The sequence below is a fragment of the Streptomyces sp. NPDC055966 genome (assembly GCF_042269865.1).
Lineage (GTDB): Bacteria > Actinomycetota > Actinomycetes > Streptomycetales > Streptomycetaceae > Streptomyces.
The window spans coordinates 508,977-553,494 of record NZ_JBHJYK010000003.1 but is presented as its reverse complement, the minus strand read 5'-3'; the positions used below and the strand labels follow the sequence as shown (position 1 = coordinate 553,494).

Genomic DNA, 44,518 nt, shown 5'->3' with positions numbered 1-44,518 from the left:
TCCACGTCAAGCGTCTGCGCGCCAAGATCGAGCCGGACCCGGGCGCCCCGCGCTACCTGGTGACGGTCCGCGGCCTGGGCTACAAGTTCGAGCCGTGATCGGTGCCGTGCGCTCTCGGCCGGACGGAGTCCGGCGCAGCACCCCGAAGCCCGCGCAGCGGTGCGAGGGGTGCGTGGGGGATGGGCCGCTCGACGTCCACGTCAAGCGTCTGCGCGCCAAGATCGAGCCGGACCCGGGCGCCCCGCGCTACCTGGTGACGGTCCGCGGCCTGGGCTACAAGTTCGAGCCGTAAACCGCCGGCTCGGCCCCATCGGTCGTACGGTCCTCCCCGTGTACGGCCTTCCCCGTGCACGACGAAGGGCGGCACCCCCGGCAGGGGTGCCGCCCTTCGTGCGTGGCGCGGTGCTCAGTGGCCGGCGACCGACTGGGACGCCGAGTCGCTCGGGGTGGCGTGGGTGCTCGCGGAGGACGACGGGGTCGCCTTGCCGCCCTTGCCCTTGCCCTTCTCCGGCTTGCCGCTGGTGGAGGCCGAGGCGCCCGGGGCGCCCGGGGCACCCGTGGGGGTCGCCGGGGCGGACGGGATCGTGCTCGGGCCCCACTTGTCGAAGTAGCTGGTGGCCGGGACCACGAAGGCGCTGAGGCTCACGGCACCGGTCGTGCTGAAGGTGAAGGTGACCTTCTGGACGTTGCCGTCCTGGACCGCCGTACGGCCGCCCGGCACCTCCGCGGAGGCGTTGCCCTGACCACCGATGATCAGGGAGCCGTGCGCCGGGACGGTGAGGCTCTGGCCCTTGGCGGCGGTCAGCTTGACCGTGCCGCTGGTGCCCGGGATGGCGACCGACTGGAGGGTCTCGTCCGAGACGCCCTGGTTGAAGAGGGTCGCGGAGATGACGGCCGGCCCGGTCGACTGAAGATCGGGCTGAGTGATGATCAGCGCGTTCTGGACCTTGATGTTGCCGACCTTGGTGGCAGCGTTGTCCGGCTTGATCTCCAGGGTCTGCGAGCCGTTGCCGGCGCCGCATGCGGCGAGCGAGGCGATCGAGAAGACGATGGCGGAGGCGGCGAGGGCGCCGCGTCGAAGGCTGCTGCTCACGGCGGCGGCAACTCCTTGAACGCGCGGGCGGCTCCCCTTATAAAGCCACCCTAAGTGTCTGTCAGCGGCCTTAGGTTACCGAGCCGTTCCGGCGCCGCCGCACCCGACCCTCCCCTAGCGTCCCGCTTGCCTCCGGCTGGGGGTACCGCCCGCGGCCTCGTCGCTGCGGGCACAGGCGCCTCTTCCGCGACTTTGCCGAGTGCTCGTCCGCCATTCACATAACCGCGCGCAAAATTTCCGTGAAGGAATGCGGGCCCTCTCGGCGGCGGTCTCGAAGCTCTCTCGATGACCGCTCGGCGACCGTCCCGGAATTGATCACCGAGCACCCCTCGGGCGGTCGTTGATCAATTCCGGATTCTCGTCGCGGCCGCCTCCGGATCGCCCTCCGGATCCGCCTGTACGCACCGAACGGAGTAGCGGAAGTCGTACGCTTGGAACAGGACAAATCGGGATGTTAAGCCACCCGGAGAGGGTGCTCGGAGTGTGTGACGCACGTGTTTCACCCCGCCCGAAGAGCCCCTCCGACCTGCGAATACCCGCTTGCGCAGGCCTCTCGAAGCACGTTCCTGTTGCTGTTGTCAAGCCCCGAGATATGCCCTGACCTGCGAAAACGCCATTCAGAAGACGCCGTATCCGTGTTACCCTGGATAGCCACGGAAGGGGTACCTGTCACATGACGTTCAAGGTTGGCGACACCGTGGTCTATCCCCATCACGGGGCCGCGCTGATCGAGGCCATCGAAACTCGCCAGATCAAAGGCGTGGACAAGACCTACTTGGTGCTGAAGGTCGCCCAGGGTGACCTGACGGTACGTGTGCCAGCGGACAATGCTGAGTTCGTGGGCGTGCGTGATGTGGTCGGTCAGGACGGGCTGGACCGGGTCTTCGAGGTGCTGCGCGCGCCGTACGCCGAGGAGCCCACGAACTGGTCCCGTCGCTACAAGGCAAACCTGGAGAAGCTCGCCTCCGGCGATGTCATCAAGGTCGCGGAAGTCGTGCGTGACCTGTGGCGTCGTGAGCGCGAGCGCGGACTGTCCGCCGGTGAGAAGCGCATGCTCGCCAAGGCCCGCCAGATCCTGGTGAGTGAGCTGGCCCTCGCGGAGAACACGAACGAGGACAAGGCCGAGGCTCTGCTCGACGAGGTGCTCGCCTCCTGATGCGCCACGGCGGCGATCTCTCGCTGCCGGTTCGCGCAGCACACTCTGCACAATGAAATGCGCACAGTGAAATGCCGCGGTGCCCGATGACACGGATTCGACACTGACCCTGTCGGATCCCGTCGCCGGGCGCTGCGGCATGTTCGTATCCGCTTCGTATCCGCGCGTCGGTCGGGCGACTTTCTGACCGGAAAGACCCCCGATATTTTGATGTGCCGGGCCCGGGCAGTCGGCCTCGACCAGGGTCACGGAAGGGTCCGGTCAAGGCAGCGCGCCCGGCACTCCTCCAGGCCATACCCACCTAGGTCGAGCACACAAACCTGACAGGAACCGATGTCTGACGAATCGCGCCCCTCACCTGCGCAGACCCCCGTCGCAGCCGTGATTCCCGCCGCCGGCCGGGGCGTACGCCTCGGTCCGGGCGCCCCCAAGGCGCTGCGCGCGCTGAACGGCACGCCCATGCTCATCCACGCGGTCCGCGCGCTCGCCGCGTCCCGCCGTGTCTCCCTCGTGATCGTCGTCGCCCCGTCCGACGGCACCGAAGAGGTCAAGTCCCTGCTCGACGCGCACGCGCTGCCCGAGAGGACCGACTTCCTGGTGGTCCCCGGCGGCGACACCCGCCAGGAATCGGTCAAGCGGGGCCTGGACGCCCTGCCCCCCGAGTACGGCGTCGTCCTCGTGCACGACGCGGCCCGCCCGCTCGTGCCGGTCGACACCGTCGACGCGGTCATCGAGGCCGTCGGCGCGGGCGCACCCGCCGTCGTCCCCGCGCTGCCGCTGGCCGACACCGTCAAGGAGGTCGAGCCCGCCGCCGAGGCCGGCGCCCCCGAGCCGGTCGTCGCCACCCCGGAGCGCGCCCGCCTGCGCGCCGTCCAGACGCCGCAGGGCTTCGACCGTACGACCCTGGTCCGGGCGCACGAGACCGTCACCGACGACGTGACGGACGACGCGAGCATGGTCGAGCAGCTCGGGCTGCGGGTCGTGACGGTCCCCGGTCACGAGGAGGCCTTCAAGGTCACCCGCCCCCTCGACCTGGTCCTCGCCGAGGCGGTCCTGGCCCGCAGGAGGCTGAACGATGGCTTCTGAGGCCGGCTTCGTGCTGCCCCTGCCCCAGGTCGGCATCGGCACCGACATCCACGCCTTCGAGGAGGGCCGCGAGCTGTGGTGCGCGGGCCTGAAGTGGGAGGGCGAGGGGCCGGGCCTGGCCGGGCACTCGGACGCGGACGTCGTCGCCCACGCCGCCTGCAACGCCCTCTTCTCCGCCGCCGGGCTCGGTGACCTGGGACAGCACTTCGGCACCGGGCGCCCCGAGTGGTCCGGTGCCCCCGGGGTGACCCTCCTCGCCGAGGCGGCCCGGATCGTCCGCGCGGGGGGCTTCACCATCGGCAACATCGCCGTCCAGGTGATCGGCCCCCGTCCGAAGATCGGAAAGCGGCGCACCGAGGCCCAGAAGGTCCTCTCCGAGGCGGCCGGCGCCCCCGTCTCCGTCTCCGGCGCGACGACGGACGGCCTCGGCTTCCCCGGCCGCGACGAGGGGCTGATGGCGATCGCGACGGCACTGGTGGTCCGTACGGGCTGAGGCCGGCGGCGGCCGCCGGTCGTGGTGCGGGTGGACGGAGAGCGTGCGAGGGTATCCGGAGAGTCACCGCCGACCCTAGGAGGCACCCATGCCCGCCACCCTGCCCGACCGGCTCAAGTCCGTGCTCGACGGTCCCGTCTTCATCGTGGTCGGCACGATCCAGCCCGACGGCCGGCCCCAGCTGTCCCCGGTGTGGGTGAAGCGGGACGGCGACCAGGTCCTGTTCTCCACGACCGTCGACCGCCGCAAGAAGAAGAACCTCGACCGCGACCCCCGGGTGAGCGTCGTCGTCCAGGATCCCGAGATGCCGTACGTCTACGCCGAGATCCGCGGCACCGCGGAGTTCGCCGTGCAGGGCGCCAGGGAGCTGATCGACGAACTGTCACTGAAGTACACCGGCAAGAAATACGCGGAGTTCAACCCCGACTCCGTCAACGACGCCGACCGCGTGATCGTCAGGATCACCCCGGAGAAGGTCGTGGGGATGTTCTGAGCCGTGCGGCACCGGGCACCACGCCGCGCCCACTACCCTGGAGTGGTGACCATTCGCCTGTACGACACCAGCGCCCGGCAGATCCGTGACTTCACCCCGCTCGAGCCGGGTTGTGTCTCGATCTACCTGTGTGGCGCCACCGTGCAGGCGGCCCCCCACATCGGGCACATCCGGTCGGGGCTCAACTTCGACATCATGCGCCGCTGGTTCACCTACCGCGGCTATGACGTGACGTTCGTCCGCAACGTCACGGACATCGACGACAAGATCATCGCGAAGTCCCGTGAGCAGGGCCGCCCGTGGTGGTCGATCGGCTACGAGAACGAGCGCGCCTTCGACGAGGGCTACACCGCCCTCGGCTGCCTCCCGCCGACCTACGAGCCGCGCGCCACCGGCCACATCACCGAGATGGTCGAGATGATGCAGCGCCTCATCGAGCGCGGGCACGCCTACGCGGCGGACGGCAACGTCTACTTCGACGTGCGCTCCTTCCCGCAGTACCTGGCCCTGTCGCGCCAGGAGCTCGACAACCTGCTCCAGCCGTCCGGCGAGGGCGAGACCGGCAAGCGCGACCCGCGCGACTTCGCCATGTGGAAGGCGGCCAAGCCGGGCGAGCCGACCTGGCCGACGCCGTGGGGCGCGGGCCGTCCGGGCTGGCACCTGGAGTGCTCGGCGATGGCCCACAAGTACCTGGGCTCCGCCTTCGACATCCACGGCGGCGGCCTGGACCTGATCTTCCCGCACCACGAGAACGAGATCGCCCAGGCCAAGGCGTACGGCGACGAGTTCGCCCGGTACTGGGTGCACAACGCCTGGGTCACCCTGGCCGGCGACAAGATGTCCAAGTCGCTGGGCAACAGCGTGCTGGTGTCCGAGATGGTCAGGCAGTGGCGGCCCGTCGTGCTGCGCTACTACCTGGGCACCCCGCACTACCGCTCGATGATCGAGTACAGCGAGGAGTCGCTGCGCGAGGCCGAGTCGGCGTTCGCGCGGATCGAGGGCTTCGTGCAGCGGGTCACCGAGCTGGCCGGCAAGACCGTCGAGCCGGCCGCCGAGGTCCCGCCGGCCTTCGCCGAGGCGATGGACGACGACCTGGGCGTCCCGCAGGCCCTGGCGATCGTGCACACCACGGTCCGGCAGGGCAACAGCGCGCTGGCCGCCGACGACAAGGAAGCGGCCGTGGCCCGGCTCGCCGAGGTGCGGGCCATGCTCGGCGTCCTCGGCCTCGACCCGCTCGACGAGCACTGGGCGGGCGAGTCCGACCGGAGCGAGGACCTGCACGGCGTGGTCGACAGCCTCGTCCGCCTGGTCCTGGACCAGCGCGAGGCCGCCCGCGCCCGCAAGGACTGGGCGACCGCCGACGCCATCCGCGACCAGCTCACCCAGTCCGGCCTCGCCGTCGAGGACAGCCCCCAGGGCCCCCGCTGGACCCTCAAGGCCTAGCCGAACCCGAAGATCGACTGTGCCGCCCGGCCTTCCGGGCGGCACACTGCACAGGACGCGGACGCACAGGACGCGGACGACGCAGACACAGAAGACGTACGTACGAAGCTCACGGAGACGAGTGACTCATGGCCGCGAACAACCGCCGCATGTCCGGCAAGAAGGGCGCGCAGGTCGGCAGTGGCGGCCAGCGGCGCCGGGGCCTGGAGGGCAAGGGCCCGACCCCGCCCGCCGAGATGCGCAAGGGGCACAAGAAGAACCGCATCGCCACCGCCAGGGCGAAGCAGGCCGCGCGCCGTCCCGTGGCCCGGGGCCGCGGCGGCAAGTCGGCGTCCGAGATGGTCGTCGGCCGTAACCCGGTCGTCGAGGCGCTGCGCGAGGGCGTGCCCGCCACCACCCTCTACGTCCAGCAGTTCATCGACAACGACGAGCGTGTCCGCGAGGCCCTCCAGCTCGCCGCCGAGCGCGGTGGCATCAACCTGATGGAGGCCCCGCGCCCCGAGCTGGACCGCATGACGAACGGCCTCAACCACCAGGGCCTCGTCCTCCAGGTCCCGCCGTACGAGTACGCGCACCCCGAGGACCTGCTCGACGCGGCGGCCGACGGGGGCGAGGACCCGCTGGTCGTCGCGCTCGACGGGGTCACCGACCCGCGCAACCTGGGCGCGGTCGTCCGCTCCGTCTCCGCCTTCGGCGGCCACGGCGTCGTCGTGCCCGAGCGCCGCTCGGCCGGCATGACCGCCGGCGCCTGGAAGACCTCCGCCGGTACGGCGGCCCGTACCCCGGTCGCCCGCGCCACCAACCTGACCCGCACCCTGGAGCAGTACAAGAAGGCCGGCGTCGCGGTCGTGGGCCTGGCGGCGGACGGCGAGGTCGAGCTCGGCGAGCTGGCGGCCCTGGACGGCCCGGTCGTCATCGTGGTCGGCAGCGAGGGCAGGGGCCTGTCCCGCCTGGTCGGCGAGACCTGCGACTTCCGCGTCCGCATCCCGATGCCGGGCGGCGCCGAGTCGCTGAACGCCGGTGTGGCGGCGGGAATCGTGCTGTACGAGGCGGCGCGCAGGCGGGCCTGAACGGCCGTCCGAATTCTCACCTGTTCGGGTTGATTCCGGTGTTCCTGCAGTGCTCCGGGCCCCTTTGACGGGGTCCGGACACATCCGACCGGTCAAAGACGTGTCCTAACTCCACGTCACTCGGTTAGATGAGTGTGGACACCAGAACACCCCGCACACCCACGGGGGACCGCTCGTCGGGATTCAAGTCCGGATTCTCGTCCGGTCCCGAAGACGCTCCCGCGCTGAGCATGGTGAAGGTGCCGAGCGATCCGGCGCAGGTCATCGTCAATCACGCCAGCTTCCGCGTGCAGCTGAGCGCGTCGGCGAAGCGGACCCAATCCCCGCGGATCGCCCGGCATCTGAGTGCCGCCCATCACACCGCCGGGATGCCCGCCATGAGCCCCGAGGGCCGGGCGGGCGCCGTCGGCCGCCGCCGCCCCGTCGTGTGGAGCGGCAAGTCCGCCCCCGACGACACCGGCGCCCACCGGCTCCTCCAGGCCGTGCGGGGCAGCGTCCGCCAGACCGAGGAGCCGGAGGGCGGCGCCACCCAGGTCATCCCGCGCGTCGGCACCGGCTACGGCGACGGCTACGACGCGCTGGACCAGACGGTCGAGACCCCGGTCGTGGGCCACCAGCGCACCGCCCCGGACGCCGACGGCACCCGCCTGCTGCCCCACATGGGCACGGCCGGCGGCGCCTACGACGAACCCCCGTACCAGGAAGCCGACTTCGGACGCCCCCACGGCTACGGCGGCTACGACGACCACGACGGTTACGACGAGTACGCGGATCACCCGGGCCGCCGGGACCGCGCCCTCGACGACCTCGCGCGCCCCGTGCGGCGCCAGGGCGAAGACCTCGCCCGGCACGCCTACTACCCGGGCCGCCGGATGAACCTCGGCGTCGTCCTGCTCCCGCTGCGCATCTTCCTCGGCTTCATCTCCATCTACGCCGGCATGGGCAAGCTGTGCGACCCCGTCTACTTCGACGGCGGCAAGCGCGGCTCCATGGTCAAGTGGCTCAACACCCTGCACCCGTGGGACGTGGCCGAGCCGCTGCGCCAGTTCGCCCTGCACCACCCGGTCGGCTCCGGCCTGGTCATCGCCTTCCTCCAGGTGGTCGTGGGCGTCCTGACGATCCTCGGCTGCTGGCAGCGCGTGGCCGCGGTCGTCGGTGCCCTGCTCTCCGCCGCCCTGATCGTCACGGTCAGCTGGAAGACGGTCCCCGCCTACGACGCGCCCGACATCATCTACCTCGCCGCCTGGTCGCCGCTGATCATCGCCGGTGCGCCCGTCTACTCCGTGGACGGCCGGCTCGCGGCCGGTGCCTGGCGGCGCCTCGGCCCCCGCTCCGACATCTGGGAGCTGCGCCGCTACGTCCTGCGCCGCGGCGCCCTGATCACGGCCGTCACGGCCGGTCTCACCCTGCTCGTCGGCTCCCTGCTGGGCGGCGCCGTACGCGACTCCAGCCGCGTGGTCGTCCCCGGCCCCGGCGAGGCCCCCCGCAACAACCTCCCGGGCTCCCCGCTCCCGCAGGAGCCGGGCCGGCGGCACAGCACCTCCCCGTCGGCCTCCACGCCCCCCAGGGGCGGTGCGAGCCCCTCCGGCGCGGCGACGACCCCGGGCGCCACGCGCAGCGCGGCCGGTACGACGGTGCCCAGCGAGACCCAGGGCACCTCGGGCCAGCTCCCGCGTCACCACTCCTCCCCGACGGGCGGCACCCCGAGCACCACCGCGGGCCCGACCAGCACGGGCGGTACGGCGACCGGCGGCCCGACGTCCTCGGGCGGCTCGGGCAGCTCCGGCGGCACGTCGTCCTCCGGCCAACCAGGCCTGGTGGGCGGCCTGTTGGGCTAACCGGCAGCCGGTAGCCGGTCGTCGGCGCAGCGAAAGGCGCGCGAAAGGCAAGGGCCCCGCATCACGACGATGCGGGGCCCTTTGCCGTCAACGGCCCAGAGCCGCCAGCTCCTTGGCGGCCTCCGTCAGGTCCTTGGCGGTGTCGATGGCCCGCCAGTAGGCCCCCTGCGGGATGGGGAATCCGAAGAGCCGCTCTTCCCGGGCCAGCCGGGGGAACGTGGTCCGCTCATGGTCGCCCCGCTCCGGGAGCATCCCGGCGAACTCGGGCGAGAAGACGTACACGCCGGCGTTGATCTCGAACGTCGACGGCGGCGCCTCGATGAAGTCGGTGATGTGCCCGAACCCGTCGGTCCGCACCGCGCCCCACGGGATACGGGGACGGGCCAGGGCCAGGGTGGCCGTGGCGTCCCGCTCGGTGTGGAAGTCGGCCATGTCCCGCAGGGAGAAGCGGGTCCAGATGTCGCCGTTGGTGGCGTACCACGGCCGGTCGGGGCGGGGGAGGTGCGCGGCGGCGTACTTGAGGCCGCCGCCGCGGCCGAGGGGCTCGGTCTCCACGACGGTGGTGACGGAGACCGGCAGGTCGGCGGAGTCCAGCCACTTCTGCAGGACTTCGGCGAGGTGGCCGCAGGAGACCACCACGTCCGTGACGCCTTCCTCGGCGAGCCAGGACAGCTGATGGCCGATGATCGGAGTGCCCGTGCCGGGGATCTCGACCATCGGCTTGGGCCGGTCGTCGGTGTACGGACGCAGCCGGGAGCCCTGGCCACCGGCCAGGACCACGGCTTGGGTGGGGCGCGACGCGGCGTTGGGATGGGTCATGCCCGCACTGTACGTGGCGCTCCGCCCGGGCCGGCCGACAACGACGCGGGCCCGGGCTCCGGCTCAGCTGTGCGCGGCGAGCACGCCCGAGGCGAACGACGTGTCGCACACCGGGCGGGCGTAGGACTGGGCGTGCGAGGCGCCGTAGATGCGCGCGGCGGCCTGGCCGAGGGCGCGGGCGATGGACGAGCAGTGCTTGGCCAGCGACGGGTGGTCGTTGACGGCCTGCTGGAGGTGGGTGAGGACCACCCCCGGGTTCTTGTCCTGGAGCTCGCTGATCAGCCGGTCACGGAGCGCGTCCTGCGGGGTCTCGGGAGCCTTCTCGGCGGACGCGGGGGAAACCTCCGCCGGGGAGACGTCCGAGGCGGCCAGCACCGAGCTGCGGGGGCTCCCGGTCCAGTTGACCCGCGTGACCGCGAGGGTCCCGGAGAGCACCAGGACGACGGGCAGGACGAGGGCGAGAGTGCGGCCGATGTGGCGGGCAGGGCCGCCCCGGTGGCCGCGTCGCGTCTGAGGGTTGGTGGAGTGCTTCACGCGTGTGAGGGTAGCGCCCGGTAATGATTTGGCGACATTGAGTCACTCTTACGGGGGATGAGGCTGTGCCTTTTTCTGGGTAAGGGGTTGACGCCGCTCACCCGAAATGATCGCTGTGCCGGGGTATTTCCGGCGGTGCATACGACGCGAATGGGGCCCCGCGGCACTCCGCGGGGCCCCATTCGTCAACTCCGGCGCAAACGCCCAGCTCAGTCGGAGAGGCGCTCGCCCGTCGACGTGGAGAACACGTGGATCTCGCCCGGCCGCGGCACGACGTGCAGCGTGGAGCCCTTCTCCGGCACCTGGCGGCCGTTGACCCGGACCACCAGGTCCTTGACCTCGTCGCCGACCTCGGCGGTGCCGTAGACGTAGCCGTCGGCGCCCAGCTCCTCGACCACGTTCACCGAGACGGCGAGACCGGCCGGGGCGTCCGCGCTGTCCTTGGAGAGGGACGCGGCCGCGCCCCCGCCCAGTTCGACCACGTCGAAGTGCTCGGGCCGGACGCCGACGGTCACCGTGCGGTCGCCCTTGTCGGTGGCGGCCGTCAGGGCCTCGCGGTTGACGGGGACGACGCTGTTGCCGAACTTCACGCCGCCGTCGGTGACCGGGACCTCGATCAGGTTCATGGCGGGGGAGCCGATGAAGCCGGCGACGAAGAGGTTCGCGGGCTTGTCGTACATGTTGCGCGGCGAGTCGACCTGCTGGAGCAGGCCGTCCTTGAGGACCGCCACGCGGTCGCCCATCGTCATGGCCTCGACCTGGTCGTGGGTGACGTAGACGGTGGTGATGCCGAGACGGCGCTGCAGGGACGCGATCTGCGTACGGGTCGAGACGCGGAGCTTGGCGTCGAGGTTGGACAGCGGCTCGTCCATGAGGAAGACCTGCGGCTCACGGACGATCGCGCGGCCCATCGCGACACGCTGGCGCTGACCGCCGGAGAGGGCCTTCGGCTTGCGGTCGAGGTACTCGGTGAGGTCGAGGATCTTGGCGGCCTCCTCGACCTTCTGCCGGATCTCCGCCTTGTTGACGCCGGCGATCTTGAGCGCGAAGCCCATGTTGTCGGCGACGGTCATGTGCGGGTACAGGGCGTAGTTCTGGAACACCATGGCGATGTCCCGGTCCTTGGGCGGCAGGTGGGTGACGTCGCGGTCACCGATGCGGATGGCGCCGCCGTTGACGTCCTCCAGGCCCGCGAGCATCCGCAGGGAGGTGGACTTTCCGCAACCGGACGGGCCGACCAGGACGAGGAACTCGCCGTCCTCGATCGCGATGTCGAGACCGTCGACGGCGGGCTTGGTGGAACCCGGGTAGATCCGGGTCGCCTTGTCGAACGTGACTGTGGCCATGGTGAGGGGCCCCCTTCTACCGGCAGGAACGTGCCGGACGATCCGTTGTAGGAAGGTGGTGGGTGCAGTCCACGCGGTGTGGTCCACGCGGGTGAACTGGATCAGGACGGTACCTGGCGTTCACTCGGTCTGTCAGTACCCGGGCGACGGTGAACTTCGCGGAAATTTTCGACAGGACCCGGCGCGGAGATGGGTACACTGCACGGGCGCCCATGCGCACGCCTCCTTAGCTCAGCTGGTCAGAGCGCCGCTCTTGTAAAGCGAAGGTCGTCGGTTCGAATCCGACAGGGGGCTCTGGCTCTACCGGCTCCACCTGGGGCGATGCCCTCACGATCCATGATCGTGAGGGCATCGGCGGTAGTTCTCGACAGTTCTCGACGGCGATCCGCCTCCGGTGGAGCCGGCCTCACTCCACGCGGGCGGCGCCCGGCGCCGTGGAGGTCGTGGAAGCCGCCGGTGCCGTGGCGCCGCCGCGGGCCGCGCCGGCTCCCGGCACCACCTGACGCACGCTCACCAGTGCCGCCAGTGCGATCGCTCCCGCCACCGCCGGAACGCCCGCCGCCCCGATCGTGGACAGGGTCACGCCGCCGAGCGCGCCGGCGACGGCGACGCCCAGGAACTGCGCGGAGAAGTGCAGGCCGAGAGCCTGGGAGCGCTGCTCGGGGGCGAGGCCGGCCAGGCGGGTCTGCTGGCTGATGCCGCCCGACCACCAGGCCATGCCGAAGGCGAACAGGAGCGGGAAGGCGATGATCCGCGCCGCCGTGTGCAGGTGCGCGACGGTCAGCAGGGTCAGTACCGCGAGGAACGCGGTGATCAGCAGCAGCGCCGTGCGCAGGACGTTCGCCAGCGCGTGCTTGGCCAGGACGGAGCCGATGATGCGGCCGCCGGTGAACCCGCCCGCGCCGAAGACGACCATCAGGGCGGCCACGCCGGTGCTGCCCAGGCCGGTGGAGCGCTGCGCGATGGGGGCGAGGTACGTGTACATCGTGTAGGCGGCCAGGAACAGGCCGAACGTGGTGACCAGGCCCCAGCGGACGGCGCCGCGGCGCAGCAGGTTGAGCCGGCCGGCGGTCGCGCCCGCGGTGCCCGGGACGTCCGGGAGCCAGGCGGCGATGGCGACGGCGGTGACGAGGGCCAGGGCCGTGACGAAGCCGAAGGAGGCCCGCCAGCCGAGGGCCGCGCCGACGACCGTGCCGATGGGGGCGCCGAGGGTGAGGGCGATCGCGTTGCCGCCGGCCGTGACGGCGATCGCGCGCGGCAGCTCCTCGGGTTTGCTCAGCGCGGCGGCGGCGGCCGCGGCGGGCGCGGCGAAGAGGGCGGCGCCCAGCGCGGCGAGGACCCGGGCCACGGCCAGGGTGACGAGGTTGGGGGAGACGGCGGCGAGCACGTTGGCGGCGGCGAAGCCGACGGCCGCCCAGATGAGCAGCTTCTTGAGCGGAACGTGCTGGAACTGGCCGATCAGGGGCGGACCCGCTAAGGCGTAGACGACGGCGAAGACCGTGACCATCTGCCCGCACATCGACACCGTGGAGTGCAGGTCGTGGGCCACGTCAGGGAGGACGCCGGCGATCACGTAACCCTCGGTTCCGACCGTGAAGGTGCCAAGGGCCAGGAGGTAGATCCTTGGATTCATGGTCCAACGGTACAAGAGTTGTTGAACCATTGGAAGGGGCGGCGCGGCGCAGTAGGGTCGTAGGCATGCGCGACAGGTTTCATGCCGAACTGGACAACGTCAGCCTCGCCCAGGCGATGCACGGGCTGAGCGACCCGCTGCGCCTGCGGATCGTCGCCCTGCTGGCCGAACGCGGCGAGACCGAGTGCTCGGTGATCTACAACGACCTCGGCATCAGCAAGTCGAACGCCTCGCACCACTTCCGTGTCCTGCGCGAGTGCGGGCTGATCTGGCGCAGCCACCAGGGGCAGCAGCAGAGCGCCCGGCTGCGTGTCGACGAGTTCGAGGGGCGGTTCCCGGGGCTGCTGGCCGCCGTGATCCACAACATGGAGGCCGGTGAGCCGGGGCCCGAACGGCGACGCGAGGCCGGCGAGCCCGAGGGCGCGCCGGCCTCGCGTTGACCGGGGCCGGTGCCGGCGGGGAGCCGGGACCGGCCGGTTCAGCAGGCGAAGGGGGTGGTCAGGCTCAGGCCCGAGTACGTGTCCCGCATCGCGATGACGTCACCGTCGCGCAGCTCGGCCCCGTCCTTGTGCGAGCTGATGCAGGAGCCCAGCAGGAGATACACGACCGTGCCGGCCTCGAACAGGCCGCGCCGGTGCAGCAGCAGCCGTTCCAGGACGCGCGGGGAGTAGAGCATCTCCCGCCTGCCGAGGGCCCCGTCGCGCTGCCACACGACCCGGCCGTCCCGGCTGATCGACGCGCTGACGGCGCTGGTCGGCGGCAGTTCCTCCAGTACGGCCTCGGCGGCGACGACCGTCGGCTGGAGCTTCGACAGGTTGGCCAGGTTCCGGCGGGCGTGCCTGAGGCCCGCGTCCGAGAAGTCGTTGGCCAGCGTGAAGCCGAGGTAGACCGGCTCGCCCTGCTTGTTCACGCAGTAGGCGGCGCAGTACTCGACCTCGATGCCGCCGGACGTCAGCGGCACCGGGCTGGTGAGCCGGTCGCCGTCGGTGCGCAGGAGGTCCCCGGTGCCCTTGTAGTAGAAGTCCAGCCGTCCCTTCTCCACCTTCGCCCCGTTCACGACGGAGTGGGTGTAGCCGAAGCTGTAGACGGCGGCCCGTGACCGGTCGGCGGGCAGGAAGGGCACCTGCCCGGCGGGGAGGGGCTGTTCGGGCCGGCCGTCCAGGAACTCCGGCCAGGACAGCCCGCTGTCGGCGTACTCGACGGCGAGTTCGTACGATCCGGCGGTCTTCCGCGTCATGGTGATCACTTCTTCCTGAACACCTTGTACTGGTTTCCGGCGAGGGTCAGGTCGGCGGTCTCGACGAGGTTGTCGGGGAGCGGGCCGCCGCCCGGCAGGTCGCGGACGTCGCTGACCAGGAGGCCGCCCTGGAGCAGGGTGCGCTCCAGCTCGGCGAACGGGACGACCGTGGTGCCGGGGGCGTGCTCGCTGATCGTGAGGTCGTAACCGGTCCGCTTGTTGTAGTGGAAGTGACCGGCGGTCTCGAAGGGCAGCGTGGCGCCGGTGAGGTCCGAACGCACCCGGACGCGCAGGGCCTTGTGGTCGCCGGCCCACTGGAGCACGTGGGGCGTGAGGGCCGGGGAGTGCGTGGCGATGTCGAGACGGGCCTCGGCGAGCAGGGGCACGAGGCGCAGGGAGTCCGGCTTCAGCAGCAGGGTGCGCATCCGCGGGTGCCTCAACTCAGTTGTGAGCTCGACGAGTTCGGACAGGTCGTCGCCGGAGCCGAGCAGCGGGCCGCTCTCGGCGGCGTAGGTCCGCAGCCAGTCCGCGTCGACCTTCCCCCAGTCGGAGATCCGCAGCACCTCCTCCACGCTCAGCTGGAACCGGCCGAACAGGAAGGCCTTGAACGGCTGGTACTGGAGGATGCGGCCGTGGTCGCCGACGATGGAGTAGTCGCCCACCCAGCTGTTGATGAAGGACCGGGTGCCCACGACGCTCGCCAGGCCCAGATAGTCGCTGTTCCAGCCGACCATGGCGTCGCGTCCCACCCATGCGTAGTCCCGCAGGACGACGCCCGGCTGGTCCGTCATGGAGACGGTGCGCGCCCCGATCGAGGGTCGTCCGTACGCGCTGTGGTCCTGGCGCAGCAGCAGGCTGCCGGGGGACAGCCAGGCGCCGTCGCCGATGGTGATGTCGCCGCCCGCGTTGATCCCGCTGCCCTTGCCGAACCGGACGTACCGGCCGATGTCGATGCGGGGTATCTGGTGCGCGGCCAGGGCGTACTGGTGGTCGGCGTGCGGGGCGCTGAAGTAGGCGCCGCCCTCGAAGTGGGTGGGGAGGATCCAGTGCTGCCCGGCACCCTCCTTGACGAGCAGCGGATCGCCCGAGGTGTCCACGGAGAAGTGCTCTTCCGGAAGCCCGAGTTCCGCTCCGAGTTCCCGGAGTGATTTCTCGACGAGCCGACCGAATTCCACCTGCTGCCGCTCGTTTCCGATGCCGGCCGACTGCTTCCGGAGTTCCTTCAGGACCTGGGTGTACCGAACAATCGGGTACGGCTCGGGGCCGGTCCCCACGTCCAGCTTTTCCAGCAGGTTTCCCAGGCTTACTCGCTCTACGGTGGTGCGCGCGTCGAAGTATTCGGACTTGTTCACTGAGTCCCCCTGAAAGGCCCGGGAATGGGTGTCCGGGCACATCGATGGCTGCCACGCTGGCTGTTCAAAACCCTAGGTGACGCCTCAACGGGTCGGCCAACAAGAATTGGTTATTGGTTCAATAATTCCCGCTTATCGGTGGGTCGGTGTAACTAGAAAAGGGCTTGCCAAGATCCCGTCAAGATAGGGTGATGCGCGGACTTCCTGGGCAGGCGGCCTTGTTGGTGAAAATGCAAGCCCCCCACACACCGAGGTAGTTATGTCTCGCAATCTGGATGTCGGTCAGCTGCGTACCCTCGTTACCATTCTGGAAACGGGAGGTTTCCATCGTGCTGCCGAGCGACTTTCGCTCACACAGCCCGCGGTGAGCCAGCACATACGCAAACTCGAATCCCTGCTGAACGGTCCGGTGTTCACCAGTACCGGGCGCCGGCTCCGGCTCAGTCCGCGGGCCGAGGAACTCGCCGGATACGCCCGGCGGATCGTCGCCCTCAACGACGAGGCGGTCGGCCGCGTCAGCGCCGTACCGCGCACCGAGTTACACCTCTCGGTGGGCGTCTCGCAGCAGTTCGAACCCGCCATGCCGGAACTGCTGGCCACGCTCACCCGGCTGCTGCCGGACGCCCGGATCGCCCTGCGCACGGGGCTGAGCGCACCGCTCACCGCCCGTGTCGGCGACGGCGAACTGGACCTCGCGGTGGTCTCCGCGCCGCCGCGCGGCAGCCGGGACCTGTTCCTGGGGCGCGTCCAACTCGCCTGGTTCGGCCGTCACCTGATCGAGGCGGGCGCTCCGCTCCCGCTGGTGCTGTGCGTCGAGCCGTGCAACCTGCGGGTCCATGTGCTGAACTCCGTCGCCCTGGGCGGGGTGCCCTGGAGAAGCGTGTACGAGGGCCCCGATCTGCCCGGCGTCCGGGCGGCGATCCGCGCCGGACTCGGCAACACCTGCCTGCCGGCCAACGCGGACGAACTGTGGGGGCTGCGCAAGGCTCCCGAGGAGTGCTTCCCGCCGGTCGAGCCGGTCGAGGCGTCGCTCGTGCTCGCCCCCAGCGTCGGGCCGCACGTCATCGAGGCGGCCCACCGTGCGGCCCGGGACGCCCTGCGCTGCTTCCCCTTCTCGTACGAGGGCTCGTACAGAATGGCGTCCTGACGCGAGGGAGGTCCTCGTGCGGACTCCAGTCGGGCTGGATGGGGTATACGCGGTGACTCACGGCCGTGTACCCCATCCAGCCCCACACAGGGCGGGTGCGGCTCAGGGCACGTACGACCGTGTGTTGCTCGCCCACAGGGCGCCGCCCTTGCCCGTGCCGCCGGTGGCGGTGTAGACGACGACGTTGCCGTCGTTCTGCATCACCGCGTACGCGCCGGAGTGGCCGTAGGTATGGGTGGACCACAGGGCGGTGCCGGTGCTGGAGTAGACGACCAGGTTGCCGTCGGCCTGCATGTACGCGTAGGCGCCGGAGTGGCCGGAGGTGCCGGTGGACCAGATCGCCTTGCCGTCGCGCTTGCGGTACAGCACGAGGTTGCCGTCCGGCTGCATCGCCAGGCGGGTGTACCGGGCCTGGGCCCACCAGCCGGCCGTGAGCTTCTGGCCGGAGCCGATCGTCGCCGAGTGCACGTTCGTGCCGTCGGCCCACAGCGAGCCGCCCGTGCTCGGGCCGCCGCCGGAGCCGTAGACCACCAGGTTGCCGTCGTCCTGGACCAGGAAGTAGGCGCCGGAGTGGCCGGAGGTGTGGGTCGACCACAGGGCGGTGCCGGTGCTGGAGTAGACGACCAGGTTGCCGTCGGCCTGCATGTACGCGTAGGCGCCGGAGTGGCCGCTGGTGTGGGTCGACCAGATCGCCGGGCCGCTGCCGCTGGTGCCGTTCGTCTTGAGGTACGCGACCAGGTTGCCGTCGCTGCCCATGGTCAGCGTGATGTTCGCGCTGCTCAGCCGGTGGCCGGAGGTGAGCTTCTGGCCGGGCTGGAGGGAGTTGACGCCGGTCGCGCCGAAGGCGAAGGCGGCGGTGCCGTTCGGGGTGCCGAGACCGGTCGGGCCGTCGTAGCCGGTGGCGGCGGTGCACAGGTAGCTCGTGGAGCAGGTGCCGTCGCTGCCCGTGGTGACGTCGTTCAGGGCCGACGTGTGCCCGTAGGCGTACGTCGACGGGTAGCTGTTCGCGGCCGGGGTGCCGGCGAGGGCGTAGGTGGCCGCGACGATGGGCGAGGAGGCGCTGGTGCCGCCGTATACGTTCCAGCCGGCCGAGCCGCCGTAGGTGTCGTAGACGGCGACGCCGGTGGCCGGGTCGGCGACCGCGGAGACGTCCGCGACGGTGCGGTGCGAGCAGCCGGTGTCGGTCTGCCAGGTGGGCTTGGCCTCGTCCGCGGAGCAGCCGGACCCGGTGCCCTCGGTGCTGCTGGTGGACCACACCGACTCGGTCCAGCCGCGGGTGTTGCCCGAGCGGCTGAGCGAGGTGCCGCCGACCGCGGTGACGTAGGGCGAGGAGGCTGGGTACTGGACGCCGTAGCCGCTGTCGCCCGAGCTGACCGTGATGGCGACGCCGGGGTGGTTGAAGTACTGGACGTCGGCGGTGGTCTCGCTCGGGTCCTCGGTGCCGCCGAAGGAGTTGGAGACGTACTTGGCGCCGAGGGCGACGGCCTCGTTCTCGGCGGTGCCGATGTCGCTCGTGCTCGTGGAGGAGGCCTCGACGAGCGTGATGTGGCACTGCGGGCAGACGGCGCTGACCATGTCGAGGTCGAGGGAGATCTCGCCGGCCCAGCCCGCGTCCGCGGTGGGGTACGTGGTGCCGCCGGTCTGGTTCACCTTGTGGAAGCAGCCGTTGGCGGTGGTGCAGGCGGGCAGGCCGTACTGGGCGCGGTAGGCGGCGAGGTCGGACTCCGCGTTCGGGTCGTCCAGGGCGTCGACGATCGCGACGGTCCGGCCCGAACCGGCGCTCGCCGACGGCAGGTTGTAGGCGCTCTGGAGGTCCGCGGGGCCGTAGCCGGACGGCGGGGTGTGCGGGCTCACCGTCAGACGCTGGAGGACATCGGTGCGGGCCTCGGCGAGGCACGCCACGTGGCCCGGCGCGGTGGGGTGGGCGCACAGGTGCTTGGCGTGGGCCGCGCCGCTCGCCGACGGAGCGGCGGAGGCGGCGGCCGTGAGCCAGCCGGTGGACAGCGCGGTGGATATGAGCGCGCTGGTGGACAGGACGGCGGCGGCGGATGCCGCCCGACGTCTCCGTGAGTGCAAGGAAGTGCCCTTCTGATGGTCCGTTGTGATGACTGGGGGGCGGACGAAAAATAGCCACGCCGTTCACCGGGGACAAGGAGAGGGTGGTAAATCCTTGATCATGGTTTCCCCGGTCGGGGCCGGGGAAGCAGCCGGCGCGCGATCTCCGACTGGCGCTCCTCGACCGGGCGGCCGTCCGTCACGTCCCACACGGCGTTCTGCAGCAGCCGGCCCAGCGTCCAGGCGCGGGCCCGCTCCCGGTCGAGGCCGAGGACGTCGGTCATCGCGTCGAAGCGCCAGACGACGTCGGCCGCCTCGAACCGGTTGACCAGCGCGGGCCACAGCTCGAAGCCCGGGTCGCCGGCCAGCGGCTTGGGATCGATGGCGAGCCAGTCGGCGCGGCCGGCCGCGAGCACGTTCTCGAAGTGCAGGTCCCAGTGCAGCAGCCGGTCGCCGGGCTCGGCGACGACCTCCCGTACGGCCGCCGCGCAGTCGGCGACCGTACGGCGGGTCCCGGGGTCGGGGATCCGCGCCAGCGCCCACGGGGTCCGCTCCAGCAGGGCCGCGGCGATGTCGCCGAGCCGGCGCAGCTCGGGCGGTGCGGGGAAGGAGGTCAGCCGGGCGAGCAGCCGGGCGATCACGAGAACGGCGGCGCGGGTGTCGGCCGTCGAGGACAGCATCCGGGAGGCGTCCAGGCGCTCCAGGAGCATGGTCCCGGTGGCCGGATCGTGGTCGAGGAGCCGTACGGCGCCGTCGCCGTCCCAGACCCGCAGCGCGACCGGTTCGCCCTCGGTCTCCTCGTCCGGCAGCTGGAGCTTGAGCACGGCCCGGGTGCCGTCCGCGCCGGTGACGGGCAGGACGAGCGCGCTGACGCCGTTCATGGCCGGCCCGTCGAGCCGCAGCCCCCAGCGGTCCAGGAAGCGGGCCGCCAGCCCGGGCAGCGCGGCGACGAAGGCCCGCCCCGCCGCGCCGTTGTACTTCGCCTGTGCCTCGGCCAGGCCGTCGGGGATGTCGATCACGGACGGGACGATACTGGCGTGCGTGAATCGGCTCATGCGAATCAAGCGGGGCCTCACAGTGGTACGGGCCGCGGTGTGGTCGTGGATCCGCAGCGCACCCGGCACCTACGTGTGGCTGCTGGTCCTGTTCGTCACGACCGTCGCCCTGCACCGCATGTCGCCCGACTTCGAGCAGCACTTCCTGCGCCGGCGCTCGACCAACATCCATGAGCTGTCGCACAACCCGGTGCGGGTGCTGGTGGCGAGCGCGTTCTGGATCGACAGCGGCCACTGGATTCCGTACGCCTTCCTGTACACGGTGTTCCATGCGCCCGCCGAGCGCTGGCTCGGCACGGCCCGCTGGCTCGCGGTGTGCGCGCTGGCGCACGTGTTCGCGACGCTGACCAGCGAGGGCGCCCTGCTGATCGCGATCCGCGACGGCATCGCCCCGCACCGCGCGGTCAACACCCTGGACATCGGGGTGAGTTACGCGCTGGCGGGGGTCATCGCGGTGCTCACGTACCGGATCGCGCCCCCCTGGCGGTACGCGTATCTGCTGGTGGTGCTGGTCATCTACGGGCTGCCGCTGGCCGAGGGGCGGACCTTCACCGATCTGGGCCACTTCGTCTCGGTGCTGATCGGGCTGGCCTGCTGTCCGCTGGTCAGAGGGCGCGGAAAAGCATGGAATCCGAAGGAGACACTGGCCGGGACGAGGGGCTAACGTCCCGGCCATGAGCAGCTCGGCAAGCAGTGCGGCCCCCGGCTTCGCGGGCGGCGTCGTCAACGGCGGGATCTCCTACTGGTACACGGACGACGGCCTCCCGGCCGTACGCGAGCCGCTGTCCGGGGACGCCACGGCCGACGTCGTGATCGTGGGCGGCGGATACACGGGCCTGTGGACGGCCTACTACCTGAAGAAGGCCGCCCCCTTCCTGCGCATCACGGTCCTGGAGCAGAAGTTCTGCGGCTACGGCGCCTCCGGCCGCAACGGCGGCTGGCTCTACAACGGGATCGCGGGCCGCGACCGGTACGCGAAGCTGCACGGCCACGAGGCTGCCGTGCGCCTCCAGAAGGCGATGAACGACACGGTCGCCGAGGTGATCGCGGTGGCCGGGGCCGAGGGCATCGAGGCGGACATCCACCGCGGCGGCGTCCTCGAAGTGGCCACGACACCGGCCCAGTTGGCGCGCCTGAAGGCCTTCCACGCGCACGAGCTGTCGTACGGCGAGACGGACCGGGAGCTGTACGGCGCCCGCGAGACGGCCGAGCGGATCCGGGTCGCGGACGCGGTGGGCTCGGCCTGGACCCCGCACGGGGCCCGGCTGCACCCGGTGAAGCTGGTGAAGGGCCTGGCGGCGACGGTCGAGGCGCTGGGCGTGGTGATCCACGAGTCGACGCCGGTGACGGAGATCCGCCCCAAGCACGCCGTCACGCCCTACGGCACGGTCCGCGCCCCGTACGTGCTGCGCTGCACGGAGGGTTTCACGGCGCGGTTGAAGGGCCAGAAGCGCACCTGGCTCCCCATGAACTCCTCGATGATCGCGACCGAGCCGCTGACCGAGGAGCAGTGGGCGTCGATCGGCTGGGAGGGGCGCGAGACCCTGGGCGACATGGCGCACGCGTACATGTACGCGCAGCGCACGGCCGACGGCCGGATCGCGCTGGGCGGCCGCGGAGTGCCGTACCGCTTCGGCTCGCGCACCGACAACGACGGCCGCACACAGGCGGCGACGGTCGAGGCCCTGCACGAGATCCTGACCCGCTTCTTCCCCTCCCTGGCCGGGGTGCGCGTCGAGCACGCCTGGTCGGGCGTCCTCGGCGTCCCCCGCGACTGGTGCGCCACGGTCACCCTGGACCGCTCGACGGGCCTCGGCTGGGCGGGCGGCTACGTCGGCTCCGGCGTCGCCACGACCAACCTGGCCGCCCGCACCCTGCGCGACCTGGTCCAGCGGGACTCCGGGCAGGGCGGCCGCACCGACCTCACGGACCTGCCCTGGGTGAACCACAAGGTCCGCAAGTGGGAGCCGGAGCCCTTCCGCTGGCTGGGCGTCCACGGCATGTACGCCACCTACCGCACCGCCGACCAGCGCGAACGCCTGCACCCCGGAACCGAGTCCTCCCGTCTGGCGAAGGCGGCGGACCGGGTGGCGGGGCGCCACTGAACCGGTTCCCCAGGGGACGCCGGACGCACCTCGGGCCCGGTCGAGGCCGGGCGGCGGCCGGGGTGAGTGTCAGTGGCGGGGTGCAGCATGGGGGCATGGCGAGGAGAGCGACGGGTGAGGGCGGGAAGCGGGCGAAGGGCGCGCGGCGGCCGGAGGTGCGGCTGCCGCCGCTGACCCCGTGGTCCGGCGGCGGGCTGGAGCCGGACGGGGACTACGACGGGCTGGAGTTCCAGGACGCGGACCTGAGCGGGCAGGACGGCTCGGGCGCCCGCTTCCTGGACTGCGCGCTGACGGCCTGCGCCGTGGACGGTACGGCGCTCGGCCGGGCCAGAGTGCTGGACTCGGTGCTGACGGGGCTGCGCGGGGTCGGCACGCATCTCGCCGAGTCCACGTTCCGGGACGTCGAGGTGGTCGACGCGCGCCTCGGCGGCACCCAGCTGCACGGCGCCGTGCTGGAGCGGGTGGTGGTCCGGGGCGGCAAGATCGACTATCTCAATCTGCGCGAGGCCCGCCTCAGGGACGTCGTCTTCGAGTCCTGTGTGCTGGTCGAGCCGGACTTCGCGGGGGCGAGCCTGGAGCGGGTGGAGTTCGTCGGCTGCGCGCTGAAGGGGGCCGACTTCGGCAGCGCGACGCTGAAGGACGTGGATCTGCGCGGAGCCGCCCCGCTGGAGATCGTCCGCGGCCTGGACCGGCTGTCCGGGGCGGTGGTCAGCACGGGACAACTGCTGGATCTGGCACCGGTGCTGGCGGCGGAGCTGGGGATCAGAGTGGAGTAGTCGTTACGGCGCCATGGTTCACGGCAGACGGGGGAAGCGGGCCTGGAGGGTCCAGATCGCCGGGTTCTCCGCCAGGTCGTCGTGGAGGTCGGTGAGGTCCGCGATCAGATCGTGCAGGAAGTCGCGGGCCTCGCGGCGCAGCTCGGCGTGGCCGAAGCTGAGCGGGGCCTCCTCGGCCGGCATCCAGTCGGCCTCGATGTCCACCCAGCCGAAGCGGCGCTCGAACAGCATCCGGTCGGTGGACTCGGTGAAGTCCAGCTCCGCCTGCTGCGGGCGCGCGGCGCGCGAGCCCATCGGGTCCCGGTCCAGCCGCTCCACGATGTCGCACAGCGCCCACGCGAAGTCCAGCACCGGCACCCATCCCCAGGCTGTGGACAGCTCCCGGTCCGACTCGGTGTCCGCGAGATAGACGTCACCGCAGAACAGGTCGTGCCGCAGCGCGTGGACGTCCGCACGGCGGTAGTCGGTCTGCGGCGGGTCCGGGAACTTGTTGGAGAGGGCGTATCCGATGTCGAGCACGCACCGATGGTGTCACGGGTCCCTGCCCGGCCCTTAATTTCCGGTCCCATAAGTAAGACCGGTGCCCCATAGGATCGCTGCCGTGCCCCGTTCCGTACGCCTCGCCGTGGCCGTCCCGGCCGCCGCGGCCCTGCTCACCTTCAGCCTGGCTCTTACCGGAACGGCGGCCGAAGGCGGTCTGCACGGCACCCCGGGCAGCCCGGGCGTGCACGACCCGTACTTCCCGCAGGCCGGCAACGGCGGCTACCACGTGGAGCACTACGCCCTCACCCTCGACTACACCCCCTCCGGCCACCGGCTCACCGGTACGGCGGTCATCACCGCCCGCGCCCTCCAGGACCTGTCCGCCTTCGACCTGGACCTCGCCGGACTGCACGTCGACTCGGTCACCGTCGAGGGCAGGAGGGCCCCCTTCGGCCGGTCAGGGCAGGAGCTGACCGTCCGCCCGCACACCGACCTGAACGCGGGCGAGACGTTCCGCACGACCGTGCGCTACTCGGGCGTCCCGCGCACCCTCACCGACCCCGACGGCTCCAAGGAGGGCTGGCTGCCCACCGCCGACGGCGCTCTCGGCCTCGGCGAGCCCGTCGGCTCCATGGCCTGGTTCCCCGGCAACCACCACCCCTCCGACAAGGCGGCCTACGACATCACCGTCACCGTCCCGAAGGGCCTCCAGGCCGTCTCCAACGGCGAGTTGGCGGGCCAGAGCACCCGGGGCGGCCGCACGTCGTACCACTGGCACACCGCCCAGCCCATGGCGAGCTATCTGGCCACGGTCGCCGTCGGCCACTTCACCCTCACCCGCACCACCGGCCCGCACGGGCTGCCGATTCTCACCGCCGTCGCCCCGGACCAGGCGAAGGACAGCGCGGACGTGATCGCGCGGCTGCCCGGCATAGTCAAGTGGGAGGAGGACACCTTCGGGCCGTTCCCCTTCTCCTCCGTCGGCGCGATCGTCGCCGGGGAGGGCGCCGCCGGATACGCCCTGGAGACCCAGAACCGGCCGACCTTCCCCGGCGCCCCGGACACCGGGACGGTCGTGCACGAACTGGCCCACCAGTGGTACGGCGACTCGGTCACCCCGAAGTCCTGGCAGGACATGTGGCTCAACGAGGGCTTCGCCACCTACGCCCAGTGGCTGTGGCAGGAGGACCACGACGGCGACTCGGCCCAGAAGATCTTCACCGACCTCTACGACGGCGACGACGACAGTATCTGGGCCTATCCGCCCGCGAAGCCGTCCGGCGCCGCCCACATCTCCGACAGCCCCGTGTACGAGCGCGGCGCGATGGTCCTGCACAAGATCCGCCAGAAGGTCGGCGACAAGGGCTTCTTCGCCCTCCTGCGCAGCTGGCCCGCCTCCCACCGGTTCGGCAGCGCCGACACCGCCGACTTCACCGCGTACGTGGAGAAGCAGTTCCCCGGCACGGACTTCACCGAGATCTGGAAGGACTGGCTGTACGGCAACGGCAAACCGGCCCACGCCTGACGCCTCGCCACTCCGGGCCCGACCGCCTCAGGGGCCCGACTGCCTCAGGGGTGGAGCGCCTTGCGCAGGACGGCGCAGGGGCGGCCGTGGGTGCGGTCCGTGCGGTCGGCGAGGTGGACGTAGCCGAGGGCGGTCCAGAAGGCCAGGGCCCTCGGGTTGGCGGCCAGGACGGCGAGGCGTACCGCCGTGCGGCCCTGGGCGCGGAAGCGTTCCTCCACGGCGGTCGCGAGGGCACGGCCGTGGCCCCTGCCCTGTGCGTCCGCGTGCACCATCAGCAGGCCGATCCACGGGTCCGGGTCGGCGGGGTCGGGATGGCGGGCGAGAGTGACCGCGATGCCGACGAGGCGTTCGCCGGCGGCGGTGCGTGCCGTCAGCGCCTCGGCGCCCGGCGTGGCCAGTTCCTCGGCGAGTACGGCTGCGACCTGGTCCGGGCGGACGTCGTCCGGGTCGGGGAAGTCGCCGCTGATCCGGTGGAAGGCCCGGTTGGACGCGAACAGCCCGGTCAGTTCGGCCAGCAGCGGGGCCGGCAACTCCTGGTCGGGAGGCAGGGGTTCGAGGAGCATCCGGGGAATCTACCGCCGGAACCCACCGCCCGGCGGGCACACCCCCCCGGTACGGCTCCCGGTGCGGCGGGGGCCCCGCGCCGCGGCCGTGTGCGCCGTGGCTCGGGGCCCCGCTCGGCGGTGCGGCGTCCGTCAGACGTTGACGCCGAAGTCCTGGGCGATGCCGACCAGGCCCGAGGCGTAGCCCTGGCCCACCGCGCGGAACTTCCACTCCGCGCCGTTGCGGTACAGCTCGCCGAAGACCATGGCCGTCTCGGTGGCGGCGTCCTCGGAGAGGTCGTAGCGCGCGATCTCGGCGCCGCCGGCCTGGTTCACGATGCGGATGTACGCGTTGCGGACCTGGCCGAAGTTCTGGCCGCGGTTCTCCGCGTCGTAGATGGAGACCGGGAAGACGACCTTGTCGATGTCGGCCGGGAGCGCGGCCAGGTTGACGTTGATGGCCTCGTCGTCGCCCTCGCCCTGGCCGGTGGTGTTGTCACCGGTGTGGACGATCGAGTTGTCCGGCGTCTGCTTGTTGTTGAAGAAGACGAAGTGGGCGTCCGAGTAGACCTTGCCCTGTGCGTTGACCGCGATGGCGGAGGCGTCCAGGTCGAAGTCCGTGCCGGTGGTGGTGCGGACGTCCCAGCCGAGGCCCACGGTGACGGCGGTCAGGCCCGGAGCCTCCTTGGTGAGCGAGACGTTGCCACCCTTGGACAGGCTTACAGCCATTCTTGGGAGTCCCTTCCTTTGGTTCGGTACGGCGGAAAAGGTACAGCTACCCCTACCAACGCCGAGGGAGCCCGGGAAGGTTCCAGCTCGCTTTACTTTCTTTACTTCCCGTCCCCGGTTCCACCGCCGCGGGTATTTCGGGTGACGTGGACGGGCCGGTCGCGCGACCATGGTGGGCATGTCCGGTCCCTACCTCATCCGTGGCTCCGTCTCCCTTCCCGAGGCCGAGCTGATGTGGCGTTTCTCCAGGTCGTCGGGGCCCGGCGGACAGCACGTCAACACCAGTGACTCGCAGGTGGAGCTGCGCTTCGACCTCGCGCGCACCGAGGCACTGCCCCCGGTGTGGAAGGAGAGGGCGTTGCAGCGGCTGGCCGGCCGGCTCGTCGACGGAGTCGTCACCGTCCGCTCCTCCGAGCACCGCTCCCAGTGGCGCAACCGCGAGGCCGCCGCCGTACGCCTCGCCGCGCTCCTCGCGGAGGCCAGCGCGCCCCCGCCCAAGCCCCGCAGACCGACCCGCATCCCGCGCGGTATCAACGAACGCCGGCTGCGGGAGAAGAAGCAGCGCGCGGACACCAAGCGCGGCCGCTCGGGCCGGGACTGGAGCTGAGTCCGTCACACTTCCGGGCCGCCGTACGTCAGGGTCGTGAAGACCCTGTAAGGCGACGGAGAGGCCGGCACCACCGATGAGCGAGCACGACGCGCACCAGCACCAGGACGACACCGGCGGCAACGGCGGCCTCGACGTCCTCGCCGAGCGGTTCGAGGCGTACCGGGGGCATCTGCGGGCCGTGGCCTTCCGGATGCTGGGCTCGGCCGCGGAGGCCGAGGACGCGGTGCAGGAGACCTGGTTCCGGCTGAGCCGGTCCGACACGAGCGAGGTGGCCAACCTCGGGGGCTGGCTGACGACCGTCGTCGGCCGGGTCTGCCTCGACCTGCTCCGCTCCCGCCGCACCCGGGGCGAGCAGCCCCTGGACACCTGGGAACCGGTGGCCTCCGCCACACAGGACCCGGCACAGGACCCCGCACAGGACGCCCTGCTGGCCGACTCGGTCGGCTCGGCCCTGCTGGTTGTTCTTGACCAGCTCAACCCGGCCGAACGGCTGGCGTTCGTGCTGCACGACCTGTTCGGGGTGCCGTTCGAGGAGGTCGGCGGCGTCCTCGGGCGCACCCCGGCCGCCGCGCGGCAGCTGGCCAGCCGGGGCCGGCGCCGGGTGCGGGGCGCGGATGCGCCGGAGACCGACCTGGTACGGCAGCGCGCGGTGGTCGACGCCTTTCTGGCGGCGGCGCGGGACGGCGACTTCGAGGGGCTGCTGGCCGTCCTCGACCCGGACGTCCTGGCCCGCGGCGAGGCCGGTACGACCATCGGCGCGACCGGGGTGGCCTCCGGCGCGAAGAGCTTCGCCCGCCTGGCCGCCGAGTCCCGTCCGGCCTTGGTCGACGGCGCCACGGGCCTGGTCCGCTACGTCGACGACCGTCTGGAGCGCGCGCTGACCTTCACCTTCGTCGCCGACCGCATCGCCACGATCGACATCGTCACGGACCCGACCCGCCTCGCGGAGCTGACGATCGAACCGGCGGGGGTGTGACAGCCGCGGGCTCTGCCACGGTCCGGCGGGGGTGTGACGGCCCGCGGCTCCGCCGTCATCCGGCGGGGGCGTGACGGCCGTCGGCTCTGTGACGGTCCGGCGGGGGTGTGACAGCCGCGGGCTCTGCCACGGTCCGGCGGGGGCGTGACGGCCCGCGGCTCCGCCGTCATCCGGCGGGGGTGTGACGGCCGTCGGCTCTGTGACGGTCCGGCGGGGGTGTGACAGCCGCGGGCTCTGCCACGGTCCGGCGGGGGTGTGACGGCCCGCGGCTCCGCCGTCACCCGGCGGGGGTGTGACGGCCGTCGGCTCTGTGACCGTCCGGCGGGGGTGTGACAGCCGCGGGCTCTGCCACGGTCCGGCGGGGGCGTGACGGCCCGCGGCTCCGCCGTCATCCGGCGGGGGCGTGACAGCTGCCGGCTCTGTGACTGTCCGGCGGGGGCGTGGCAACCCGCGGCTCTGGCGCCAACCGGCCGGGTGCCTGACAGCCCGCGGGGGCGCCGCCCGCTGCCCGACGGTGGTGGCTCCGCCGCCCGCTGCCCGACGGGTCGGTGCCGGGCTCAGCCCAACTGTCGGTACCGGCCCCGGAAGTACAGCAGCGGCCCGCCCTCGGCGCTCGGCACCTGTGCCGTGAGCACGCGGCCGATGACGAGGGTATGATCCCCGGCGCTCACCCGCTGCTCGGTGCGGCACTCCAGCGTGGCCAGCGCACCGCCCACCAGGGGCGCGCCGGTCACCTCGCCGCGGTCGTAGGGGATGTCCGCGAAGAGCAGCCGGTCGCTGATGCGGCCCTTCATCGCGAAGCGCCCGGCGATGTGCCGCTGGCTCTCGGTGAGCACCGACACGGCCCACAGGGGCTGTTCGGCCAGCAGGTCGTCCATCCGGGAGCCCTCGCGCAGGCTGACGAGGACGAGCGGCGGGTCGAGGGAGACCGACAGGAAGGCGGTGGCGGTCATGCCGACGTCCTCCACGCCCGGCGCGTCCGGGTCGTCCGGGTCGAGCGGCGGTTCCTGCGCGGTCACCAGGACCACGCCCGCGGCCAGCCGGGACATCGCGGCCCGGAACTCGTCGTTGCTCACCCCCTCAGCATGCCCGGAAGCGGTGAGGGTGGCGGGAGAGGCAGTCTTCAGCACGCCTGGAACGCTAGTCTCCGCCCTGCACGGGCCACATCGGGCCTCCGCCCGAGCCGGGTCCTAGGACCAGGGGACGACCATGCGGCACTTATGGGCATCATCTGCGCACGCCCGCAAAGCTTGCGTTCAGTATTCGCACGTGCCAAATGCAGAAACTCCACTCAATTGTTCACGTTCACCTGTGACTTGAGTCACAAGGGGCAAGAATTGTTGACCCTGTGTACCGAGTGAGCAGCGCGCTGTGATTCAGTGGCGTGGAAGCTGAGACAACCCTTGATTCGCTGCGACGTCGCGGGGGGAGGGCGAGCATGGAGACTGAGTCGGAGCCGTATGTCCGTCTCGCGTCCCTGCGGCAGCTCCACCAGGTCATGGCCGACATGAACACGGCGCGCAGCCTGGCGGACACCTTGCAGACGGTCGCCGACGGCGTCGTACAGGCCCTCGGATACGAGCTGGCGTGCGTGAACCTCGTGCGCCAGGACGGCGACCTCGTCGTCGCCGCCCTCGCCGGGAACTCCGCCGCCGAGGCCCTGATCACCGGCCGCGTCGGCTCCCGCGAGTCCTGGGACCGCCGGCTGCACATGGGCGAGCGCTGGGGCGACCTGATCTTCATACCGCACACCGAGGGCTGGGTGCTGGACGACGACGACGTCCCCCAGTGGTACACCGACGGCCCCGCGCCCCGCTTCGAGGACGAGTGGCACCCCTCGGACCGCCTCTTCGCCCCCATGTACACACCGGGCGTGCAGGGCGGCTCCTGCGGCGAGCTGCTCGGCGTCCTGTCCGTCGACCGGCCGCGCAACGGCCGCCACCCGGGCGCCTGGGGCCGCGAGGCCCTGCAGATGTACGCCTTCCAGGCCGCCATCGCCATCAGCAACGCCCGGCTGCGCGCCAACATGCAGCGCGCCCTGGTCCGCCTGGAGCGCGAGCAGCAGGCCCTGCGCGCAAGCGAGGAATCCTTCCGGCAGGCCTTCGAGTACGCCCCCTCCGGCATGGCCATCGCCGAGATGGGCGGCGACCAGCACGGCCGCATCCTGCGCACCAACGACGCCCTGTGCCGCCTGCTGGGCCGCCCGGCCTCCGCGATGCGCCGCTACTCCTTCTCCGACCTCGTCCACCCAGATGACATCGGCACGCTGCTGCGGACCTCCGCCGAGGGCGGCCGCGCGGAGCTGCGCCTCGGCCGCCGCGACGGCACGTACGTCTGGGTCTCCCTGCGCAACTCCGTCGTCGCCGACGCCGCCGACGGCCCCCGCTTCCTCCTCACCCACGTCGAGGACATAGAGGAGCGCAAGCGCCGCGAGCTGCAGCTCGCCCACCGCGCCTCGCACGACTCGCTGACCGGCCTGCCGAACTCCGCCGAGCTGCGCTCGCGCCTGTCGGCCCGCCTCTGTCATCGCCCCTCCCAGCCCGGCGACCTGGAATCCCTGGACGCGGCCTACGGCCTCCCCGTCTTCGACGCCCCGGGCAGCCACGGCGGCAGCCACGGCGGTTTCGACTTCCGGCCGGGCACGGAGGGCTACGACGCCTTCGACCACCACGTGCACACGGTCGCGCCCGAGGAGGGCCGCGACGACGGCACCAAGGGCCTCGCGGTGCTCTTCTGCGACCTCGACGGCTTCAAGTCGATCAACGACCGTTTCGGCCACAACGCCGGCGACGCGGTCCTCATCGAGGTCGCCCGGCGCCTCACCCGCGGTGTCCGGGACGGCGACACGGTCGCCCGCCTCGGCGGCGACGAGTTCGTGATCCTCGCCGACGGCCTCGGCCGGGCCGACGCCCAGGACCTCGCCGTACGGCTGCGCAACGAGATCATCCAGCCGATCCGGGCCGAGGGCCGGGCCATGCGGGTGGGCGCGAGTTTCGGCATCGGGTGGGCACACTGCGGCATGACCGCGGACGAGGTGTTGAAGTCAGCCGACGAGCGGATGTACGTAGAGAAACGATCTCGTCCCAAACAGCACCGACGCGCGGGATGATCCGCAGGTCAGCGAGTTGATGCGGTTCGAGCCACCCGTTTGGCTCAGTGAGAGCGGGTAGGCTCGCTCATCCATGCCCCCTATCGCATCCGCCCGCACCTGCTGAGGAGTACCAGGGATGACGCCCGGCGACAACGGCGCGAGCACGCCCGAGGAAGACGACCCCTTCGGCTATCTGTACGCCGACGGCCAGGCCAGAGGAGCCCAGCCGCCGTCCGGCGGTTACGGCTACCCGAACTCGGTCAGCAGGGTGCGTGCCGTCGGCGAGCGCCAGTACGGCCAGCAGCAGCCGCCCGCCTACGGCCAGGTGCCGCAGCAGGGCGGCTACGGCCAGCCGAACACCCACTACCAGGCCCCGGAGACCCTCCCGGGCGGCCCCGCCTCCACCACCCGCACCCCCCAGCCGGCCCCGCCGCGCCGCGGCCCCAACACCAAGGGCCTGCTGATCGGCGCCATCGCGGTCGTCGCGGCGGTCGTCATCGGCATCAGCGTCGCGATGCTGAACGGCAACTCCTCGGACAACAAGGCGGGCGGCGGCGCCTCCGACGCGCCGTCCGCCTCGCAGAGCTCCCAGCCCAGCCAGTCGGCGAGCAGCAGCGCGTCGGGGGACCTGCCGAAGACCGACGCGAAGGACCTCCAGCTGGGCGGCGGCGCGTCCGCGGCCTCGGCCGTCAAGGGGGCGTCAGCGGCCGGCGGGACCTATGTGGCGGGCTTCAACCAGGTCGGATCCTCGGTCACCTGGACCGTCAACGGCATCCCCGATGCCGGCAAATACAGCGTCTACATCGGTTACAGCGTTCCCGGCAAGGACGCCACCGCCACCCTCACGGTCAACGGGACGGCTTCCGATTCGCCGGTCGGCCTGAAGAACTGGTCGCACGGCGCGGCGGGCAGCTACGAGAAGGGCTGGACGAAGACCTACAGCTGGGTCCAGCTCAACAAGGGCTCGAACACCATCAAGCTCTCGTGCGAGCAGGGCGACCAGTGCGACGCCCTCATCGACCAGATGTGGCTGGTGAAGGGCTGGGTCAACTCCGGCGGCTGAGCCCCGAAGCGGTGCGGCGACCTCGGCAGCCGCCGAGGTCGCCACATCCGCTGTCAAGGCCGCGGCACTACTGCGCGTAGACCTCGATCCCCGTAGCGGTGCCATGGAGGTTGTCCGAGTAGGTGCCCGGCTTCAGCGTGAGCAGCTTGGTGCCGATGGCGCAGCCGGTGCCGGGGGTGATGGCCCAGAACACGATGCGGTAGGGCGTCTGGTTCGAGACGGACCGGGCGGGGTTGATGGGATCGCAGCCCGGCGTTTCGGAGTAGACGGTCCTGGTGCCGGTCCTGTTCGTCCCCGACCAGCCGCAGACCTTCCCCTTCGGGCAGGTGTTGGGATCGGCCGCCGCGGCCGGTGTGGCAGAGACGCCGGCCAGCAAGGCACCGGCCACGGCCACCGTCGTCAGGCTCTTCTTGAGCACGCTCATATAAGGCTCCCCCTATGTCCATCGCTGCTGGTCGACGCAGCGAACCGGCGATCATGGGATCATCCGGCCGACGTGAAGGGAAGGGCGTTTTTCGGCCAAACTTTCGACTAGGTCTTCACGTCGCCGTCACCGACACCCGCGCCAGGAGTTTCTCGTAGGCCGCGTGGTCGAACTCGCCCGCCGCGGCCGCCCGTACCGTCGCCGCCGACAGCGCGACCGCGCGGGTGAGGCGGTCCGGCCAGGGGAGTTGGTCGACGAGCCCCGACAGCAGGCCCGCCACCGCCGAGTCGCCGGCGCCCGTCGGGTTGCCGTGTTCGGGGTCGGGCGGGACCGCGTGCCAGCGGCCCTCCGGGGTGACGGCCAGGAGGCCCTGCGGGCCGAGGGAGGCGACGACCGCGTGGGCGCCGCGCCGGCGGGCGTCCTGTGTGGCGCGCAACGGCTCGTGGGAGCCGGTCAGTTCGGCCAGTTCGTCGGCGTTCGGCTTGACGATGTCGGGGCGGGCGGCGACTGCCCGGCGCAGCGGCTCGCCGCTGGTGTCCAGCAGCACCGGCACACCGTGGGAGCGGGCGTCGCGCACGAGGTTCGCGTAGGCGCCGACCGGCACGCCCGGCGGCAGGCTGCCGCACAGGGCCACCGCCGAGGCGCCGGGCAGCAACTCCTCGTAGCGGTCGAGGAAGGTGCCCCATTCGGTGGGGCTGATCTGGGGGCCCGGCTCGTTCAACTGGGTCGTGTCGCCCGACAGTTCGTCCACGACGGCGATCGTGCGCCGCGTCGCCCCGGCGGCCGGGAGCAGCGCGTCCGTCAGCCGGGGAACGGCGGAGAGCCGCTCGCGCACGGCCCGCCCGGTGCCGCCGCCCGCGAAGCCCGTGACCGTCACCTCGTGCCCCAGCGCGGCCAGCACCCGGGCCACGTTCACGCCCTTGCCGCCCGGCCGCTCGATGACCTCCGAGACCCGGTGCGAGGCGTGCGGCCGCAGCGACCGGACGCGATAGGTCAGGTCGAGAGCGGTGTTCAGCGTGACCGTGAGGATCATCCGGGCCGCCTCCCTCGAAGTTCCCCGCGCCTGTCGTCGCGCCCGTCATCGTCCGCCGGGGCCCGATCATGCCAAAGAGTCGGCGGCCGGCCCAGTCAGGAGTCGGCCGCCGTTCGGGGAAAAGACGGGCAGATCACGCCAGTTGGGGCGGTACCACCACCCATTCGCCGCGCCTCATCACACCCTTGAGGGCGAAGTCGGCGTCGAACACGACCAGGTCCGCGTCCTTGCCGGGCTCCAGCGAGCCGATGCGGTCGGACAGGCCGAGCAGCCGGGCCGGGTTGACGGACAGGGCCGTCACCGCGTCCTCGACGGACAGCCGGTCGATCGTCACCGCCCGCTGGAACGCGCGGTCCAGGGTCAGTGTGGAGCCCGCGATCGAACCGCCGTGCACCAGCCGGGCCACGCCCTCGCTGACCTCGACCTCCAGCGGGCCGAGCAGGTAGCGGCCGTCACCGGCGCCGGCCGCGTCCATCGCGTCCGTGATGAAGGCGACGCGGGAGGCGCCCGCGTGGTGGAAGGCCAGCTCCAGGGCGGCGGGGTGGAGGTGCGTGCCGTCGTTGATCAGCTCGACCGTGACCCGCTCGTCCTCCAGCAGGGCCGTGATCGGGCCGGGGGAGCGGTGGCCGACCGGGGGCATCGCGTTGAAGAGGTGGGTGGCGACCGTGGCGCCCGCGTCGATCGCCTCGACCGTCTGCTCGTACGTCGCGTCCGTGTGTCCGACGGCCGCGATCACGCCGTGCTCGGCGAGGAGCCGCACGGAGTCGACGCCGCCGGGCAGTTCGGTGGCGAGGGTGACCATCTTCGCCTTGCCGCGTGCCGCGTCGATCAGCTTGCGGACCTCGGCCGGGTCCGGGTCGCGCAGCAGCTCCTCGGAGTGCGCGCCCTTGCGGCACGGCGAGATGAACGGCCCCTCGAAGTGGATGCCGGCGATCTCGCCCTGCTCGGCCAGCTCGCTCAGCAGCCCGGCCTGCGTCGCCAGCAGGTCCATCTCGTCGGTGACGGTGGAGGCCACCAGGGTGGTGGTGCCGTGGGTGCGGTGGGCGTGGACGGCCCTGAGGATGTCCTCGGCCGTGCCGGAGAAGGAGGCTCCGCCGCCGCCGTGGTTGTGGATGTCCACGAAGCCGGGGAGGACCCAGTGGCCGGTGAGGTCGACGGCCCGGGCGCTCTCGGCGGCCGTCGCCGTGATCTTCGTACCCTCCACGGACACGCGCCCGTCGTCCACCACTCCGCCGGGCAGCACCACCCGAGCACCTGTGAGAACCAAGCTGGGAGCCATCAGGCGCCTACCTCCGGAGTCGTAGAAGCGGTGGTGGTGAGCAGGTCGCGGGCCAGCAGGCCCGCGCCCAGGCAGCCCGCCGTGTCGCCGAGGGCGGCGGGGACGACGGCCGGCAGTCTCTGGAAGGTGACCCGGCGCCGGACGGCGTCGCGCAGCGGTGAGAACAACACTTCCCCCGCCTCGGCCAGACCGCCACCGATGATCAGCGTGCCCGGGTCCAGCAGGGTGAGCGCGGTGACCAGGCCGTCGGCCAGGGCGTCCACCGCCCGCTGCCAGACCCGGACGGCGTTCGGGTCGCCGGACGCGACGGCCTTCGCGCAGTCGGCCGCGTCCGCGTCCGGGTCCCCGCAGGCCGCCGCCCAGGCCTCGCTGACGGCGGACGCGGAGGCGTACCGCTCCAGGCAGCCGTGCTGCCCGCAGGGGCAGGGGGTGCCGGAGGGCCGTACGACGATGTGGCCGATCTCGCCGGCGAAGCCGTGCGCGCCCGCCTCGACCCGGCCGTCGATGCCGATGGCGCCCGCGATCCCGGTGCCGAGCGGCACGAACAGGAACCGGTCGGCGCCCTTGCCCGCGCCGATCCGGCCCTCGGCGAGCCCGCCGGTGCGCACGTCGTGCCCGAGGGCGACGGGGATGCCGAGCCGCTCGGCGAGCAGGGCGCGCAGGGGTACGTCGCGCCAGCCGAGGTTGGCGGCGTAGGCGGCGATGCCGCGCTCCTCGTCGACGATGCCGGGGACCGCGATGCCGGCGGCGCGCGCGGGGGTGCCGTAGTGCTCGACGCCGTACGCGCGCAGTTCGGCGGCGAAGTCGAGGATCGTCGCCACCACCGCGTCCGGTCCGCGCTCGCGGCCGGTGGCGCGGCGGGCGCGGTGGAGCAGCTCGCCGTCGTCGCCGACGAGGGCGGCCTTCATCCCGGTACCGCCCACGTCGAGGGCGATGACATGTCTCACCACGGCCCTAGTGTGGCCCTCGTACCCGCGAGAGGTCTAGTCCACTCACGTGGTGTAGACCTTATGTGTCCATATATTGAACGGTCAGACGGCAGGGTTGGGGCGTTGAGGGTGCGTCGGGGTACGGCAGGAACGGTCGCGGTAGTGTCTGCCATGGGCATGACAGTGCTCTTGGGGGGCTGCGGGAGCACGGGTTCGTCCGGCGTGACCCTGAGACTCGTCGCCGCCGACTACGGAGACTCCCCCGCGAACAGCTCCAAGAAGTACTGGGACAGCGTTGTCCAGGCGTACGAGGCCCAGCACTCCGGGGTGAAGGTCGAGGTCAGCGTCTACTCCTGGAACGACGTCGACGCCAAGGTGAAGGCGATGGTGGCCGACGGCCACGCTCCCGATCTCGCCCAGATCGGCGCCTACGCCGACTACGCCGCCGCCGGCAAGCTCTACCCGGCCTCCGACCTGCTCTCCATCCGCACGCAGGCCGACTTCCTCTCCCAGCTCTCCGACGCGGGGCAGTGGAACCACACGCAGTACGGCATCCCCTTCGGGGCCTCCACGCGCGTGCTCTTCTACAACAAGACCCTCTTCGCCAAGGCCGGCATCACCACCCCGCCCACCACCTGGGACGAGCTGGCCTCGGACGCCAAGGCGCTCAAGGACAAGGGCGTGACGTACCCGGTCGCGCTGCCGCTCGGGCCCGAGGAGGCGCAGGCGGAGACGATGCAGTGGCTGCTGAGCGGGTCCGGCTCCGAGAACGGCGGCAACGGCTACACCGACGACGTCGGCACCTACACCATCGACTCCGCGCAGAACGTGGACACCTTCACCTGGCTCAAGGACGACCTGGTCGGCAAGGGCCTGACGGGGCCGGTCGCGCCCGGCAGGCTCAACCGCGCGGACGCCTTCGCCGCGTTCGCGAACGGCCAGGTCGGCATGCTCAACGGGCACCCCACGCTGATCCAGCAGGCACAGCAGAAGGGCGTGCAGTTCGGGATGGTGCCGATGCCGGGGCGCACCGGTAAGCCGCGGGCCGCGATGGGCGTGGCCGACTGGATGATGGCGTTCAAGCAGAACGGCCACCGCGACCGGATCGGCGACTTCCTGAACTTCGTGTACAACGAGAAGAACGTCCTGGCCTTCTCCCGCGACTACGGGCTGCTGCCGGTCACGGGCTCCGCCTCGACGGCGATGAGCGAGTCGGACGCCGCCCCCGACAAGGCCCTGCACCCCTTCCTGGAGCAGCTGCCCACCTCCGAGCTGTACCCGGTCGGCAAGACGTCCTGGGCGGCGGTCGCCGCGGCCGTGAAGCAGAACATCGGCCAGGCCGTCGCCCCCAACGGCGACCCCTCCGGCGTCCTCACCCGGCTCCAGGCGACGGCCACGGCGGCGGACAGCAGCGCCAAGAACTGAGCGCTACGGTGACTCCATGGAACTGGGCACCCGGGAAAAGTCGATCCTCGCCCTGGAGCGCCGGAGCTTCGCCGGCCCCGGCGCTAAGGAACGGGCCATCCGCGAGGAACTCGACCTGGCCCCGGTCCGCTACTACCAACTCCTGAACGCCCTCCTGGACGACGAGCGCGCCCTGGCCCACGACCCGGTGACGGTCAACCGCCTGCGCCGAGTCCGCGACCAGCACCGCTCGTCCCGCTGACTTCTGCCCACCCACCCGCCGGACTCGGTCGGCCGAGAGGTGAGGGGCGTGGGGCTGTGTCTGACATGCGGCTGCCGCCGCGTGGGCGCGACCAGTCACGACGGACCCGCGGTCGCGTGCGGTCCTGGCAGGCTCGGCGGGTGGGCGAGGCGGGGTGCCTTTCCGGCCGACCGAGTCGGGATGGGGGTCCCCCCGCGCGAGCGCAGCCGAGCGTGGGGGAGGGTGGGCGAGGCGGGGGCCAGGGACGGAGCCCGTGGCGGGGTCTGGGGCCGAGTCCCAGGAGTGAGGGCGGGCCGAGCTGGATAGTGTCGGTCCATGGACCCTCTGCCGACCCCGCAGACCCAGCTCGGCCGGGACGGACTCGCCGCTCTGCTCGCGAAGCCGCGCACCGCGATCGTCGGTCTCGACTTCGACGGCACCCTCGCCCCCATCGTCGCCGACCCCGAGCAGGCCCGCGCCCACCCCGACGCCGTACCGGCCCTCGCCCGGCTCGCCCCCAAGGTCGCCTCCATCGCCGTGATCACCGGCCGCCCCGCCGGCGTCGCCGTCCGCTACGGCGGCTTCGCCGGTGTCCCGGGACTGGACCACCTCACCGTCCTCGGCCACTACGGCGCCGAACGCTGGGACGCCGTCACCGGCACGGTCACCGCCCCCGCCCCGCACCCCGGCGTCGCCGCCGTCCGCGCCGAGCTGCCCGGCGTCCTGGACCGCGCCGGTGCCTGGCCCGGCACCTGGATCGAGGAGAAGGGGCGGGCCGTCGCCGTGCACACCCGCCGCGCCACCGACCCGGAGTCCGCCTTCGAGGCCCTGCGCGCCCCCCTCACCGACCTCGCCGCCCGCCACGGCCTGGTCGTCGAACCCGGCCGCCTGGTCCTGGAACTGCGCCCGCCCGGCATGGACAAGGGCGTCGCCCTCGCCGAGCACGTCCGCAGGACCGGCGCCGGCCCGGTCCTCTACGCCGGCGACGACCTCGGCGACCTGCCCGCCTACGCCACCGTCGAACGCCTCCGCGCCGACGGCGTCCCCGGCCTGCTGGTGTGCAGCGGCAGCACGGAGGTCACGGAACTGGCGGAGCGGGCCGACATGGTCGTCGACGGCCCCGCCGGTGTCGTACACCTGCTGCGCGCCCTCGCCGACCAGCTGGGCTCCGATCAGCCGGGTGCCGATCAGCCGGGCTGAAGCTCCTCCAGCGCCCGCAGCTGGTCCATGAACCACTGGGCCGGAGGCAGCGCGGTGGCCGCCGCCGCCAGTCTCTTGGCGCGCTCCGCCCGCTCCTCCGGCCGCAGCGACAGCGCCTCGTGCAGGGCGCGCGCGGTCTCCAGCACGTCGTAGGGGTTCACCGTGAACGCGTCCGCGCGCAGCTCCTCGTACGCCCCGGCCTCCCGCGACAGCACCAGCGCGCAGCCCTCCTCGGAGAGCACCGGCACCTCCTTGGCGACCAGGTTCATGCCGTCCCGGATCGGGTTGACCAGAGCCACGTCGGCGAGGCGGTACGCGGCCAGCGAGCGCGCGAAGTCGTCCTTGACGTGGAGCACGACCGGGGTCCATCCGGGCGTCCCGTAGCGGGAGTTGATGTCGTCCGCGACCCGCCGCACCTCGGCCGTGTAGTCCCGGTACACCGCGAGGTCCTGCCGGGACGGGTACGCGAACGCCACGTGGACGACGTTCTCGCGCCACTCGGGGTGGTCGTCCAGCAGCTGCCGGTACGCCAGCAGCCCGCGCACGATGTTCTTGGACAGCTCGGTGCGGTCGACGCGCACGATGGTCCTGCGCCCCGCGCCGATCTCCGCCCGCAGCGCGGCCATCCGTTCGGTCACGTCCGGCCGGTGCGCCCGCTCGCGCAGGAAGTCCGCGTCCGCGCCGAGCCCGTGCACCCCGATCGCCGTACCCGAGAGGCTGTCCGGACCCAGCACCGCCGTGCAGCACGCCGTGAACGCGTCCGCCCAGCGCCGGGTCAGGAAGGCCGTCCGGTCCGCGCCCAGCATGCCGTGCAGCAGCGCGGCGGCGATGTCGTCGGGCAGCAGGCGGAAGTAGTCCGGCGGGGCCCAGGGGGTGTGCGAGAAGTGGCCGATGCGCAGGTCGGGGCGGAGCGCGCGGAGCATGCCGGGCGCGAGGCACAGGTGGTAGTCCTGCACCAGCACGGCCGCCCCCTCGGCGGCCTCCTCGGCCAGCGCCTCGGCGAACGCGCGGTTGTAGGCCTCGTACGACGCCCACTGCCGGTGGAACTCCGCGTCGAAGACCGGTTCCAGCGGGGTCTGGTACAGCATGTGGTGGACGAACCAGAGCACGGAGTTCGCGATGCCGTTGTACGCGTCGGCGTGCACGGCCGGGTCGACGTCCAGCATCCGCACCCGCTGCCCGCCGGTGTCCTCGGCCGGCAGCAGCCCGCCGCCCGCCCGCCGTACGGCCTCCCGGTCGCCGTCGCCGAGCGCCGCGCACACCCATACGGCACGGGCGTCCGGGCCGATGGCCGACAGCCCCGAGACCAGCCCCCCGCCGCCCCGCCTGGCCCGCAGCGAACCGCCCTCGCCGTCCGCGTCGAGCGTGTACGAAACCGGGCCGCGATTGGACGCGACCAACACCTCGGCACCGTGCGTGGAAGCCATGGTCCTCAACCTAGCCCGGCCCGGAAACGCTCAAACGTACGGCCACGCACGACGCCCCGCCCGTATACGAAGTCCGGCGAAGTCACGCCACCCGGCGCTCGGCGTACTCCGCGATCTCCGTCATCGGCGGCCGTTCCTCCGTGTCCACGGAGTACGTCCGGGGCGCGAAGCCGTCCTCGTCCCGCTCGAACTGGGTCAGGGCGGGGCGGATCAGATGGCCCCGGGCCAGCCGGAGCTGGGCGGTGCGGTAGATCGCGGCGGCCATCCGGCCGAGCGCCTGCCCGTCCTGGTGCCGGTGCTTGCGGACCCCGACGTCCACCTGGGCGAGGGCGTCCAGGCCCACCAGGTGCAGCGCGTCCACCAGCATGCCCAGCTCCACGCCGTAGCCGACGGGGAAGGGGAGCTGTTCCAGCAGGCCGCGCCGGGCCGCGTACTCGCCGCCCAGCGGCTGCACGAAGCCGGCCAACTGCGGCCAGTGCATGTTGAGCAGCGGGCGGGCCATCAGCTCGGTGACCCGGCCGCCCTGCCCGGCGGCACCGGCGAGCGGGCGGTCGTACATGGCCTTCACCAGCGAGATCCCGGGGTCGGTGAGGAGCGGGCCGACGATGCCGGAGACGAAGTCGGCGGAGAACTCGCGCAGGTCCGCGTCGACGAAGCAGATGATGTCGCCGCGGGTCACGAGGAGCGAGCGCCACAGGACCTCGCCCTTGCCGGGAACGGCCGGGATGCGCGGCAGGATCGCGTCACGGTGGACGACCCGGGCGCCCGCGGCGGCGGCGACCTCGGAGGTGCGGTCGGTGGAGCCGGAGTCGACGACGACGAGCTCGTCGACGAGCGGGACCCGCTCCATCAGCTCGCGGCGGATGACCGCGACGATGTCGCCGACGGTCTCCTCCTCGTCGAGCGCGGGCAGCACGACGCTGATCGTCTGTCCCGTGCGCTGCTTGGCGGCCAGTATCCGCTGGAGCGGGCGATCGGTCACGGACCAGGAGCGGGTGGCCAGCCAGCGCTCTACTTCTTCCAGCACGCTCTGCGGCTCCTCACTGTTCGTGATCACAGGTGGTGACTGTGTGATCCATCTCGCGGTTCGGACGACTATCTCAACTGTCCTGGCCTTCGGTTACAGTCTTGAACAACGCCGGTGACCATCGCATGTCGGGGGGCGCGGGCGCGCACGACTCGTGCGTACAACTGCTCATACAACCGCATACCGCTCATCCAGAGGGGCAGAGGGACACGGCCCGATGAAGCCCCGGCAACCCTCCAGTCGGTTCTTGTCACGTTGACGTGGCGAGGCTCCCGGCTAGGGAAGGTGCCAAATCCGTCTCACGGCGAGATGCGTCGTGAGGAAGATGAGGAGAAAGGGCCTCGCCTCCATGGCTGTGCAGACAGTTGCAAGCACCTCCACCTCCCCCGTCGACCTCGGTCCGGCCGCGGCCCTGAGCTGTCGCGAGTGCGGTCACCGTGTCCCGCTCGGCCCGGTCTTCGCGTGCGAGGAGTGTTTCGGCCCGCTGGAGATCGCCTACGACTTCTCGGCCTACGACACCGAGGAACTGCGGGCCCGCATCGAGGCCGGCCCCGCGAACATCTGGCGGTACGCCCCCCTGCTGCCCGTCCCGGCCGACGTGGCGGACAAGCCGAACATCAACCCCGGCTGGACCAAGCTCGTCAAGGCCGACAACCTCGCGCGTGAACTGGGCGTCACCGGCGGCCTGTTCGTCAAGGACGACTCCGGCAACCCGACGCACTCCTTCAAGGACCGCGTCGTCGCCCAGGCCCTGGAGGCCGCCCGCGCCTTCGGCTTCACCACCCTGTCCTGCTCCTCCACGGGCAACCTGGCCGGTGCCGTCGGCGCCGCCGCCGCCCGCGCCGGCTTCCGCTCCTGCGTGTTCATCCCGCACGACCTGGAGCAGGGCAAGGTCGTCATGGCCGCGGTCTACGGCGGCGAGCTCGTCGGCATCGAGGGCAACTACGACGACGTGAACCGCTTCTGCTCCGAGCTGATCGGCGACCCGGCCGGCGAGGGCTGGGGCTTCGTCAACGTCAACCTGCGGCCGTACTACGCCGAGGGCTCCAAGACGCTGGCGTACGAGATCTGCGAGCAGCTCGGCTGGCGGCTGCCGGACCAGATCGTGATCCCGATCGCCTCCGGCTCCCAGCTGACGAAGATCGACAAGGGTCTCCAGGAGCTCATCAAGCTCGGGCTGGTCGAGGACAGGCCGTACAAGATCTTCGGTGCGCAGGCCGAGGGCTGCTCGCCGGTGTCGACGGCGTACAAGGCCGGGCACGACGTGGTCCGCCCCCAGAAGCCGAACACCATCGCCAAGTCCCTCGCCATCGGCAATCCGGCCGACGGGCCGTACGTGCTGGACATCGCCCGCCGCACCGGCGGCGCGGTGGAGGACGTGACGGACGAGGAAGTCGTCGACGCGATCAAGCTGCTGGCCCGCACCGAGGGCATCTTCGCCGAGACGGCGGGCGGTGTGACGGTCGGCGTCACCCGCAAGCTGGTCAAGGCCGGCGTCCTGGACCCGGCGAAGACCACGGTCGTCCTCAACACCGGCGACGGCCTGAAGACCCTCGACGCGGTGGCCGGCACGGGTCTCACCGCCACCATCCGTCCGACCCTGGACTCCTTCCGAGAGGCTGGCCTCGCATGAGCGTGACCGTTCGCATCCCCACCATCCTGCGCACCTACACCGGCGGTCGGGCCGAGGTCGCCGCCGAGGGCGCGACCCTCGCCCAGGTGATCGAGGACCTGGAGAAGAACCACACCGGTATCGCCGCCCGCGTCCTGGACGACCAGGGCAAGCTGCGCCGGTTCGTGAACGTGTACGTCAACGACGACGACGTGCGCTTCGAGCAGGGCTTGGAGACCGCGACCCCCGACGGCGCGGGCGTCTCCATCATTCCGGCGGTCGCCGGCGGCTGATCATTACCGTCGGTAATCTCGGTTACCGATTGTTCATCGAATGGCCTCCCCCGTGAGAGAAACGGAGGGGGCCATTCAGTGTGATTGAGCGCGGTACAGTTGGGGAACGCGTTCCGGACCTGAAGGTCGCGGTTCGGGATTTCGCACCGCGAGCCCGATAAGAAGTAGCCAAACTATGCGGGCTTTCTGCGGCTTTTGTTCCACTTTGTACGGCCCGACTTGCCCTGAATTCGGCCGTATTTTAGGCAGATTCCGGACCGTCGTCGTCCAGATTTCTCGTCCGATTGACCTGTTGCAGACGGCAGTTGGACAGATACATTCAGCCGCGGTCGACGCGTTCCGGCGCACGCCCCCGACCGATGGGGGGTGAGGTCTGACCCGGGTCCGCGAAGTGTGGATCTGTGCAAGGGCCAGTAATAGGGGAGTTAGGCATGGCTCAGGGCACCGTCAAGTGGTTCAACGCGGAGAAGGGGTACGGCTTCATCGCGGTCGACGGTGGTGCGGACGTCTTCGTCCATTACAGCGCCATTCAGATGGACGGCTACCGCACCCTGGAAGAGGGGCAGCGGGTGGAGTTCGAGATCTCGCAGGGCCAGAAGGGCCCGCAGGCCGACATGGTTCGCCTCAGCGCCTGAACGTTTCTTGTCCGAAGGGCCTGCACCTCGCGAGGGGTGCGGGCCCTTCGCCGTGCCCGGCTGCCCCGTACCGCCGCGCCCGGATCCTCTGTTCGCGGGCGGCTGAGCGCGCGCCCCGACCCCCCGAAGGCGCTTGCACTCGACAGGGGCGAGTGCTAATCATTGGCGTTAGCACTCTGAAGGTGAGAGTGACAAAGAAGGACCGGGTCGGTGAGGCCCGCAGGCCACGTGGGGCAAGGAACCACAGGCCGGCGAGCCGTCCGTCGCGGGCGCGGGCGCGGTCCGAAGGAATCACCCCCAGTCCTGGAGGGACCACTTCACATGGCCAAGATCATCGCGTTCGACGAGGAGGCGCGGCGCGGCCTCGAGCGCGGCATGAACCAGCTCGCGGACGCCGTCAAGGTGACGCTCGGCCCCAAGGGCCGCAACGTCGTCCTCGAGAAGAAGTGGGGCGCCCCCACGATCACCAACGATGGTGTCTCCATCGCCAAGGAGATCGAGCTCGAGGACCCGTACGAGAAGATCGGCGCCGAGCTGGTCAAGGAAGTCGCCAAGAAGACGGACGACGTCGCCGGTGACGGTACGACCACCGCGACCGTGCTCGCCCAGGCCCTGGTCAAGGAAGGCCTGCGCAACGTCGCCGCCGGTGCCAACCCGATGGCCCTGAAGCGCGGTATCGAGAAGGCCGTCGAGGCCGTCTCCGCCGCCCTGCTGGAGCAGGCGAAGGACGTCGAGACCAAGGAGCAGATCGCCTCCACCGCGTCCATCTCCGCCGCCGACACCCAGATCGGCGAGCTCATCGCCGAGGCCATGGACAAGGTCGGCAAGGAAGGCGTCATCACCGTCGAGGAGAGCAACACCTTCGGTCTGGAGCTTGAGCTCACCGAGGGCATGCGCTTCGACAAGGGCTACATCTCGGCCTACTTCGCGACCGACATGGAGCGCATGGAGGCGGCGCTGGAGGACCCGTACATCCTCATCGCCAACTCCAAGATCTCCTCGGTCAAGGACCTGCTCCCGCTCCTGGAGAAGGTCATGCAGTCGGGCAAGCCGCTGCTGATCATCGCCGAGGACGTCGAGGGCGAGGCCCTGTCGACCCTGGTCGTCAACAAGATCCGCGGCACCTTCAAGTCCGTCGCCGTCAAGGCCCCGGGCTTCGGCGACCGCCGCAAGGCCATGCTCGGCGACATCGCCATTCTCACGGGCGGCGAGGTCATCTCCGAGGAGGTCGGCCTCAAGCTGGAGAACGCGACCCTGGACCTCC

Annotated in this window: 44 protein-coding genes, 1 tRNA gene, 1 pseudogene and 1 riboswitch (1 of these 47 running past the window's edge); of the genes and pseudogenes, 27 read left to right on the top strand and 19 right to left on the bottom strand. The window is 71.4% G+C overall.

From position 1 onward, the window contains the following. Both ACFC8N_RS09480 and ACFC8N_RS09475 read left to right on the top strand, forming a co-directional pair. Positions 1-98, top strand: a 98-nt coding sequence (locus tag ACFC8N_RS09480; RefSeq protein WP_351601839.1) for a helix-turn-helix domain-containing protein, incomplete at its 5' end; no start/stop codon positions are given. Positions 99-187: 89 nt separating this feature from the next. Beyond that, a pseudogene (locus ACFC8N_RS09475) lies at positions 188-292 on the top strand (helix-turn-helix domain-containing protein); the annotation flags it as partial. 114 nt (positions 293-406) lie between these two features. Here ACFC8N_RS09475 and ACFC8N_RS09470 read toward each other — a convergent pair. Further along, on the bottom strand, positions 407-1,093 hold the full coding sequence (locus tag ACFC8N_RS09470) for a DUF461 domain-containing protein (protein WP_362816879.1): 687 nt from the start codon (positions 1,091-1,093) through the stop codon (positions 407-409). Between the two features lie 673 nt (positions 1,094-1,766). Here ACFC8N_RS09470 and ACFC8N_RS09465 point away from each other — a divergent pair. The 7 genes from ACFC8N_RS09465 (at position 1,767) to ACFC8N_RS09435 (ending at position 8,672) form a co-directional block, all read left to right on the top strand. Then, on the top strand, positions 1,767-2,249 hold the full coding sequence (locus ACFC8N_RS09465) for a CarD family transcriptional regulator (RefSeq protein WP_003953493.1): 483 nt from the start codon (positions 1,767-1,769) through the stop codon (positions 2,247-2,249). A 333-nt stretch (positions 2,250-2,582) separates the two neighbouring features. After that, entirely contained in the window at positions 2,583-3,335 is a 753-nt protein-coding gene (gene ispD / locus ACFC8N_RS09460) for a 2-C-methyl-D-erythritol 4-phosphate cytidylyltransferase (RefSeq protein WP_356020355.1), read from the top strand. Then, positions 3,325-3,828, top strand: a complete 504-nt coding sequence (gene ispF / locus ACFC8N_RS09455; protein ID WP_356020353.1) for a 2-C-methyl-D-erythritol 2,4-cyclodiphosphate synthase — start codon at positions 3,325-3,327, stop codon at positions 3,826-3,828. Before ispD ends, ispF begins: the two co-directional genes overlap by 11 nt. An 88-nt stretch (positions 3,829-3,916) precedes the next feature. After that, on the top strand, positions 3,917-4,321 hold the full coding sequence (locus tag ACFC8N_RS09450; protein WP_356020350.1) for a PPOX class F420-dependent oxidoreductase: 405 nt from the start codon (positions 3,917-3,919) through the stop codon (positions 4,319-4,321). A gap of 45 nt (positions 4,322-4,366) precedes the next feature. Next, the gene (gene cysS, locus ACFC8N_RS09445; RefSeq protein ID WP_376287672.1) at positions 4,367-5,764 is read left to right on the top strand and encodes a cysteine--tRNA ligase; all 1,398 of its coding nucleotides are present in this window, start codon (positions 4,367-4,369) and stop codon (positions 5,762-5,764) included. A 128-nt stretch (positions 5,765-5,892) separates the two neighbouring features. Further along, positions 5,893-6,834 carry a 23S rRNA (guanosine(2251)-2'-O)-methyltransferase RlmB gene (rlmB, locus tag ACFC8N_RS09440; RefSeq protein WP_362816874.1) on the top strand — a complete coding sequence of 314 codons (942 nt, stop codon included), beginning with the start codon at positions 5,893-5,895 and terminating at the stop codon, positions 6,832-6,834. 128 nt (positions 6,835-6,962) lie between these two features. Continuing rightward, on the top strand, positions 6,963-8,672 hold the full coding sequence (locus ACFC8N_RS09435) for a DoxX family protein (protein ID WP_376287670.1): 1,710 nt from the start codon (positions 6,963-6,965) through the stop codon (positions 8,670-8,672). A gap of 87 nt (positions 8,673-8,759) precedes the next feature. Here ACFC8N_RS09435 and ACFC8N_RS09430 read toward each other — a convergent pair whose 3' ends face one another. The 3 genes from ACFC8N_RS09430 to ACFC8N_RS09420 all read right to left on the bottom strand — a co-directional run bounded on the left by ACFC8N_RS09430 (position 8,760) and on the right by ACFC8N_RS09420 (position 11,371). Then, positions 8,760-9,491, bottom strand: a complete 732-nt coding sequence (locus ACFC8N_RS09430) for a nucleotidyltransferase family protein (protein WP_356020342.1) — start codon at positions 9,489-9,491, stop codon at positions 8,760-8,762. 63 nt (positions 9,492-9,554) lie between these two features. Further along, entirely contained in the window at positions 9,555-10,025 is a 471-nt protein-coding gene (locus ACFC8N_RS09425; protein WP_356020339.1) for a hypothetical protein, read from the bottom strand. A gap of 209 nt (positions 10,026-10,234) precedes the next feature. Beyond that, positions 10,235-11,371 (bottom strand): sn-glycerol-3-phosphate ABC transporter ATP-binding protein UgpC, encoded by a 1,137-nt coding sequence (locus ACFC8N_RS09420; protein ID WP_356020337.1) that lies wholly within the window; start codon positions 11,369-11,371, stop codon positions 10,235-10,237. A gap of 220 nt (positions 11,372-11,591) precedes the next feature. Here ACFC8N_RS09420 and ACFC8N_RS09415 point away from each other — a divergent pair. Then, positions 11,592-11,665, top strand: a tRNA-Thr gene (locus tag ACFC8N_RS09415). A gap of 112 nt (positions 11,666-11,777) precedes the next feature. Here the strand turns inward: ACFC8N_RS09415 and ACFC8N_RS09410 are convergent. After that, a complete protein-coding gene (locus tag ACFC8N_RS09410; RefSeq protein ID WP_376287668.1) occupies positions 11,778-13,004 on the bottom strand; it encodes an MFS transporter in 1,227 nt (408 codons plus the stop codon). Positions 13,005-13,069: 65 nt separating this feature from the next. On the opposite strand from ACFC8N_RS09410, the gene ACFC8N_RS09405 reads away from it, so the two are divergent. Next, complete coding sequence (locus ACFC8N_RS09405; RefSeq protein WP_356020333.1) at positions 13,070-13,444, top strand: metalloregulator ArsR/SmtB family transcription factor; 375 nt, start codon at positions 13,070-13,072, stop codon at positions 13,442-13,444. A gap of 38 nt (positions 13,445-13,482) precedes the next feature. Here the strand turns inward: ACFC8N_RS09405 and ACFC8N_RS09400 are convergent, their stop codons facing one another. Together ACFC8N_RS09400 and ACFC8N_RS09395 are read right to left on the bottom strand one after the other, a co-directional pair. After that, positions 13,483-14,241: a hypothetical protein gene (locus ACFC8N_RS09400; RefSeq protein ID WP_356020331.1), complete on the bottom strand. Its 759-nt coding sequence runs from the start codon at positions 14,239-14,241 to the stop codon at positions 13,483-13,485. Between the two features lie 5 nt (positions 14,242-14,246). Further along, positions 14,247-15,593 (bottom strand): acyltransferase, encoded by a 1,347-nt coding sequence (locus ACFC8N_RS09395; protein ID WP_376287665.1) that lies wholly within the window; start codon positions 15,591-15,593, stop codon positions 14,247-14,249. Positions 15,594-15,852: 259 nt separating this feature from the next. Here ACFC8N_RS09395 and ACFC8N_RS09390 point away from each other — a divergent pair, with 259 nt between their 5' ends. Next, on the top strand, positions 15,853-16,740 hold the full coding sequence (locus ACFC8N_RS09390; RefSeq protein WP_356020326.1) for a LysR family transcriptional regulator: 888 nt from the start codon (positions 15,853-15,855) through the stop codon (positions 16,738-16,740). Between the two features lie 102 nt (positions 16,741-16,842). Here the strand turns inward: ACFC8N_RS09390 and ACFC8N_RS09385 are convergent, their stop codons facing one another. Both ACFC8N_RS09385 and ACFC8N_RS09380 read right to left on the bottom strand, forming a co-directional pair. Further along, a complete protein-coding gene (locus tag ACFC8N_RS09385; protein WP_376287663.1) occupies positions 16,843-18,816 on the bottom strand; it encodes a hypothetical protein in 1,974 nt (657 codons plus the stop codon). Positions 18,817-18,914: 98 nt separating this feature from the next. Beyond that, positions 18,915-19,850 carry an aminoglycoside phosphotransferase family protein gene (locus tag ACFC8N_RS09380; RefSeq protein ID WP_376287661.1) on the bottom strand — a complete coding sequence of 312 codons (936 nt, stop codon included), beginning with the start codon at positions 19,848-19,850 and terminating at the stop codon, positions 18,915-18,917. On the opposite strand from ACFC8N_RS09380, the gene ACFC8N_RS09375 reads away from it, so the two are divergent. From ACFC8N_RS09375 to ACFC8N_RS09365, 3 genes are all read left to right on the top strand, one after another. After that, positions 19,849-20,514: a rhomboid-like protein gene (locus ACFC8N_RS09375; RefSeq protein WP_376287660.1), complete on the top strand. Its 666-nt coding sequence runs from the start codon at positions 19,849-19,851 to the stop codon at positions 20,512-20,514. The genes ACFC8N_RS09380 and ACFC8N_RS09375 overlap by 2 nt on opposite strands. Before the next feature lie 10 nt (positions 20,515-20,524). Continuing rightward, positions 20,525-21,955, top strand: coding sequence for an NAD(P)/FAD-dependent oxidoreductase (locus ACFC8N_RS09370; protein WP_376287658.1), 1,431 nt, complete (start codon positions 20,525-20,527; stop codon positions 21,953-21,955). 95 nt (positions 21,956-22,050) lie between these two features. Then, entirely contained in the window at positions 22,051-22,731 is a 681-nt protein-coding gene (locus ACFC8N_RS09365) for a pentapeptide repeat-containing protein (RefSeq protein WP_356020317.1), read from the top strand. Between the two features lie 18 nt (positions 22,732-22,749). Here ACFC8N_RS09365 and ACFC8N_RS09360 read toward each other — a convergent pair whose 3' ends face one another. Continuing rightward, on the bottom strand, positions 22,750-23,250 hold the full coding sequence (locus ACFC8N_RS09360) for a hypothetical protein (RefSeq protein ID WP_356020314.1): 501 nt from the start codon (positions 23,248-23,250) through the stop codon (positions 22,750-22,752). Between the two features lie 82 nt (positions 23,251-23,332). Between ACFC8N_RS09360 and ACFC8N_RS09355 the strand changes: the two genes are divergently transcribed. Next, the gene (locus tag ACFC8N_RS09355; protein ID WP_376287656.1) at positions 23,333-24,739 is read left to right on the top strand and encodes a M1 family metallopeptidase; all 1,407 of its coding nucleotides are present in this window, start codon (positions 23,333-23,335) and stop codon (positions 24,737-24,739) included. Positions 24,740-24,783: 44 nt separating this feature from the next. Here ACFC8N_RS09355 and ACFC8N_RS09350 read toward each other — a convergent pair whose 3' ends face one another. Together ACFC8N_RS09350 and ACFC8N_RS09345 are read right to left on the bottom strand one after the other, a co-directional pair. After that, positions 24,784-25,302: a GNAT family N-acetyltransferase gene (locus tag ACFC8N_RS09350; RefSeq protein WP_356020310.1), complete on the bottom strand. Its 519-nt coding sequence runs from the start codon at positions 25,300-25,302 to the stop codon at positions 24,784-24,786. A 132-nt stretch (positions 25,303-25,434) separates the two neighbouring features. Continuing rightward, complete coding sequence (locus tag ACFC8N_RS09345; protein WP_356020308.1) at positions 25,435-26,010, bottom strand: TerD family protein; 576 nt, start codon at positions 26,008-26,010, stop codon at positions 25,435-25,437. A 169-nt stretch (positions 26,011-26,179) separates the two neighbouring features. On the opposite strand from ACFC8N_RS09345, the gene arfB reads away from it, so the two are divergent. Both arfB and ACFC8N_RS09335 read left to right on the top strand, forming a co-directional pair. After that, positions 26,180-26,617, top strand: coding sequence for an alternative ribosome rescue aminoacyl-tRNA hydrolase ArfB (arfB, locus tag ACFC8N_RS09340; RefSeq protein ID WP_356020305.1), 438 nt, complete (start codon positions 26,180-26,182; stop codon positions 26,615-26,617). Between the two features lie 76 nt (positions 26,618-26,693). Continuing rightward, positions 26,694-27,596 carry a sigma-70 family RNA polymerase sigma factor gene (locus ACFC8N_RS09335; RefSeq protein WP_376287653.1) on the top strand — a complete coding sequence of 301 codons (903 nt, stop codon included), beginning with the start codon at positions 26,694-26,696 and terminating at the stop codon, positions 27,594-27,596. Positions 27,597-28,153: 557 nt separating this feature from the next. Here the strand turns inward: ACFC8N_RS09335 and ACFC8N_RS09330 are convergent. After that, the gene (locus tag ACFC8N_RS09330) at positions 28,154-28,726 is read right to left on the bottom strand and encodes a flavin reductase family protein (RefSeq protein WP_376287651.1); all 573 of its coding nucleotides are present in this window, start codon (positions 28,724-28,726) and stop codon (positions 28,154-28,156) included. 308 nt (positions 28,727-29,034) lie between these two features. Between ACFC8N_RS09330 and cdgB the strand changes: the two genes are divergently transcribed. Further along, complete coding sequence (gene cdgB / locus ACFC8N_RS09325; protein ID WP_356020298.1) at positions 29,035-30,705, top strand: diguanylate cyclase CdgB; 1,671 nt, start codon at positions 29,035-29,037, stop codon at positions 30,703-30,705. A 118-nt stretch (positions 30,706-30,823) separates the two neighbouring features. Further along, positions 30,824-31,750, top strand: coding sequence for a CBM35 domain-containing protein (locus ACFC8N_RS09320; RefSeq protein WP_376287649.1), 927 nt, complete (start codon positions 30,824-30,826; stop codon positions 31,748-31,750). 67 nt (positions 31,751-31,817) lie between these two features. On the opposite strand, the gene ACFC8N_RS09315 is transcribed toward ACFC8N_RS09320, so the two are convergent. The 4 genes from ACFC8N_RS09315 to ACFC8N_RS09300 form a co-directional block, all read right to left on the bottom strand. Further along, a complete protein-coding gene (locus tag ACFC8N_RS09315; RefSeq protein WP_356020294.1) occupies positions 31,818-32,174 on the bottom strand; it encodes a peptidase inhibitor family I36 protein in 357 nt (118 codons plus the stop codon). Positions 32,175-32,289: 115 nt separating this feature from the next. After that, positions 32,290-33,207 carry a 1-phosphofructokinase family hexose kinase gene (locus tag ACFC8N_RS09310; protein ID WP_376287646.1) on the bottom strand — a complete coding sequence of 306 codons (918 nt, stop codon included), beginning with the start codon at positions 33,205-33,207 and terminating at the stop codon, positions 32,290-32,292. A gap of 133 nt (positions 33,208-33,340) precedes the next feature. After that, on the bottom strand, positions 33,341-34,486 hold the full coding sequence (gene nagA / locus ACFC8N_RS09305; protein WP_356020290.1) for an N-acetylglucosamine-6-phosphate deacetylase: 1,146 nt from the start codon (positions 34,484-34,486) through the stop codon (positions 33,341-33,343). Beyond that, entirely contained in the window at positions 34,486-35,433 is a 948-nt protein-coding gene (locus ACFC8N_RS09300; RefSeq protein ID WP_376287750.1) for an ROK family protein, read from the bottom strand. Before ACFC8N_RS09300 ends, nagA begins: the two co-directional genes overlap by 1 nt. A 153-nt stretch (positions 35,434-35,586) precedes the next feature. Here ACFC8N_RS09300 and ACFC8N_RS09295 point away from each other — a divergent pair, with 153 nt between their 5' ends. From ACFC8N_RS09295 to otsB, 3 genes are all read left to right on the top strand, one after another. Next, complete coding sequence (locus ACFC8N_RS09295; protein ID WP_376287644.1) at positions 35,587-36,840, top strand: extracellular solute-binding protein; 1,254 nt, start codon at positions 35,587-35,589, stop codon at positions 36,838-36,840. 16 nt (positions 36,841-36,856) lie between these two features. Then, positions 36,857-37,081, top strand: a complete 225-nt coding sequence (locus tag ACFC8N_RS09290; RefSeq protein ID WP_356020285.1) for a DUF3263 domain-containing protein — start codon at positions 36,857-36,859, stop codon at positions 37,079-37,081. Between the two features lie 315 nt (positions 37,082-37,396). Next, entirely contained in the window at positions 37,397-38,260 is an 864-nt protein-coding gene (otsB, locus tag ACFC8N_RS09285; protein WP_376287642.1) for a trehalose-phosphatase, read from the top strand. Here otsB and ACFC8N_RS09280 read toward each other — a convergent pair. Together ACFC8N_RS09280 and ACFC8N_RS09275 are read right to left on the bottom strand one after the other, a co-directional pair. Continuing rightward, the gene (locus ACFC8N_RS09280; protein ID WP_376287640.1) at positions 38,248-39,687 is read right to left on the bottom strand and encodes a trehalose-6-phosphate synthase; all 1,440 of its coding nucleotides are present in this window, start codon (positions 39,685-39,687) and stop codon (positions 38,248-38,250) included. The two genes, otsB and ACFC8N_RS09280, sit on opposite strands and share 13 nt — an antisense overlap. Before the next feature lie 82 nt (positions 39,688-39,769). Continuing rightward, positions 39,770-40,714: a glucosyl-3-phosphoglycerate synthase gene (locus tag ACFC8N_RS09275; RefSeq protein WP_356020607.1), complete on the bottom strand. Its 945-nt coding sequence runs from the start codon at positions 40,712-40,714 to the stop codon at positions 39,770-39,772. A gap of 184 nt (positions 40,715-40,898) precedes the next feature. Further along, positions 40,899-41,046, top strand: a riboswitch (SAM riboswitch). 17 nt (positions 41,047-41,063) lie between these two features. Between ACFC8N_RS09275 and thrC the strand changes: the two genes are divergently transcribed. From thrC to groL, 4 genes are all read left to right on the top strand, one after another. Next, complete coding sequence (gene thrC / locus ACFC8N_RS09270) at positions 41,064-42,347, top strand: threonine synthase (RefSeq protein ID WP_356020278.1); 1,284 nt, start codon at positions 41,064-41,066, stop codon at positions 42,345-42,347. After that, positions 42,344-42,619, top strand: a complete 276-nt coding sequence (locus ACFC8N_RS09265) for a MoaD/ThiS family protein (RefSeq protein ID WP_356020276.1) — start codon at positions 42,344-42,346, stop codon at positions 42,617-42,619. Before thrC ends, ACFC8N_RS09265 begins: the two co-directional genes overlap by 4 nt. 431 nt (positions 42,620-43,050) lie before the next feature. Continuing rightward, positions 43,051-43,254: a cold-shock protein gene (locus tag ACFC8N_RS09260; RefSeq protein WP_004929928.1), complete on the top strand. Its 204-nt coding sequence runs from the start codon at positions 43,051-43,053 to the stop codon at positions 43,252-43,254. 321 nt (positions 43,255-43,575) lie between these two features. Then, a protein-coding gene (groL, locus tag ACFC8N_RS09255) for a chaperonin GroEL (RefSeq protein ID WP_356020274.1) crosses the window boundary here: on the top strand, positions 43,576-44,518 show its 5' portion. The gene runs 680 nt beyond the window's last position; the window shows 943 of its 1,623 coding nt (coding positions 1-943); its start codon is at positions 43,576-43,578; its stop codon lies off the right edge, out of view.

Coding starts and splice junctions, on each gene's coding strand:
- ACFC8N_RS09465 (WP_003953493.1), top strand. CDS start 1,767: ATGACGTTCAAGGTTGGCGACACCGTGGTCTATCCCCATCACGGGGCC.
- ispD (WP_356020355.1), top strand. CDS start 2,583: ATGTCTGACGAATCGCGCCCCTCACCTGCGCAGACCCCCGTCGCAGCC.
- ispF (WP_356020353.1), top strand. CDS start 3,325: ATGGCTTCTGAGGCCGGCTTCGTGCTGCCCCTGCCCCAGGTCGGCATC.
- ACFC8N_RS09450 (WP_356020350.1), top strand. CDS start 3,917: ATGCCCGCCACCCTGCCCGACCGGCTCAAGTCCGTGCTCGACGGTCCC.
- rlmB (WP_362816874.1), top strand. CDS start 5,893: ATGGCCGCGAACAACCGCCGCATGTCCGGCAAGAAGGGCGCGCAGGTC.
- ACFC8N_RS09435 (WP_376287670.1), top strand. CDS start 6,963: ATGAGTGTGGACACCAGAACACCCCGCACACCCACGGGGGACCGCTCG.
- ACFC8N_RS09430 (WP_356020342.1), bottom strand. CDS start 9,491: ATGACCCATCCCAACGCCGCGTCGCGCCCCACCCAAGCCGTGGTCCTG.
- ACFC8N_RS09420 (WP_356020337.1), bottom strand. CDS start 11,371: ATGGCCACAGTCACGTTCGACAAGGCGACCCGGATCTACCCGGGTTCC.
- ACFC8N_RS09410 (WP_376287668.1), bottom strand. CDS start 13,004: ATGAATCCAAGGATCTACCTCCTGGCCCTTGGCACCTTCACGGTCGGA.
- ACFC8N_RS09405 (WP_356020333.1), top strand. CDS start 13,070: ATGCGCGACAGGTTTCATGCCGAACTGGACAACGTCAGCCTCGCCCAG.
- ACFC8N_RS09400 (WP_356020331.1), bottom strand. CDS start 14,241: ATGACGCGGAAGACCGCCGGATCGTACGAACTCGCCGTCGAGTACGCC.
- ACFC8N_RS09390 (WP_356020326.1), top strand. CDS start 15,853: ATGTCTCGCAATCTGGATGTCGGTCAGCTGCGTACCCTCGTTACCATT.
- ACFC8N_RS09375 (WP_376287660.1), top strand. CDS start 19,849: ATGCGAATCAAGCGGGGCCTCACAGTGGTACGGGCCGCGGTGTGGTCG.
- ACFC8N_RS09380 (WP_376287661.1), bottom strand. CDS start 19,850: ATGAGCCGATTCACGCACGCCAGTATCGTCCCGTCCGTGATCGACATC.
- ACFC8N_RS09370 (WP_376287658.1), top strand. CDS start 20,525: ATGAGCAGCTCGGCAAGCAGTGCGGCCCCCGGCTTCGCGGGCGGCGTC.
- ACFC8N_RS09365 (WP_356020317.1), top strand. CDS start 22,051: ATGGCGAGGAGAGCGACGGGTGAGGGCGGGAAGCGGGCGAAGGGCGCG.
- ACFC8N_RS09350 (WP_356020310.1), bottom strand. CDS start 25,302: ATGCTCCTCGAACCCCTGCCTCCCGACCAGGAGTTGCCGGCCCCGCTG.
- ACFC8N_RS09345 (WP_356020308.1), bottom strand. CDS start 26,010: ATGGCTGTAAGCCTGTCCAAGGGTGGCAACGTCTCGCTCACCAAGGAG.
- arfB (WP_356020305.1), top strand. CDS start 26,180: ATGGTGGGCATGTCCGGTCCCTACCTCATCCGTGGCTCCGTCTCCCTT.
- ACFC8N_RS09335 (WP_376287653.1), top strand. CDS start 26,694: ATGAGCGAGCACGACGCGCACCAGCACCAGGACGACACCGGCGGCAAC.
- cdgB (WP_356020298.1), top strand. CDS start 29,035: ATGGAGACTGAGTCGGAGCCGTATGTCCGTCTCGCGTCCCTGCGGCAG.
- ACFC8N_RS09320 (WP_376287649.1), top strand. CDS start 30,824: ATGACGCCCGGCGACAACGGCGCGAGCACGCCCGAGGAAGACGACCCC.
- ACFC8N_RS09315 (WP_356020294.1), bottom strand. CDS start 32,174: ATGAGCGTGCTCAAGAAGAGCCTGACGACGGTGGCCGTGGCCGGTGCC.
- ACFC8N_RS09310 (WP_376287646.1), bottom strand. CDS start 33,207: ATGATCCTCACGGTCACGCTGAACACCGCTCTCGACCTGACCTATCGC.
- nagA (WP_356020290.1), bottom strand. CDS start 34,486: ATGGCTCCCAGCTTGGTTCTCACAGGTGCTCGGGTGGTGCTGCCCGGC.
- ACFC8N_RS09295 (WP_376287644.1), top strand. CDS start 35,587: ATGGGCATGACAGTGCTCTTGGGGGGCTGCGGGAGCACGGGTTCGTCC.
- ACFC8N_RS09290 (WP_356020285.1), top strand. CDS start 36,857: ATGGAACTGGGCACCCGGGAAAAGTCGATCCTCGCCCTGGAGCGCCGG.
- otsB (WP_376287642.1), top strand. CDS start 37,397: ATGGACCCTCTGCCGACCCCGCAGACCCAGCTCGGCCGGGACGGACTC.
- ACFC8N_RS09280 (WP_376287640.1), bottom strand. CDS start 39,687: ATGGCTTCCACGCACGGTGCCGAGGTGTTGGTCGCGTCCAATCGCGGC.
- thrC (WP_356020278.1), top strand. CDS start 41,064: ATGGCTGTGCAGACAGTTGCAAGCACCTCCACCTCCCCCGTCGACCTC.
- ACFC8N_RS09265 (WP_356020276.1), top strand. CDS start 42,344: ATGAGCGTGACCGTTCGCATCCCCACCATCCTGCGCACCTACACCGGC.
- ACFC8N_RS09260 (WP_004929928.1), top strand. CDS start 43,051: ATGGCTCAGGGCACCGTCAAGTGGTTCAACGCGGAGAAGGGGTACGGC.